This window comes from Eggerthella sp. AM16-19 (genome assembly GCF_003474385.1).
Lineage (GTDB): Bacteria > Actinomycetota > Coriobacteriia > Coriobacteriales > Eggerthellaceae > Senegalimassilia.
Genome location: NZ_QUCY01000019.1, coordinates 1 through 53,211, shown reverse-complemented (window position 1 = coordinate 53,211; position 53,211 = coordinate 1). Strand labels below are relative to the sequence as shown.

General features: G+C 64.3%; 39 protein-coding genes and 3 tRNA genes. 35 read left to right on the top strand and 7 right to left on the bottom strand.

The window, feature by feature from the left end; all coding sequences use genetic code 11:
• The 4 genes from menC to DW178_RS08250 form a co-directional block, all read left to right on the top strand.
• Positions 1–2,329: o-succinylbenzoate synthase (menC, locus tag DW178_RS08270; protein ID WP_118350515.1), on the top strand; the 2,329-nt coding region annotated here is incomplete at its 5' end.
• A gap of 325 nt (positions 2,330–2,654) precedes the next feature.
• Complete coding sequence (locus DW178_RS08265; RefSeq protein WP_118350518.1) at positions 2,655–4,142, top strand: basic amino acid/polyamine antiporter; 1,488 nt, start codon at positions 2,655–2,657, stop codon at positions 4,140–4,142.
• Between the two features lie 45 nt (positions 4,143–4,187).
• Entirely contained in the window at positions 4,188–4,766 is a 579-nt protein-coding gene (locus DW178_RS08260; protein WP_118350514.1) for a xanthine phosphoribosyltransferase, read from the top strand.
• 539 nt (positions 4,767–5,305) lie between these two features.
• Complete coding sequence (locus tag DW178_RS08250; RefSeq protein ID WP_118350512.1) at positions 5,306–6,628, top strand: hemolysin family protein; 1,323 nt, start codon at positions 5,306–5,308, stop codon at positions 6,626–6,628.
• Between the two features lie 180 nt (positions 6,629–6,808).
• Here the strand turns inward: DW178_RS08250 and DW178_RS08245 are convergent, their stop codons facing one another.
• From DW178_RS08245 to DW178_RS08235, 3 genes are all read right to left on the bottom strand, one after another.
• Complete coding sequence (locus DW178_RS08245; protein ID WP_118350511.1) at positions 6,809–7,615, bottom strand: amidohydrolase family protein; 807 nt, start codon at positions 7,613–7,615, stop codon at positions 6,809–6,811.
• 196 nt (positions 7,616–7,811) lie between these two features.
• A complete protein-coding gene (locus DW178_RS08240; RefSeq protein WP_118350510.1) occupies positions 7,812–9,776 on the bottom strand; it encodes a UvrD-helicase domain-containing protein in 1,965 nt (654 codons plus the stop codon).
• A 164-nt stretch (positions 9,777–9,940) separates the two neighbouring features.
• A complete protein-coding gene (locus DW178_RS08235; RefSeq protein WP_286168609.1) occupies positions 9,941–10,762 on the bottom strand; it encodes a hypothetical protein in 822 nt (273 codons plus the stop codon).
• A gap of 385 nt (positions 10,763–11,147) precedes the next feature.
• Between DW178_RS08235 and DW178_RS08230 the strand changes: the two genes are divergently transcribed.
• The 7 genes from DW178_RS08230 (at position 11,148) to yhbY (ending at position 20,893) form a co-directional block, all read left to right on the top strand.
• Entirely contained in the window at positions 11,148–14,939 is a 3,792-nt protein-coding gene (locus DW178_RS08230; protein ID WP_118350508.1) for a molybdopterin dinucleotide binding domain-containing protein, read from the top strand.
• Between the two features lie 19 nt (positions 14,940–14,958).
• Complete coding sequence (locus DW178_RS08225; protein WP_118350507.1) at positions 14,959–15,618, top strand: 4Fe-4S dicluster domain-containing protein; 660 nt, start codon at positions 14,959–14,961, stop codon at positions 15,616–15,618.
• 4 nt (positions 15,619–15,622) lie between these two features.
• Positions 15,623–16,540 carry a dimethyl sulfoxide reductase anchor subunit family protein gene (locus tag DW178_RS08220; protein WP_118350506.1) on the top strand — a complete coding sequence of 306 codons (918 nt, stop codon included), beginning with the start codon at positions 15,623–15,625 and terminating at the stop codon, positions 16,538–16,540.
• A gap of 327 nt (positions 16,541–16,867) precedes the next feature.
• Entirely contained in the window at positions 16,868–17,494 is a 627-nt protein-coding gene (locus DW178_RS08215; RefSeq protein ID WP_199669274.1) for a 4Fe-4S dicluster domain-containing protein, read from the top strand.
• Positions 17,495–17,505: 11 nt separating this feature from the next.
• On the top strand, positions 17,506–18,435 hold the full coding sequence (locus DW178_RS08210; RefSeq protein WP_118350504.1) for a 4Fe-4S binding protein: 930 nt from the start codon (positions 17,506–17,508) through the stop codon (positions 18,433–18,435).
• A gap of 672 nt (positions 18,436–19,107) precedes the next feature.
• The gene (locus DW178_RS08205) at positions 19,108–20,508 is read left to right on the top strand and encodes an MFS transporter (RefSeq protein WP_118350503.1); all 1,401 of its coding nucleotides are present in this window, start codon (positions 19,108–19,110) and stop codon (positions 20,506–20,508) included.
• A gap of 82 nt (positions 20,509–20,590) precedes the next feature.
• On the top strand, positions 20,591–20,893 hold the full coding sequence (yhbY, locus tag DW178_RS08200; protein ID WP_118350502.1) for a ribosome assembly RNA-binding protein YhbY: 303 nt from the start codon (positions 20,591–20,593) through the stop codon (positions 20,891–20,893).
• Between the two features lie 1,512 nt (positions 20,894–22,405).
• Here the strand turns inward: yhbY and DW178_RS08195 are convergent.
• Positions 22,406–23,410: an SGNH/GDSL hydrolase family protein gene (locus DW178_RS08195; RefSeq protein WP_118350501.1), complete on the bottom strand. Its 1,005-nt coding sequence runs from the start codon at positions 23,408–23,410 to the stop codon at positions 22,406–22,408.
• A gap of 414 nt (positions 23,411–23,824) precedes the next feature.
• Here DW178_RS08195 and DW178_RS08190 point away from each other — a divergent pair, with 414 nt between their 5' ends.
• From DW178_RS08190 to DW178_RS08150, 10 genes are all read left to right on the top strand, one after another.
• Positions 23,825–24,193 (top strand): hypothetical protein, encoded by a 369-nt coding sequence (locus tag DW178_RS08190; RefSeq protein WP_118350500.1) that lies wholly within the window; start codon positions 23,825–23,827, stop codon positions 24,191–24,193.
• Between the two features lies 1 nt (position 24,194).
• Positions 24,195–24,659 carry a PIN domain-containing protein gene (locus tag DW178_RS08185; RefSeq protein ID WP_158574115.1) on the top strand — a complete coding sequence of 155 codons (465 nt, stop codon included), beginning with the start codon at positions 24,195–24,197 and terminating at the stop codon, positions 24,657–24,659.
• A 258-nt stretch (positions 24,660–24,917) separates the two neighbouring features.
• Positions 24,918–26,873, top strand: a complete 1,956-nt coding sequence (htpG, locus tag DW178_RS08180) for a molecular chaperone HtpG (protein WP_118350498.1) — start codon at positions 24,918–24,920, stop codon at positions 26,871–26,873.
• A 181-nt stretch (positions 26,874–27,054) separates the two neighbouring features.
• The gene (locus DW178_RS11415; RefSeq protein ID WP_199669273.1) at positions 27,055–27,192 is read left to right on the top strand and encodes a hypothetical protein; all 138 of its coding nucleotides are present in this window, start codon (positions 27,055–27,057) and stop codon (positions 27,190–27,192) included.
• 49 nt (positions 27,193–27,241) lie between these two features.
• On the top strand, positions 27,242–28,777 hold the full coding sequence (locus DW178_RS08175; RefSeq protein ID WP_118350497.1) for a TrkH family potassium uptake protein: 1,536 nt from the start codon (positions 27,242–27,244) through the stop codon (positions 28,775–28,777).
• A complete protein-coding gene (locus DW178_RS08170; RefSeq protein WP_147363837.1) occupies positions 28,774–29,355 on the top strand; it encodes a hydrolase in 582 nt (193 codons plus the stop codon). The genes DW178_RS08175 and DW178_RS08170 overlap by 4 nt, the downstream gene beginning before the upstream one ends.
• An 18-nt stretch (positions 29,356–29,373) precedes the next feature.
• A complete protein-coding gene (gene rsgA, locus DW178_RS08165; RefSeq protein WP_118350495.1) occupies positions 29,374–30,384 on the top strand; it encodes a ribosome small subunit-dependent GTPase A in 1,011 nt (336 codons plus the stop codon).
• A 276-nt stretch (positions 30,385–30,660) separates the two neighbouring features.
• Complete coding sequence (locus DW178_RS08160) at positions 30,661–31,956, top strand: glycosyltransferase family 2 protein (protein WP_042432407.1); 1,296 nt, start codon at positions 30,661–30,663, stop codon at positions 31,954–31,956.
• 18 nt (positions 31,957–31,974) lie between these two features.
• Positions 31,975–32,802, top strand: coding sequence for a sulfite exporter TauE/SafE family protein (locus tag DW178_RS08155; RefSeq protein WP_118350494.1), 828 nt, complete (start codon positions 31,975–31,977; stop codon positions 32,800–32,802).
• A 58-nt stretch (positions 32,803–32,860) separates the two neighbouring features.
• Positions 32,861–34,177 (top strand): histidine kinase, encoded by a 1,317-nt coding sequence (locus DW178_RS08150; protein ID WP_118350493.1) that lies wholly within the window; start codon positions 32,861–32,863, stop codon positions 34,175–34,177.
• Between the two features lie 43 nt (positions 34,178–34,220).
• Here DW178_RS08150 and DW178_RS08145 read toward each other — a convergent pair.
• Positions 34,221–34,304 (bottom strand) — tRNA-Leu (locus DW178_RS08145).
• A 62-nt stretch (positions 34,305–34,366) separates the two neighbouring features.
• On the opposite strand from DW178_RS08145, the gene DW178_RS08140 reads away from it, so the two are divergent.
• From DW178_RS08140 to DW178_RS08110, 7 genes are all read left to right on the top strand, one after another.
• Positions 34,367–35,878: a Sapep family Mn(2+)-dependent dipeptidase gene (locus DW178_RS08140; protein ID WP_286168608.1), complete on the top strand. Its 1,512-nt coding sequence runs from the start codon at positions 34,367–34,369 to the stop codon at positions 35,876–35,878.
• Positions 35,879–36,098: 220 nt separating this feature from the next.
• Entirely contained in the window at positions 36,099–36,812 is a 714-nt protein-coding gene (locus tag DW178_RS08135; protein ID WP_118350492.1) for a LytR/AlgR family response regulator transcription factor, read from the top strand.
• Between the two features lie 196 nt (positions 36,813–37,008).
• On the top strand, positions 37,009–37,797 hold the full coding sequence (locus DW178_RS08130; RefSeq protein WP_118350491.1) for a CPBP family glutamic-type intramembrane protease: 789 nt from the start codon (positions 37,009–37,011) through the stop codon (positions 37,795–37,797).
• Between the two features lie 68 nt (positions 37,798–37,865).
• Positions 37,866–37,952: transfer RNA gene (locus DW178_RS08125), tRNA-Leu, on the top strand.
• 183 nt (positions 37,953–38,135) lie between these two features.
• A tRNA-Leu gene (locus DW178_RS08120) sits at positions 38,136–38,222 on the top strand.
• A 213-nt stretch (positions 38,223–38,435) separates the two neighbouring features.
• A complete protein-coding gene (locus DW178_RS08115) occupies positions 38,436–40,532 on the top strand; it encodes a Na+/H+ antiporter (RefSeq protein WP_158574113.1) in 2,097 nt (698 codons plus the stop codon).
• A gap of 7 nt (positions 40,533–40,539) precedes the next feature.
• A complete protein-coding gene (locus tag DW178_RS08110; protein ID WP_118350489.1) occupies positions 40,540–41,175 on the top strand; it encodes an IMPACT family protein in 636 nt (211 codons plus the stop codon).
• Positions 41,176–41,293: 118 nt separating this feature from the next.
• Here DW178_RS08110 and DW178_RS08105 read toward each other — a convergent pair whose 3' ends face one another.
• Entirely contained in the window at positions 41,294–43,027 is a 1,734-nt protein-coding gene (locus tag DW178_RS08105; protein ID WP_286168607.1) for a response regulator transcription factor, read from the bottom strand.
• Between the two features lie 352 nt (positions 43,028–43,379).
• On the opposite strand from DW178_RS08105, the gene DW178_RS08100 reads away from it, so the two are divergent.
• Together DW178_RS08100 and DW178_RS08095 are read left to right on the top strand one after the other, a co-directional pair.
• Complete coding sequence (locus tag DW178_RS08100) at positions 43,380–44,039, top strand: iron-sulfur cluster assembly scaffold protein (RefSeq protein WP_118350488.1); 660 nt, start codon at positions 43,380–43,382, stop codon at positions 44,037–44,039.
• Positions 44,036–45,253 carry a YdhW C-terminal domain-containing protein gene (locus tag DW178_RS08095; RefSeq protein WP_118350487.1) on the top strand — a complete coding sequence of 406 codons (1,218 nt, stop codon included), beginning with the start codon at positions 44,036–44,038 and terminating at the stop codon, positions 45,251–45,253. Before DW178_RS08100 ends, DW178_RS08095 begins: the two co-directional genes overlap by 4 nt.
• Before the next feature lie 179 nt (positions 45,254–45,432).
• On the opposite strand, the gene DW178_RS08090 is transcribed toward DW178_RS08095, so the two are convergent.
• Complete coding sequence (locus DW178_RS08090) at positions 45,433–47,571, bottom strand: aldehyde ferredoxin oxidoreductase (protein ID WP_118350486.1); 2,139 nt, start codon at positions 47,569–47,571, stop codon at positions 45,433–45,435.
• A 385-nt stretch (positions 47,572–47,956) separates the two neighbouring features.
• Here DW178_RS08090 and DW178_RS08085 point away from each other — a divergent pair, with 385 nt between their 5' ends.
• The 5 genes from DW178_RS08085 (at position 47,957) to nrfD (ending at position 53,162) form a co-directional block, all read left to right on the top strand.
• A complete protein-coding gene (locus DW178_RS08085) occupies positions 47,957–48,646 on the top strand; it encodes a ferredoxin-like protein (protein WP_042432432.1) in 690 nt (229 codons plus the stop codon).
• 109 nt (positions 48,647–48,755) lie between these two features.
• Positions 48,756–49,448: a molecular chaperone TorD family protein gene (locus tag DW178_RS08080; RefSeq protein ID WP_052297751.1), complete on the top strand. Its 693-nt coding sequence runs from the start codon at positions 48,756–48,758 to the stop codon at positions 49,446–49,448.
• 59 nt (positions 49,449–49,507) lie between these two features.
• Positions 49,508–51,712 carry a molybdopterin-containing oxidoreductase family protein gene (locus DW178_RS08075; protein WP_118350485.1) on the top strand — a complete coding sequence of 735 codons (2,205 nt, stop codon included), beginning with the start codon at positions 49,508–49,510 and terminating at the stop codon, positions 51,710–51,712.
• Positions 51,713–51,715: 3 nt separating this feature from the next.
• Entirely contained in the window at positions 51,716–52,258 is a 543-nt protein-coding gene (locus DW178_RS08070) for a 4Fe-4S dicluster domain-containing protein (RefSeq protein ID WP_042432438.1), read from the top strand.
• Positions 52,259–52,265: 7 nt separating this feature from the next.
• Positions 52,266–53,162 carry an NrfD/PsrC family molybdoenzyme membrane anchor subunit gene (gene nrfD, locus DW178_RS08065; protein ID WP_118350484.1) on the top strand — a complete coding sequence of 299 codons (897 nt, stop codon included), beginning with the start codon at positions 52,266–52,268 and terminating at the stop codon, positions 53,160–53,162.
• The last annotated feature ends 49 nt before the right edge of the window (positions 53,163–53,211 follow it).

The following is a 53,211-nucleotide window of genomic DNA, read 5'->3' as shown; positions in this document are numbered from 1 at the left end:
GGCGCGCCGTCGCGAGGACGTTGCCCGCCAGGATGCCGTGGAAAGCGTCATCCATTTCGCCGAACGCGGCGCGCACGTGTTCGATCACGGCGCCGCGGCGGTGATCATGTTCACCTCCGGCACCACCGGCCGCTCGAAGGCCGTGCCCCTGACCTGGGATAACCTGTGCAACTCGGCGGCGGTCTCGAATGCCGCGCTCAACCGCCGCGGCGAGGGGCTGTGGCAGGCGGCGCTTCCCCTGTACCATGTGGGCGGCCTGCAAATGGTGGTGCGCAGCTTCCTGAACGCGAACCCGTTCATCCTTTACGAGCGCTTCGATGCCCGTCGCGTGCTGGCCGATGCCGCCCGTCGCGGCGCCACCCACATCTCGGTGGTCGACAAGATGCTGCAGGACATGCTGGCCGCGCCGAACGCCGACCAGCTGCGCCGCTACGTGTGCATCCTGCTGGGCGGCGGCCCGTTGAACGCGCAGACGCTCGGCGGCGCCCTGGCCGCGCGCGCCCGCGTGTACGCCAGCTACGGCATGACCGAGACATCCAGCAACATCGCGAACTCCCTGGTGCTGCCCGGTTTCACGGGCGGCATGCAGCTGCTTCCCGGTTATGAGGCGCGCATCGTGGACGCCGGGCCCGACGGGTTCGGCCGTCTTGCCGTGCGAGGCCCCGGGCTGTTCTCCGGCTATCTGAACGCCCGCGCCGCCTACACGGCCGATGGGTTCTTCCTCACGGGCGACACGGCGGCCATCGCGCCCGACGGCAAGCTGTACGTGAAGGAGCGCACCGACGACATGTTCGTCTCGGGCGGGGAGAACGTCTACCCTGCCGAGATCCGCGAGAAGCTGCTGCGCGTGCCCGGCGTCGCCGATGCCTATATCTTCGGCGCGCCCGACGAGAAGTGGGGCCGCCGCCCCGTCGGCTTCATCGAGCGCGATGCGGCGTACGACCTGCCCAGGCCTCTATCCGCCTCCGTCGGCACGAGCGTCGCGGGGCAGCGCGGCCGCACCGTCTCCGACCGCATATTCGCCCAGGAGGCGGCGCGCAGCGTGGCGTCCCAGCTGTCACGCGTATATCAGCCGAAGCACCTGTTCGTGCTCGATGCGTTCCCGCGCACGGGCATCGGCAAGGTGGACCGCTCGGCCCTGCGCAAGCTCTATGAGCAGCGCATCGAGGTCAAGCGCGTGAACCTGTACCGAATCCGCCTGCCGTTCCGTAAACCCTTCGCCACGGCGAAAGGGACGCTGTCGTTCCGCGAATCGCTGCTGGTCGAAGTGGTGGACCATGCCGGCCGTACGGGCCTTGGCGAGTGTGCGGCCTTCCCCACCGACTGGTATCTGCCCGAAACGCTCGACCAGGACCTGCGCATCCTGCAGGAGCAGCTCATCCCTCTGGTGCTGAACACGGTATTCCTGCACCCCTCCGAGGCCGACGGCCTGCTGGCGGCGTGCCCGGGCGCCGACGCGCTGCCCATGGCGCGCGGGGCCATCGAGCCGGCGTTGTGGGATCTGTACGGCAAGATCGTCGGCCAGCCGCTTTGGAGGCTCATCGGCGGGCAGGCGCCCGACGATGGTCGGCCCGCATCGGCGTCGGCGGGTGCTGCCGTGCCCGTGGGCTCGGTGCCCGACACGCTGGCCGCCGTGCAGCGCTGCGTGGACGACGGGTACGCGCGCGTGAAGCTGAAGGTGACGCCGGGCACGGCGCTGTTTTGCGTGCAGGCGGTGCGCGAGGCGTTCCCCGACCTGGTCATATCGCTTGATGCGAACCAAAGCTTCACCGAGCGCGACCTTGACGTGCTGCGCGGTCTCGACGCGCTGGGAATCGCCTGGATCGAGGAGCCCCTCGATCCGCGGCGCACGCCGGCCAACGGCCCGCACGACCTGTTCGCGCGCCTGGCCCAGCTGCAGCGCCGCATCCAAACGCCGGTGTGCCTGGACGAGTCCATCTTCACCGCAAGCGATCTGGCGAAGGCGCTCAAGCACCAGGAGCTGAAGTGCTACGCGCTCAAGATCGGGAAATTCGGCGGTATCCAGCCTGCGCTGCAATTCGTGCGCATGGCGAACGCGCGCGGCATGAGCGTATGGATGGGCGGCATGTACGACACCGGCATCTCGCGGCGCATGCATGCGGCGTTCCAGATGGTGCCCGGCGTGGTCGACGCAGGCGACATCGGCGCCACCTCGCGCTACTTCGACGTCGACGTCACCGATCCGCCGTACACGGTGGAGCGCGGGATGGTCACGCTCGAGCGCCGAGGCCACGAGCACGGCCTGGGCTGCACGCTCGATCGATCCGCCTTGTCGCGCGTGCTCATCGACCAGCGAACCTACGAGTAACCGGCGCCGCCCTGGCGGCGTTGCCGCGGCCCCGGGGGAGACGTCCCCCCCGGCCGCGGCGATTCCGGCGCACGGCGTTCGTCTTTTCGGGCCGTCGCGCCCTCGGTGCGCGCCGCCCTGCTGTCCCGGCCCGGTTTCGTGCGCGTCCCGCCGCGCGAATCATCCCACGCAAAAACGCGCATACACCCCAAGCATTATTCATTTACATCGGAAAATATCCTATACGAATCCTTTACATAGCCCCGTGTGGGGTATAGTGGTGGGAACTATTTACTCTGACGAGGAGGGTTCGATGAACAACGCTAACGAAGCGGCAGGCGCTTCTATGGCCGCTTCCGGCACGGTGGCAACCGGGTCCGGCGCGCTGCATGACCTGGAACATCACGGCAAGCTGGGCATTTTCCGTCTAGTAGCGTCGGTCATCACGCTGATCCTCGGCGCCGGCGTGTTCACGCTGTCCGGCGATCAGGCCGCCCATGGCGCCAACGGCGCCGCCATCCTGACGGCCTGGGGCATCTCGGCCGTGGGCGTGCTGTGCCTGGTCATGACGTTTTTTGCGCTGTCGCGCCTTAAGCCCCAGCTCAAGGGCGGCATCTACAGCTACGCCGCCGCCGGCTTCGGCGATTTTTTGGGCTTCAACAGCGCGTGGGGCTACTGGATCTCCGCCATCCTGTGCACCGTCAGCTTCTCCGCGCTCCTGTGCGGCGCCCTGTCGTACTTCTTCCCCGTCTTCGGCACGGGCAACAACCTGGCCTCCGTCATCGTGGCCAGCTGCATCATCTGGTTCTACGCGTTCCTGGTCAGCCGCGGCGTGAAGGAGGCGGCGGGCGTCAATCTGATCATCACCATCAGCAAGTTCGTCCCCATCTTCGTCGCGCTCACCGCCATCATCTTCTTCCAGAAGTTCGACGTGAACATCTTCATGGAGAACATGGCGCACGGCTCGGTGGAGGGCATGTCGTTCTTCGAGCAGGTCAGCGGCACCATGATGGTCACCATCTGGGTGTTCCTCGGCATCGAGGGCGCCGTGGCGATTTCCGGCCGCGCCAAGAAGGACAGCGACGTGGGCAAGGCCACCGTCATCGCCTTCATCTGCGTGCTCACCATTTACCTGCTGGTCTCCACCTTGTCCATGGGTGTCATGCCGCTCTCCGAGCTCTCCGAGCTCTCCAACCCGGCGCTCGCCGGCGTCATGGAGCGCGCCGTGGGCCCGTGGGGTGCTACGCTCATCAACGGCGGCGTGGTGCTGTCCCTGATCGGCGCCATGCTCGGCTACACCGTGCTCTCCGCCGAGTGCCCCTACGAGGCGGCGGCCCAGGGCGGTTTCGTGAAGGCGTTCGCCCGCGTGAACAAGAAGGGCGCGCCCATCGTCACGCTGGTCATCACGAACCTGATCATCGAGATGTTCCTCGTCATCATGCTGTTCTCCGAGAGCACGTACCAGTTCTTCTACGCGCTGTCCGCTGGCATGATCTTGCTGCCGTACCTGCTCTCGGCTGCGTATTTCGCGAAAGTAGCCTTCACCGAGGCTGATTCCTTCAAGGGCAAGTTGGGCGTTCCCGTGCTCGTTTGGCGCGTGTTCGCCGTCCTCGGCGTCATCTACAGCGTGTTCCTTGCGTGGGCAAGCGGCGCCGTCGGCGTTACACTTATGTCTATCCTGTATGCTCCTGGCATCTTGGTGTATATCAAGGGCAAGAAGGAGCGTAACCAGCCGTTCTTGGAAAACACGCTCGATCGCGTGGTTGCCGCCGTCATCCTCATCGCGGCCATCGTATCGATCGGCCTGCTGGTCACGGGAACGGTTTCCATTTAACGCAATCCGCATGATATAGGTAGGAATCGGAAGAGGGACTGGACTGTGGAACTGCTTGAAGAGCGCATCAGGCGCGACGGTGTGGTGAAGTCGGAAGGCGTTCTGAAGGTGGACGGCTTTCTGAACCACCAGATGGACATCAACCTGTTCAACGAGATGGGCAAGGAGCTCAAGCGCCTGTTCGCCGACGCGCCCATCAACAAGATCCTCACCATCGAGGCGTCGGGCATCGGCATCGCCGCCGTGGTGGCGCAGCACTTCGACGTGCCGGTGGTGTTCGCGAAGAAGAGCCAGTCCATCAACCTTGACGGCGACGTGTACTCCACGAAGATCCAGTCGTTCACGCATCAGCGCATCTACGATGTCATCGTGTCGAAGAAGTTCCTGAACGCCGACGACCACGTGCTGCTCATCGACGACTTCCTGGCAAACGGCTGCGCCCTGAACGGCCTCATCGACTTGGTCGAGGAGGCGGGCGCCACGGTCGAGGGCATCGGCATCGCCGTGGAGAAGGGTTTCCAGCCCGGCGGCGACGATCTGCGCAGTCGTGGTTATCATCTGGAGTCGCTGGCCATCGTTCAATCCATGAACCCGGAAACCGGTGAGATCGAATTCCGCCGATGAACATGCATATGAAGCCCTTCGATCACGACGAGCTTCTCAAGCTAGACGGCGACGTCCCGTTCGTCCGCTCCGTGCCGTACGGCATCTAGCATATCTTGGCCATGTTCGTGGCCAACCTGGTGCTGCCCCGGGATATGGAGGTCAAGGTCGCGGCTTCCGATAGCTCGGCGGGCCATGCCGACGATGCGGATGCGAAGGGCGAGCAACCGGCCGCATACAACTGCCCGCTTCGCGCCGTTGCGATGGGCAGCGAGCCGTCGCGTGGCGCGGCCTCTTCCGACGCGGCACCGGCTTCTGCGCCGGCTTTGGTTAAGGCGTGGGGGCCTTTTCGAAAAGCCGCACGAGCGCGCCGAAAAGTAACGGTTCCGTAAAACGCAGCCTGACTTTTGGATATAGCGTAAAGGAACCCCGTGAATGCGGGTTCGCATGTCAAAATAGAAGAGCTACCTGATTAGCAAGCCTCCGGTGTGCCGGGGGCTCGGAGGCGGGCCGGGTGCCCGCCTCTTCGATATGCATCCGACATAAGGAGACCCGCTTTTATGCACATAGGCTTAAGCCTGATTCTTGTTGCCCTGTTCCTGGCCATGAACGCGTTTTTCGTTATCGCCGAATTTGCTTTGGTGCGCGTTCGAAAATCCCAGCTCGAACTGGCCGTCGAGCAAGGCAAGAAGGGTGCGAAAAGCGCCATGTACATTGCCGAGAACGTCAACCAGTACCTGTCCGCCTGTCAGCTGGGCATCACGTTGGCGTCGCTGGCTTTGGGCTGGTTGGGCGAGCCCGCGTTCTCCGCTCTTATCCGTCCGCTGTTCGAGATGCTGCACCTGCCCGAGGCCTTGATCAGCGTGGTGGCCGTGGCCATCGGCTACTTCGTCATGACCACGCTGCACGTGGTGGTGGGCGAGCTGATCCCCAAGTCGTTTGCCATCTTCGCCACCGAGCGCTATGCGCTGTTCACGGCTGGCCCGCTTATGGCGTTCTACAAGATCACCTACCCCATCATGATCCTGTTCAACGGCATCACCAACGGTGTGGTGCGCCTGACCGGCCATGACCCGGCCAACGAGCGCGAGGTGTACACGGGCGACGAGATCAAGCTGCTCATCGACGAGTCCACGGAAAGCGGTCTCATCGACCCCGAGCAGAACGAGTTCGTGGACAACATCTTCGACCTGGGCGACAAGGACGCCGAGGCCATCATGACCCCGCGAACAGATCTGGTGTGCATCGACCTTGAGGATTCGCTGGAAGAGAACATGGCGCTGGTCACGCGCTACAAGTACACGCGCTACCCCGTGTGCCGCGAGACCAAGGACCGCATCGTGGGCTTCGTGCACGTGAAGGACCTGTACCTGATGCAGAAGGGCTCCACCATCGATGACCTGCCCGTGCGCACCATCGAGGCCGTGCCCGAGAGCATCCCTGTGGCGAAGCTGCTGCAGGTGCTGCAGGAGGGCTCCACGAAGATCGCCGTGGTGGTTGACGAGCACGGCGGCACTGCCGGCATCGTCACCATGACCGACATCATGGAGCAGATCGTGGGTCACGTCGATGACGAGTACCGCCACGCCGACAGCGAGCTGGTGAAGAAGCTAACCGACGACACCATGATGATCGACGGCGGCATGGCCGTGGGCGACTTCGTGGAGCTCATCGGCTTCGTGCCCGAGGATGCCGAGGACTGCGAGACGATCGGCGGCCTGATCATGGACGTGCTCGACCGCATCCCCTCCGAGGGCGAGAGTCTGACGCTCGAGGGCAAGGAGGCCACGGCGAAGCTGACCGTGGTGCGCATGGATCGCCATCGCATCGACCGCGTGAAGCTGGTGCTCACCCCGAAGCCCAAGCAAGAGGAAGAAGAATAACAAGAAGGCCTCCCATTCGGGAGGCCTTCGTTTTGCCCTGCGTTAGCGAACTCGGGTGTGTGCATTCCGCTTTCACGCCGCTTCCCGGCGCAGACGCCGGGGCGTTTTCAGAGAGCGGGGGTTCGGGGCGAACCGACCTGGCAGCTGCACGTTCGCGGCTTCAACCGCGCGTTCGCCCTGCTACTCGACTTTTACGCCGGCGAAGCGCTCGGCGTTGTGCCATAGGATGTTCTCCAACTCGTCCTCGGTGAATCCGGCAGTGGTGAGGGTGCGGTACTCCTCGGCGGGGTCCCACATGGGGAAATCGCTGCCGAACATGATGCGGTCGGTGCCCCACATGCGCGTGAGCTCCACCGTGCGGCGCTGCCCCAGGAAGAACTGCGAGCTGGACTCGTCAAGGAACACGCGGTCGTTCATGGCCACCTCGTGCAGGATGTCGTAGCCCACCTCGTAGCGCGACCAGCAGCCGAAGTGCGCGGCGTCCACCACCAGGTCGGGGAACGTGCGCAGGATGTTCACCAGGCGGCGCGGATGCGAGAAGTCGTAGCGGTAGTCGCCCGTGTGGATGACCACGGGTAGCCCCAGCTGCTCGCAGATGGCGTACACCTCCATAAGGCGCGGGTCGTCCATGTCCACCTTCTGCGTGTCGGGGTGGAGCTTGACGCCGCGCAGGCCCAGCTCGACGGCGCGCTGCAGCTCGGCTGCGGGGTCCTCGAAATCCTGTTGCATGGCGGCGAAGCCGATGAACTCGGGGTGCGCCTGGCACTGCTTCGCGATGAAGTCGTTGATGGCGGTGACGGCGTGCGCGGTGGTCGCCACGGAGTGCACGATGAAATGCGTGATGGGCGCGCGGTCCTTCGCCGCAAGCAGGCCGTCGGCCGTGCCATCGCCGAACATGCCAATGTTGTAGAAGTCCCCGACGGCCTCCACGGCCTTCGGGGCGATTTTGTCGGGATAGATATGCGCATGCGCATCGATAACGGCCATAATGCAACTCCTCATTTGAAAACTTCCCCGATTGTACGGCAGCGCAAAGCCGCGTTCGCCGGACATTTCGGGAAATCTGCTGGCATCGTGATCGGGCTTTGGTTGCCGAAACGCGCGCAGGGGGCGCGGCTGGTGCCGCGCCCCCTGCGTTTGCGGGCTGTGATCCGCGCAAGGCCCGCTCGTATCCGGATGCAGCCTAGTTCAGGCCGTACTCCGCCAGAAGCGCCTGGCCGCCCATGGTAGTGGGGGCGGCGTCGCCGGCTTCGCTCAGGAAGCAGGACGGGCGAACGATGGCCATGCGCTTGCCGTTCTCGCTCTTCACGCGCACCACCTGCATCTTCGTGCGCTCGGCCAGCTCCAGCTCGGCCTTGCTGAAGTGCGACAGCACCAGCAGGTGCTTGGCCTTCGCCACGCCGCTCATGAAGTCGCGGCGCTCGGAGTCCATGACGCGGTTGCGCTCGCCGTCGGTGCTGATCACCTCGAAGGCGTTGCGCTGCGGGAAGAAGCCGTCGATGCAGCCGACCACGAACATGTTGTCGTACTCGGTGCCGCACAGGTTCTGCGGCAGGCAGATGTGCACGACGTGCGGGTCCTCGGTCCACACCGGGTCGGAGATGGCGGCCTGCTCGAGCTCGAGCAGGGTCTTCGCCGTCTCGTCGCCCACCATGTCGGCGGCGACGGCCTCGAACTCGCTGATGCCCTCGGCGCCGATGGCCTTCATGAGGCCGAACCCGCGGCGCGTGGCGTTCTTCTCAAGGAAGTCCTGGCCGGAGCGCCATTTCTCGGCCAGCGTGCGAGCGCGCAGGAACGGCTCCTTCGCGCCGAAGCCGGCGTTGCCCACCTGTTGGAGCGCCTGATACAGCGTGAGGCCCTCGGCCTCGGCGAAGTCCTGCAGGCCCATCCAGGCGTCGGAGTTCGTCAGCGCGTTGTCGAAGCCGCACCAGCTGCGCCATGCGATCATGTCGGTGGGGTCGGCTAGCAGCCCCAGCTTCGTGTACGCCACGAGCGCGCGGGAGCGCGTGGAGTCGCGCGGGTCGCCCGCAAGCGTGCCGGCGGCGCCGGCGGCCGACACGTTGAAGCCGCGGCGGCGCAGCATCTTCTCCACCATCACGGCCCAGCGGCGGTTGGGGACGACGACGCAGGTGAGGGCCTCGCGCGCATCCTCCTGGCCATCCATCAGCTTGCGCAGGTACTTCGTCAGGCCGTTGAGCTCGTCCTCGGGCGTGTTCCACTTGATGGACTGCACGCCCTGCGGCAGGCCCTCGGCTCCGGCGGCGCGCTCGATGGGCGTGGCGCTGCCGGCGATGTAGGCGCTATCCATGTCGCCTTCGGTGCACAGCGCGTCGGCGAGCGCGATGATCTGCGGGTTTCCGAACGCGCCCTGCAGATGGAACACCTTCACGTCGTGGCGCACGGCCTCGAACTTCAGGAATCCCTCGATGTAGGGGTGGTTGCCGCGCTTGGACATCATCTGGTTGGGGTTGCCCGTCACCATGATCTGCTTGTCGGCCAGCAGGCACAGCACCGTCTGCTCGGCGTGGGAGAAGTTCTGGAAGTCGTCGGCCAGCACGTAGGCGAAGCTGCCGCGCGCGCCCTCGCCGGCGTCGCTTTTCAGGAAGTCGGCGGCCAGCATGGGCGCCTCGCCGGCCAGCATGGCGCCGCGCAGCTTCAGGATGCGCGTGGCGTAGGCCAGCAGGTTGTCCGCCGCGGTGCCGGCATTCCGCTCCTCGCGCGGCTCGTAGCCGGCCATCTTGCGGTCCAGGAAGCCCAGCATGCTGCGCAGCTTGCGCGGATGCTCGCCGATGGTCTTCAGATCCTCCAGGAAGAAGTTGTACTCGGCGCTGTTGAGGATGCGCGGCACGCGGCCGGTGGGCTCGCGGGCGGTGGGCTGGTCGAGCACCGACACGGCGGCGTCGAGCGCGGTGCGCACGCGCACCGACAGGGCGGCGCCGATGAGGTTTGCGGGAAGGGCGCGGCGAAGGCGCTTGCGGAAGGCCTGCGCGGCGAAGGCGTTGGTGACCGCTACCAAGATGGATGCGGGAGCTTCCCCGTTCTGGATAAGGTGCGCGCAGCGCGCCACGAGCGCCTGCGTCTTGCCGCTGCGCTCGGCGCCCTCGACCTTGGCGAGGCGCCCATCGAATGCGGCGATGGTATCTATCATGTGAACTCCCTTCGGTAGCGGCTATCTGGGGCCCCGTCGCGCGCGCACGGCACGCGGCGGGGCGGTTTTCAAAAGGTGGCGAAGGCGTTGCCGCGCAGGCGGCGCCTTCCGGCGGGCGCGGTAGTTCGTGGGCGGGGCGCGCTCGCGGCCCCCGCAAAAGGCATTTAGGCCTCGAACACCTTGCTCGTGCCGTCAGTATACTCCACGGTCCACGTGCGGTACGTCGGCGCGAACGTAGGCTCATCAAGTTCGAACACAAGCTCCGGCGGCTCCATGCCGCCGCCATCGACGGCGCCCTCGCCGTCAGCGGACCGCGCGTCGGCCTCCACCAGCTCGGGCGACTCCAGGAACGCCTCGGCCGCGGCCTCCTCAGCGGCGGCGCGCTCGGCTTCGGCAGCTGCCTCGGCTTCGGCGGCGGCAGCCTCCTCGGCGGCCTTGCGCTCCGCGAACGCGGCTGCGCCGGCTTCCACCTGCGCGGCCCAATCGTCGGCGGAGGGCATGCTCACGCGCGCGATAGAGCCGGCGTCGCCCAGCTTGCCCTCATTGTAGGCGTCGCGCACGAGCGAGAGCATGTCGGCGGCGTCCTCGGCGATGCCGCTCACGTCGTTCATGTGCAGGCGCACGGGCAGCGTGCCGTTCTGCAGGTCCACTTCGAGCCACGTGAACGCAAGCTCGCTTCCGTCTTCCATCTCTTTCTGGCGCTTGTTATAGATGAGCGCCTGGTTGCCCAGCTTGCGGAACTGGTTGCGGAACCAATCGCGCATCACGTCGTTCCACAGCTCGTCGGAGCCTTCCTCGCCGGCTGCCAGGTACTGGCGTGTGCCCAGCTTCACCAGCATGCGCATGGTGTTCTCCGCCGGAGCGTCCTCGCCTGCGGTGGCGTGCGTGCGCACCAGCGTCGAGCCCACGTAGGCGTAGCTGCGGCCGATCTCCAGGCGCAGATTTTCGGAATCCACGCGCTCGTCCAGGTCCAGTATCAGCGTCATCGAAGGCCTTGGTTGTGCCATGTCCTATACCCCTAACTCTTCGTTCGGCGAACGCCCCGCGGGCTGCCCGAATCGGGCCCGCCCCAGGTCATCCGCCTGCGTCCTCTTCGCTAACCAAAGTATAAATGCCCAGTTCAGAGCAAAATCATCCCGCAAGGATGATATGCGCGCGCTCATACAATCCCACCCTTATGATTCCCGTCCGGCGCACCACCGTACCATCGGGTCATCGCATTGGGAACGTTGCGCCGTAGCCGCATCCGGCTCGGCCGCCACCTCCTCCCTCCCTTCCCCCTTGCAGGCGGAGGCAGGGTGTCGGCACGGCGCCGCGTTCCCAATGCGGGAGACGAAGGAGAAACGAATCAGAAAAGGAGAGGAGGGGCATATGGCGAAACTATCTTTGACTCGCCGCAGCTTCCTGAAGGCGTCCGCTATGGCGGGTGCCGCCGCGACCGTAGGGTTCGCGGCTGCGCCGTCCGCGGCTCTGGCCGAGGGCGCCGACCCGACGGCCGGCGAAGTGAAGCGCATCCGCTCGTGCTGCCGCGCGTGCGGCAAGGTTGAGTGCGGCACGTGGGTCACCGTTCAGGACAACAAGGTGATCAAGGTCGAGGGCGATGAGTCCAACGCTCACAGCCGCGGCCACTGCTGCGCGAAGTCTCAGTCGTCGATGCTCGCACTGTACCACCCCGATCGTCTGCGCTACTGCCTGAAGCGCACGAACCCCAAGGGCGAGGACGATCCCGGTTGGGTCCGCATTTCCCTGGCCGATGCGTTCGATGAGGCCGGCGCCAAGTTCAACGAGATCGTGGAGAAATACGGCGGAGAGGCCAACTTCGCCATGGGCGGTACGTCCCGCGTGTGGGCGCAGCCCCCGTACGGCACGCTGAAGTCCATCTTCCCGACCCCGAACGCCCACCTGGCGTACGAGATCTGCAAGGGCCCGCGCCACTTCGCCGGCATCCTGACCGACGAGATCGGCTCGCCCTGGATGGAAGTCGAGCAGGGTCCGTTGGTGTACGTGCAGTGGGGCACCGCTGCCGAGTACTCCAATTACGACTCCACGAACCGTACAGTCGTGGACTGCTCGCAGCGCGCTTATAAGCATATATTGGTAGACCCGCGCATGACGCCGCTGGGAAAGGAAGCCGACCTGTGGCTGCCGCTGCGCGTCGGCACCGACCTGTGCCTTTCCCTGACCTGGCTCAAGTGGATCCTGGACAACGAGGCCTACGACGACCTGTTCGTCCGCCGTTGGACCAACGCCCCGTTCCTGTGGAACCCCGAGAAGGACGGCCGCACGAAGAAGGGCTGGTTCCAGGAGATGAACGGCGGCGTGGATATGGAATCCCGTATCCTGACCGAGGCCGACGTCGACCGCGAGTGGATCAGCCAGTGGTGGGAGCCGGCGGACGAGAAGTACAGCTATCGCCGCTTCATCTGCTGGGACGAGAACAACGACAAGCCCACCTACTGGGATGCCGAGGCGTGCCAGTGGGAAGGCGAGAAGCATAAGATCCCGACGACCGGCACCTGGATCGAGCATCCGTACAAGCCGATCATCGCCGACGCATGGCTGCCCGACCCGTCTCACTTCGCCGACCCGGCCGACCCGTCCTACGACGCGTACTGGAACGAGGGCAACGAGGGCGGCAAGAAGTCCAATCCCATGGGCCTGCCGAAGAACCCCGCGCTGTTCCCCGGCGGTGTCGACATCAAGTTGAAGAACGGCACCACCATCAAGGCCGGCACCGTTTGGGAGGCCTTCTCCGACAGCCTGTCCGAGTACACGCCCGAGTACTGCGAGAGCGTGACCGAGGTCCCCGCCGAGAAGATCGTCGAGGCCGTGAAGATCTACACCACGCGCCTGAACCCCCTGCACGGCAACGGTGGCATCCACTACCAGCTGGCTCCCGACCAGACGGGCCACGCGGTGCAGAACTCCCGCGCCCTGCAGCTGATCGCCTGCATCACCGGCAACTCCGACGATCCCGCCGGCAATCGCGGCTCCTCCAAGGCCGAGGTCGACGGCTGCTGCGGCCGCGCGAACATGAAGGTCACCGACCATGCTCCTCAGGACTGGGGCATCCGCGAGGGCGTGGGCACCATGGAGCTGGGCAACACCCCGCGCGACCTGTCCATCGAGGACCAGGTGCCGCTGATCCAGGACTTCGTGCAGCACCTCATCGACGTGAAGTCCCCGTTGGCCGAGCGCTATGGCAACCACGTGCCTTCCGCCGAGGAGGCTCGCTGGATCGCCGAGCGCAAGGGCGGCGCCTATAAGAGCTCCCGTACATGGCCGGGCCTGAAGACTAGCTTCGACAGCAACGCCAAGCAGATCTCCGCAGAGCGCTTCCCGCTGCTTCGCTACTGGAACCGCTGGGCCGATTCCGCGACCATCTGGGACTCCATCAACGGCATCGACACCCCGTATCAGATCCACGGCGGCGTGTGCATGTCCGGCGACTTCATGAACGAGTCCAACCTGCTTGAGGCCTGGGAGGCCCTGACCCGCCTGGACTTCTGGCTGGACTTCAACCTGTGGAGCTGCCCGAACAACGGCTGCGCCGACATCGTCATCCCCGTCCTGCACTGGCTCGAGGTCAACACCGGCCGCGTGTCCCAGGGCGCCGGCGGCATCTTCGGCGCAGGTCAGCGCGCCGTCGAGCCGATGGGCGACTGCATCTACGACCCGGTCGCCGTCATCTGCCTGTACCTGGGCATGGCGAAGGCGGTCTCGGGCAAGGAGCATCCGACCCGTGCCGACATCCCTGCCGACCGCAGCGCCGTGATCTGGAACGACCGCGACCTGAACTACGACGGCTGGAACAACCTGGACTACAACGAGTTCGTGCAGATGGGCGGCAGCATCACCTACGAGCAGCAGGAGTACCGCGTGCTCAAGGACGCTACCGACTGGTGGCGCATCGAGGAGTTCAAGGACAAGGAGAGCAAGCCCGAGCAGGTCATCCCGGCGTTCCCGAGCTACGCCGACGCCGAGAAGCCCGCGCAGGCCATCAACGACGTGGCGGGCCCGGACTTCCCCGAGTACGCCGCGAAGTTCCAGGAAGAGGGCTGGTTCGACTGCCGCAAGTGGCATCCCGAGCGTTGGGGCACGTATCGTCGCTGGGAGATGGGTTACCGTCGCCAGCAGGGCGGCTACAACCTGTATTCCGCCGTCGACGAGAAGTGCGGCTTCATGACCCCGACCGCCAAGGTCGAGGTGTGGTCCACCATCGCCGAGACCTACATCCCGGACACCACCAAGACGTTCGCGGAGAGCTGCAGCCCGGACCGTGCCGCCTATGACGGGAAGATTCCCGACATCGACAAGTTCCCGCACTGGTTCGAGCCGAAGAACTCCAAGGTCGAGGCCCCGCGCTACTACCACAAGGACCAGGCGGACCAGATCGCCACGACGGACTCCTACATCAACGACAACTACAAGGGCGATCATCTGATGGAGGAGTATAAGGAGAACCTGCAGAAGTACGGCGACGACCATGCGTTCATCATGACCACCGGTTCCCGTCAGCCCGTGTACTTCCACTCCGAGCACCGTCAGCTGCCCTGGTGCCGCGAGCTGTGGCCGTCCCCGCGCGTCGAGATCAACCCGAAGGATGCCGCGCGCATGGGCATCGAGCAGGGCGACTGGGTGTGGATCCGCACCCCGTGGGGCGCGGTTCGCGAGGTCGCCGACCTGTACTACGGCATCAAGGAGGGCACCATCAACGCCAACCATGCCTGGTGGTACCCCGAGATGGATACCGCAAGCCACGGCTTCGAGCTGGTCGGCATCAACTGCTGCATGGACAAGTACGCCCAGTGCTGGGTGTGCGGCGCCTCGCAGCTGCGCGGCATCCCGGCGCTCATCTACAAGGCCACGGCGGAGAACTCCCCGTTCAAGAACCCGGTGCCGTGCGATCCGCAGGGCAACCCCGCCATCACGAACGCCAACGACCCGCGTCTGAGGGAATGGCTGTCCAACGACCCGCGCCTTGCCGACGCCAAGGTGGAGCTGACCTTCGCCAACATGGACGCGAAGGGCTGCCAGCCGTCCATCCAATCCCCGGAGGCCCTGGCCACCGGCAAGCTGTCCAAGGGCGAGCGCGGAAGCGATGCCCTCGGCCAGTACAGCAATAAAGGCCAGCTGAGCGACAAGCTCGGCTCTTACAAATAAGGAAAGGAGGTAACAACCCATGGCAAATTACGCGATCATCACCGACCTGAACCGTTGCACCGGCTGCTTGGCCTGCACGGTCGCCTGCAAGGCGATCAACGGCGTCGACGTCGGCAACTTCTGGATCAAGACGCTGCGCATCGGTCCGCACCCCATCGAGGGCGGCTCGGGCGATTTCCCGGACGTGGAGATGTACTTCCTTCCGGTCCAGTGCCAGCACTGCAAGAACCCCGAGTGCGTGCGCGTGTGCCCGACCGGCGCGTCCCACATCCGCGAGGACGGCACCGTGCAGATCGACAAGTCCAAGTGCATCGGCTGCCGCTTCTGTGCCCTGGCCTGCCCTTATGGCGTGCGTTACCTCAATGAGGAGGAGCGCGTCGTCGAGAAGTGCACCATGTGCGAGCAGCGCATCAGCCAAGGCGAGCTGCCGCAGTGCGTGGCCCAGTGCGGCGCCCGCGCCCGCTTCTTCGGCGACCTTGACAAAGGCGTCGACAACTTCGAGGGCCCGGCGCATCCGGACAGCCCCGGCTGCCAGTACGACGAGATGACCAAGACCCGCGTCAAGCTCAAGGACTACGTCGAGGCGTACAAGGAAAGCGATATCCATCATCTCAAGGACGCAGGCAACAAGCCCAAGCTGATGTACCTGCTCCGCGAGGGCCGAAAGTGGAGGGAGTAGACTCATGAATCCGGAATGGCCTCTAATCCTCTTCACCTTCTTCCTGTGCCTGTCCGGCGGCATCTTGGGCGCACAGGGCCTGCTCACCGTGCTCGGCAAGGGCAAGAAGATGCAGAACGTGGCGCTCATCGCCGCGCTGGCGACGCTTGTGATCGGCGGCATCTGCGTGTTCATGCACCTGCAGCATTGGGAGCGCATCTTCAACGCGTTCGGTGCGCTGCTCGCCGGTAACGGCTACGGCGTGTCCGGCATCACCCTCGAGCTGTGGGGTTGCGTCGTGGAGTTCATCGCGATCGCGCTGTTCTTCCTGTTCGCCCGCCGCGCCGAGGACGGCGTCGCCCCGAAGTGGGCCGGCATCCTGGCCATCATCGTGGGCCTGGCGCTTCCCATGGTCACCGGCGACTCCTATCTGATGTCGTCGCTGCCCACGTGGGATACCCCGCTTCTGATCGTGTACTACCTGACGAACACGGTCTTCATGGGCGGCCTGGCCGCGCTTGTGATCGCCGGTCTCACCGGCGACGTTGAAGCCCGCGACCTCATGGTCAAGACCGCCCTGGTCGGCGCCGTGGCCCAGCTGGTCATCGTGCTGGTGTACGCGATCATGATCAACGGCTCCGCCGCCACGTACTCCGCCGACATCGCGTTCTACTTCGACCCGACGCTGCCCGACGTGCCTATGGTCGACCGCGCCGCCGTCGTCGGTAGCCTGCTCGCCGGCTCCAACGCCGTGATGTTCTGGCTGGGCGCCATCATCGTCGGCATCATCGCTCCGGCCGCCATCCTGTGGCTCGGCAAGGGCAAGGATGGCCAGCAGCTGGCCATCTACGCCGGCGGTGCAGGCGTGTGCTGCATCATCGGCGGCATCATCTGGCGCGTGCTCCTGTACTCGGCAGCGATGCATATCTTCGCCCTGTTCTAGGGAGCGAAGGGCGCAAGGCCGGTTCTGGTCGGCCGGCCTTGCGGGCGAGTCGGCGGCGAAACGCCTGCTCGCAAGCTGAAAAGGCGTGTTGGAGGGGGCTTACCTGAACGCCCCGCTTTCGGCAACGGAAGCCCCCTCATATACGCGTTTTCTAACAGCCCCGACCGGGGCTTTCGCGCATAGGATGAGGAATCGGAAAAGACAAGGAGAGGGGTCTTCATGAGCGAGGAGAAGAAGGAGGGCGCGCAGGCCGCCGCCCCGCAGGACGTCGGCGCAGCTGCCGATGCGGCGCCCGCGCAGCCCGCTGCGAAGAAGGCGAAGGAGCCGATGAGCGTCTCGCGCCGCTCGCTGCTCATCGGCGTGGGCAGCACGGCAGCGCTGCTGGGATTGGGCGCCCTGCGCTATGCCGGGCACGTGCCGTTGAACCGCCCGCCGGGAGGCCAGGACGAGGCGCACCTGGTCAGCGCCTGCATCCGTTGCGAGAAATGCTACGAGGCGTGCCCACGCCACGTCATCAAGCCGGCCAAGATCGAGGACGGCCTCCTGGGGATGCGCAGCCCCCAACTTGACTTCAGCGCCGATTACTGCGACTTCTGCGCCGAGGAGAACGGCGGCGTGCCGCTGTGCGTGGCATCGTGTCCCACCGAGGCGCTGCAGCTTCCCGCCGGCGCAGATGCGCGCAGCATCATCATCGGTCTGGCCGAGATCGACCGCAAGACGTGCCTGGCGTTCCGCGACACGGGCTGCCATTTCTGCTTCGACGCTTGCCGCGATGCCGGTTACGACGCCATCCAGCTCGATGGCAACGGCTACAGCCCGCGCCCGTACGTGATCGAGGACAAGTGCGTCGGCTGCGGCGCTTGTGAGAGCGTGTGCGTGTCGTTGCAGCAGGGCTCCATCGTCGCGGGAGCCACCGAGCGCGCTATCGTCGTCCGTCCCGCGTCCTCGTTGTAAGGGGGGTTGTCATGAAATTGAGCAAGATCCGCACCATCGTGGCGGCCGCCGTGTTCTGCGTTCTGGCCGTGGGCCTGATCGCGGGCATCAACATGGGCACGCTGTCCGGCTTCGGATTCGATTCTTTCAGCGCGCTGTGCCCGCTCGGCGCCATCACCACCATGTTGGCTACCAAGACCTTGGTTCCGCGCGCCGTGTTCAGCATCATCATCATGGCGCTGCTGGTGTTCCTGTTCGGCCGCGCGTTCTGCGGCTGGATCTGCCCTGTGCCCGTGCTGGGAAAGCTGCGCGCGTTCTTCCGTTCGCCGAAGAAGCGCCGCGAGCTGGAGCAGGCGAAGCACGACGAGGCGCTCGATATCGCCAAGTTCGAGCTGGGCTGCGGCGGGAAGGGCGGCTGCGAGAGCTGCAGCGCCTGCAAGCAGCAGCGCACTAAGCTGGATTCGCGCCATTATGTGCTGGGCGGCGCGCTGCTGTCCACGGCCATCTTCGGTTTCCCGGTGTTCTGTCTGGTTTGCCCCATCGGTTTGACCTTCGCCACCGTGCTGGTGTTCTGGCGCCTGTTCGCCAACGCGGACATGACCGTGGCCGTGGTCCTCATCCCGTTGATGCTGATCATCGAGCTGGTGTTCCTGCGCAAATGGTGCACGCGCTTCTGCCCCATGGCCGGCCTCATGAACCTGATGGGCCGTTTCAGCCGTACGTTCAAGCCCGTTATCGACGACGCGAAGTGCCTGGAGACGTCGAAGGTCACGGCATGCAGCCGCTGCGCGATGGTGTGCGAGGCCGACATCAACCTGCGCCATCCCGACTACGGCGAGCGTACGCTGGCGGACTGCACGCGCTGCAACGCCTGCGTGGACGCCTGCCCGGCAAACGCCATCACCATGCCGGTGGTCGCGAAGCGCGGGCAGGATGTGAAGCTGGCCCCTAACGAGAGATAACCGATTCGAGAGGCAAGCGCCCCTTGTGCATCCTCTTCGCGCCAAGGGGCGCTCTGCCGATTGCCGTGTGTTGGCGATCCCCCTCCCTCCAATATGCGGCGATATCCGCCCCGGGCCTCATCGGCCCGGGGCGGTTCTTGTAGGCCGCGTTTCGGGTCCCCTTTCCCGGTACGCGGTTTCCGCCCCGGGCTTTCCCCCATCGGCCTGGGGGTTGTTTTGTCTGGGTGGGTGTCGGGGTTCCCTTGCTCCGACGCGCGCCGTCCGCCCCGGGCCTTCGCTGACGCCGGCGGTTTTCTTTGTGGGAAAGTCCGCAGCGAAGCGGGGATGTGGCTAGAATACGTTGCGTACCACGGGTAAGCGTGCCCAAGCCGTGCATTCGCGCTTCCGCGCCGCACGCGCCAGTTTTCCGGGGTTCCAGAAACACAATCGATATGCAGGGGTTTGCCCGACGCGGGCCTTTGGGTTTTGCGCGCGCGTGCTCCGGGCGGGGTTTCGCTTGCCGCTTGCGTTTTCGCGGCGGGATGACTGTACGGTCGAAGCGCGGTCCGCGCGCTTTCCCGGTGCATCGGCGCGGTCGGCTTCCAGCCAGCTTCCCATGCAAGCGGGCAGCGCTGGCACCGCCTTTCGCCATTGCGTTCGATTGTCCGGTCGATGCGCGTGAAAGGATGCGGAATGCAAGGGAAATCGCTGGTCATGTTGCTGGTCGTTCTATACGCCAGCGCGTTTTTGGCGGGGTTCAACGAGAACCTGGTGAACATGGCGCTCATGTCCATCATGGGCGAGTATGGCGTCGATTCGGTTGCGGCGCAATGGCTGGTCACGGGCTATATGATCGTGGCGACCATCGTGGTCATGTGCATGGCGTTCATGTACCGCCGCTTCAAGCTGCGCCCTCTGTACTTCGCCGCCGCGGCGTTCACGCTGATCGGCTCGGTCATGGGGTTGTTCGCTACAAGCTTCGAGCCGCTCATGGCGGCGCGCTTGGTGCAGGCGGCGGGCTCGGGCATCTTCATCCCGCTCATGATGAACACGGCGCTGGTGGTTGCGCCGAAGCGCAAGCTGGGAACGTTCCTTGCCATCGGCGGCTGCGTGATCACCTTCGGCCCCGCCTTGGCCCCGACGGTGTGCGGCGCGCTGGTCACCTCGTTCGGCTGGCATAGCGTCTTCGCGGTGCCCCTTGTCGCCATGGCGGTGCTTACCTTGATGGCGTTGTTCGCGGTCAAGAATATGGGCTTCTCCCCTGCTCACCTGGATATCCCGTCGACGGTGTTCTCGGCGGCGTTCCTCTGCGCGCTGAGCCTGGGGCTCGTCGAGCTGACCATCGATGTTCCGCTTGCAGTCGGGTCGCTTGCGGCGGCGGCGGTCACGGCGGCGCTGTTCGTGCTGCGCCAGCTGCGCTGCGAGCATCCGCTCATCGACCTAACGCCTATGAAAAGCCGCGCGTTCTGGCCGTCGGTGGTGCTGACCACCATCGCCATGATGGGCAGCTTCAGCATGAGCGTGCTGCTGCCGCTGTACCTGGAGGGCGGCACGGGCCTGACTGCGTTCGCGGCCGGCCTGCTGATGCTGGTCCCGGTGCTGGCGAACGCGGGCACTACGCTTCTGGGCGGCCGCATCATGGATGCCCGCGGCGAGTGGCCGCTGCTCCCGGCGGGTTTCGCAGCGATCGCCGCGGGCTTCGCCCTGATGGCGGCGCTGGCGCCTACGTTGTCGCTGCCGGCTGCGTTCGTTGCGGCGTTGCTGATCATGGGAGGCACCGGCTTCATCTTCTCGCCCTCACAGACGGCGGGCCTGCGTACCCTGCCTCAGGAAATGAACCCGTTCGGGGTCGCCATCTCCACCACGTTCGTGCAGATCGCGGCCTGTATCGGCCCTTCGCTGTACGCGGGCATCATGTCCACTGCCCAGGCGGGAGCCCTGGCGGCCGGTGCGGACGCGGCGCTTGCGACCGCGCAAGGCTTCTCGATCGCCATGGTGGTGGCCGCGTGCATCGCCGCGGCAGGTTGTGCACTCGCGCTGGTTTATTCGCGTGCCGCGGTGAAACGCGATGCGAAACGCGCACGAAGCATGTAAAATAGACGTAAGCGAATCTGCGGCGTGCCTTCACGGGCGCGCCGCTTTAGCGTTAACACACGAAGAGAAACGAGCGCAACCCATGGCTATCACCGGCAAGCAGGTCCGTCAGCTGCGCAGCATGGCGAACAACTTGAAGCCCACCGTCATCGTCGGCAAGGAAGGCGTCACCGCCAACATCCTCAAGCAGGTCAACGAGGGCCTTGAGGCCCACGAGCTCATCAAGGTCAGCGTGCTGTGCGAAACGGGCAGCCAGGCCGCCGAGGCCGGTCGCGAGATCGCCGATCGGGCCGAGGCCGAGCTGGTGCAGGTCATCGGCAAGCGCGTGGTGCTCTACCGCGAGACCACCCGCGACGACATCGAGAAGATCCAGCTGGTCAAGTAGGTAAGCAAGCAAGCAAGCTTTCTAGCAACGTCGCGCGGCTTTCGGCCGCGTAAAGCAGATCGGGCCCCGGCAAACGCCGGGGTCCGATCTGCGTTTGAGGGCGGAGGTGCGGCGCCGCCGCGTCGCGCAGGCCGGGCTCGTCGTGTCAGTCGGAATTGGTGCGACGCGGCTGCGCCGACCGCAATCCGTCACGCCCCCGCTACGGCGTATCGGCCGCGCTCCGGCGTTGTGCCCCCGCTCTGGGAGCGCGCGATGCGAAAAACCGTCGGTTTTGGTCGCTGGCGGTCAAAACGGACGGTTTTTCGCGGTCTCGTAAGTGAGAAATGGACGATTTTGCCGGTTGTTCGCGTATGGGCTTTCCGGTAGCGCAAATAATCGCGTGTTTTGGCCTTGAGGCTGCGAAGAATCGTCAATTTTGACCACGGCTGGACAAGATTGACGATTCTTCGCAGCGGGAACTCGCTGCCCGGCTCGGCTACTGATCTGGGAATTTGGTACTCGGTTTGGATAATGCCACGGGAACTTGGTACTCGGCTTGGCTAGCATTCCGAAGTCCGATGGTCGGCTCGATTAACGCTCCGGAGCCCGGTTTTCGTCCTGGCGTGCGCTGGGGGGGTGGTGCCACGGTGGTGTCCTCCGATCGGTAGGCGGATCGGAAGCCCCTCCCTTCGACACCTACATTACCCGGCCGTGGCCCCGGGCCCGGCAGTTTCCTATCAGTCGTTCGGAGCGGCGAGCGTCCTCGGTGGCAGCACCCCTTCCCGGGGCCCTCGAGGGGCAGGGGCACATGGATATCCGGGGACGCCCGATCGGCGGCTCTTTGGGGCTTGGCCAAACTGTAGGCCATGCGCCGAATGCTCGCCACCGAAGTTCATCGGCGGCTTATCTCGGACTGCAATGAGCGTGACCCTCGCTCTGGTGCCGTGCCCCCGTTACGGCGTTTCGGCATCGCTCTGGTGCCGCGCCTTCCGGTTCTGGGCGGTTATCCCGCCGCGACGCCGCGGTTCGCGCCGCCCTGTGCTGGCGCAGACTGCGGCGACCCTCCAGGTATCGACCCCCCGGGTTCTGGGCGGTTTTGCAGGAAAACGGGCTCGAATTTGACGCCCTTCCGGGGTTCTGGGCGGTTATTTCGGTTCCTCGCCGCGATTCGCGTCGATGTCTACGGTATAACCCCAGGTCAGAAGCATTCACATCGTCGGTGCCCTGTTCCGCAGCCTGCGAAACCGCCCAGAACTTAGCTCGGGCGTTATGTCGGACCTCGGACCGCGCTAAAAACGGCGTGATGGGCCTACGAAACCGCCCAGAACTTTGCTCGTGCGTTCGGCCGCCGAGCGCTGGATGAACATCGTGTAGCCCGCGAAACCACCCAGAACTCTGCTCGGGCGTTACCAGAGCACGTGTAAGGGATGCCGACGATAGCCTACGACACCGCCTAGAACCCCGCTCTTGCGTTAGCTGCGAGATTCTTTAGCGTGTCCTGCCGGATATGCACACATCGTCGAGATGTGCCGTCTACTTCAGGCACCTGCACAGCCATTGGTTGCCGGTGTTGGCGGCGTGGGGGCAGCCGATGCAGGTGGGCGCATCGCAGAGCTGCGCGCTCTCGGGCGCGCCGCAGAAATCCCGCAGGTCAAGCGCGGGGTTGGCGATTTCGGGCTGCGCCCCGACGGTGATGCCTTCCGCCGCATCCGCTTCCGCCACGTTCGCGTCCCCCACATCGCGAACGCACCTCCGTCCCCCGTTCGCGCTCGCCGAGCTCGCTTCCGCCGAGTCTGCCAGCTGCATCGCGTGCACTACCATGCTGGCGAACTGGCGCATGCCCAGATTCGTGGGGTGCGTGCCCTCAAGCGAGTCATAGTCGCGACCGAACGCTCGCACGTCGGCGACGCGGCAGCCTTCGGCCGCAGCAGCCTCGCGGATGGCGGCGTTGTATTCGTCCAGATGACGACCGCGCAGACGGTAGCAGAACTCGGGATGGTCAATGCCATGCGTGCGACCGGGCAGCAGCGTGATGCAATACACCGCGGCATTAGGGGCGGCCGCGCGGATGTTGCGCAACATGGTTCGGTATGCCGCGCCGAAATGTTCCACGGCGTCGGCGGGCGCGGCGCCGGCTATCTGCTCGGGAACGCTTTCCGGATCGATGCAGCGCGGCATGGCGTGGCTGCGGCCGGCGGCCTGCGCCTCGGCGCCACCCCAGCCGTAGTCGTTGATGCCGATGAACACGAGCACCGCATCCGGTGCCTGGCCGTCGGGTCCCAGCAGGGCGGCTGCGCGTTCGGGGCTGCTGGCGGCGGGGAAGCCCGCGCCCTCGACCATGCTGCCTGACCAGGCGCTATCGGCAAGCACGGTTCCGCCGAGCCCACGCACCGCGTGCGACCACCACGTGTCCTCGGGGCGCAGCACTCCGGATCGCTCCAAGCGCTCGTCGTTGTAGAACAGCGTGTAGCCATCGGGCACGCACCCCTCGAAGGTGCTGATGGAATCGCCCATGATGGAGAACGTTTTCGCGGGCATGCCCGACCGCCTTCCTTACGTCATTCGTAATCGCGTCCCGGCGTCGCGCGTCAGGCTGCTTTCGTCCAGTAGCACATGGTAGCAAAACCTCGCGCAGGCTCTGTTAACAGTCTATGTAAGGTCGAATCCCGGGCGGACCTTCCCGGCTCATCCAGTCCTTCGCCCGCGCCGCCTTCGCCATCAGGATAACCCCAGGTGAACCGCATAAAAACTTGTGTGCAACCAGTGAATGTCGCAGTCTGTTCTCTTGACGTTGTACGTAAAACGTTGTACAATAATACGAACCACGCACTCACACAAGTTGCGCCGGCGGAGCCCGGAGCAACGCTGGTAATCGCTGCGGGGAGCAAAGGCCGGTCAAGCGGCCGTCCGCCCGTTTCCCCGTGCAGCGAAGCGGGACGATCGGAGGTTGCAATGGGCGAGGCAATGGTCACCGGCCGCATGGCGCCCGGCAAGAAGCGCCGCGGCGGTCTTGTGCTGCAGCGGGAAGGCCTCACGGCCTCCCAGGCCATCAACCGCATGTACGACAAGCTCATCGAGAACGGCGACGCGTCGTTTCTCACGGGCATCGTGGCGGCGGAGGACGAAGCGGCCTGGGATAACGCCGTGGAGTTCGTCGATTCCCTCTCCGAACCCGTATCCGGCGGCACATCCGATGTCGCCGATGAAGCGCCCTCGGCGCTGGTCGACAGCGCTTTCGAGCACGGCGACCTGCCGCCCGACGGCCCGGACCTTGCGGCCATCGCCCGCGCCGCGCGATTCTCCTCGCGGGGGGTGATCTAGCATGCCTCAGGCCCGTGTCCTGCTTGGTACCGAAGTCGTCATGGACTTCATGAACGAGCGCCAACCGTTCTACCATCAAACGCGCATGCTCATGGTGGCCGGCCGCGTGGGCGAGTTCGACCTGTGGGTCACCGCCCCGCAGGTGGTCGACCTCGTCTACCTGCTCTCCGAGGGCGGCAAGCCCGAGCTGCTGCCGCGCGCCATGGAGCGCATCCGCGGCCTGCGCACCTTCGTGCAGGTGGCGGATTTCACCGCGGCCAACGTCGACCGCATGCTGGCCTCGTCGGGGCAAAACCCAGAAGGCCAGCTCATGGTCAACGCCGCCATCGACCTGCGGGCGGACTTCCTGCTCACGCACGAACCGGACGGCCTAGGAAACGGCCTGGTCAAGGTCACGAACGTGTCGGGCATGTTCGAATGGCTGTGCGAGAACCGCGATCTGGACTACACGCAAATCGAGATTTAGCGAAGCCTTCCCGCTGTCACCTTCCTGTCACTTGACACTCCCAAGTGCCAGACTACAATCGAAATTAGCACTCAAGCTGTGAGACTGCTAACGCGCCCCGCATCTGCGGGGCGTTTCATTCGCCGGGGCATGCACGGCCTGGCGCCCCGTCTGCGGGCGGGCGCCGCAAGCCTGCGTTTCACCAGGTGGACGAAACGTCCCCGCACCGCGCGGCCGGTCCCTCAGCATCGAAGCACGAACGGAAAGGAAGCGCCGCACATGCGCAAGTTCAAGACAGAGAGCAAGAAGCTGCTCGACCTGATGATCAACTCCATCTACACCAATCGCGAGATCTTCCTGCGCGAGCTCATCTCCAACGCATCGGACGCCGTCGACAAGCTGTACTTCAAAAGCCTCACCGACTCCAGCATCCAGCTGACGAAGGACCAGCTCGGCATCGACGTCGCCTTCGACAAGGACGCCCGCACCATCACCGTGTCCGACAACGGCATCGGCATGACGCAGGAGGACCTGGACCGCAACCTGGGCACCATCGCCCATTCCGATTCCATGGCCTTCAAGCAGGAGAACGCCGAGCAGCAAGGCGATGACGTCGATATCATCGGCCAGTTCGGCGTGGGCTTCTACAGCGCGTTCATGGTGGCGAAGTCCGTGCGCGTGGTGTCGAAGGCCTACGGCAGCGCCCAGGCTTGGGCCTGGGAATCCGACGGCGTCGAGGGCTACACCATCGAGGAGGCCCAGCGCGAGGGCAACGGCACCGACATCATCCTGACCCTCAAGGACAACACCGATGAGGAGAACTTCGACCAGTTCCTCAGCGAGTACGGCCTGAAGGACCTCATCAAGCGTTACAGCAACTACGTGCGCTACCCCGTGCGCATGGAGGTTTCGAAGTCCCGCCAGAAGCCCAAGCCCGAGGACGCCGGCGACGACTACAAGCCCGAGTACGAGCAGTACACCGAGGTCGAGACCATCAACTCCATGGTGCCGATCTGGAAGCGCAGCAAGTCCGACGTACAACAGGAAGAGTACAACGAGTTCTACAAGCAGACCTTCCACGACTTCACCGATCCGGCGGCCACGTTCTCCATCCACGCCGAGGGAGCGCTGTCCTACGACGCGTTGCTGTTCATCCCCGGCCGTGCACCGTACGACCTGTACAGCAAGGACTACAAGAAGGGCCTGGAGCTGTACAGCTCCAACGTGCTGATCATGGAGAAGTGCGAGGACCTGCTGCCCGACCACTACAACTTCGTCCGCGGCGTCGTGGACAGCCAGGACCTCACGCTCAATATCTCGCGTGAGACGCTGCAGCAGAACAACCAGCTGCACGCCATCGCCCGCAAGGTGGAGAAGAAGGTCACGAGCGAGCTGAAGAAGATGCTGAAGAACGATCGCGCCGCTTATGAGAAGTTCTTCGAGGACTTCGGCCGAGGCCTGGAGTACGGCATCTACACCAGCTACGGCATGCTCAAAGACGAGCTGGCCGACCTGCTGCTGTTCTACAGCGCCAAGGAGCAGAAGACGGTCACGCTGGCCGAGTACCTCGAGGCCATGCCCGCCGACCAGAAGTCCATCTACTACGCCGCCGGCGACAGCATTGACCGCCTGGCGAAGCTGCCCATCGTGAACACGGTGCTCGGCAAGGGCTACGACGTGCTGCTGTGCACGAAGGACGTCGACGAGTTCTGCTTCCAGGCCATGATGACCTATGGTCCCGAGGCCGAGCAGGACGCCGAGGGCAAGGACATCGAGGGAACCGGCCCCAAGGAGCTCAAGAACGTGGCGTCGGGCGACCTGGACTTCGCCTCCGAGGAGGAGAAGAAGGAGGCCGAGGAAGCCGAAAAGGACAACGAGGCCCTGCTCAACGCCATGAAGGAGCAGCTCGGCGACGCGGTCACGAAGGTGGCCGTGTCCACGCGCCTGACCGATGCGCCGTCCGCCGTCACCACCGAAGGCCCCGTGTCGCTTGAGATGGAGCGCCTCATGTCGCAGATGCCCGACGGCATGGGCGAGGTGAAATCGCAGCGCGTGCTCGAGCTGAACGCGAAGCACCCGGTGTTCCAGGTGCTCAAGGACGCCCAGTCCGCCGGCGACGCCGAGAAGGTGAAGCTCTACACCGAGATCCTGTACGATCAGGCGCTCATCGTCGAGGGCATGCCCATCGCCGACCCGGTCGCCTACGCGAACGCGGTCACGAAGCTGATGGCCTAAGCGGCCGTTTGCGGCACGCGGCACGCGGTCCGGGAACGCCTGCGCAACCCGGCGGCGCGCGGGCTCGCCGTCCCGAGCGGCACGTCCTCGCCGCCCGCCACCTGCCGAAACCCATTCCGAATGTGAAGCCTGCCGGCCCTCAACAGGGCCGGCAGGCTTTTTGTATTATGATGTTCACGCTATGCAGAAGAGCATCCACGACATATTGCAGATGATCGAAACGCCGCTTATCAGCTTCACGGTGGTGGTGCTGAGCTGCGTGTGCTTCCTGCTGTCGCTGTGGATCATCATGATCTTGGTTAGGCTCGTGGTGGGATGAGCTCGCAACGGCACATCTCGCGCGCCGGGCGGCGGGGGTAGGCACCGCTATGTGGCAGCGCTTCACGTGGTATGACGTCAGGGTCATCGGCCATTATCTGGGCATGTTGGTACTTTTCTCGTCCGTGGCGCTTGTCGCGCCGCTGGCCACCGCCATCGTGTTCTGCGAATGGATCCCTGCAAGCCATTACCTTCTTTCCATAGGGCTATCGCTCATCGTCGGCTCGGCGTTGCGCTTCCTGCGCATCGAACCCGGGCGCCTAAACCGCCAACAGGCGTTGGTGGTCACGGGTCTAGCGTGGGTGGTCCTGGCGTTCATGGCCGCCATCCCGCTGTATCTTTCGGGTCATTACAACACGTTTCTCGATGCCATGTTCGACAGCGTCTCCGGCATCACCACCACGGGCGTCGGCATCATCTCCGACCTTGACCACCTTTCCTGTGCCGATAGCATGTGGCGCTTTGTCACGATCTTGCTTGGTGGCTTGGGCCTGGTAGTGGTGGCGTTGTCGTTCGGTCTGTTCGGCAAGCGCTCGGGCGCCAGCCTATATATGTCCGAGGGCCGCAGCGAGCACGTGGTCCCCAACATCGTGCAAACCGCCCAGTTCATCGCAAAGCTGTCGCTGGGCTTCATCTGCGTGGGAACCGCCGTGTTGGCCGTCATGTGCGCGTTCGCCGGCATGGAGGCGTCGCGCGCGTTTCTCAACGGCCTATGGTTGGCCATCTCCAGCTTCTGCACCGGCGGCTTCGCGCCCATGAGCACGTCCATCCTGTACTACCATTCGTTCCCCATCGAAATGGTGCTCATGCTCCTCATGATCATCGGATCGGTGAACTTCGTGCTGCATGCCGAGCTGTGGAAGGGGCACCTGAACGTGTACTTCCGCGACATGGAGATCCGCACCATGTTCATCTGGATCGCCGTGATGACCTTGGTGTTCGCCGCGTCGGTCTCGGCAAGCTCTGATTTCTCGAACCTGGCCACCATGATGCGCCGCGGCGTGTTCATGATCGTATCGGCGTTCTCCACCACGGGCCTCCAAAACGTCACCACCAACCAGTTGACCACGTCGTTGACCTCGGGCGCGTTCCTGGTCATCGCCGCGCTCATGTGCGTGGGCGGCGGCGCCGGATCAACGTCGGGCGGTATCAAGTTCAGCCGCATGGGCCTGATCATCAAGTCGCTCGTGGCCACGGTGAAGGAGACGCTGGCGCCCGACTCGGCGCGCGTGGTGGTGTCGTACTACCACCTGGGAAGGCGTATCCTGTCGCCTGAAGTTGTCAAGCAGGCCATGACCGTGTTCGTGCTGTACGTGGTCACCTACGCCGTGGGCGCGCTCGTGGGCATCGCGCACGGCTACGACGCCACGCAGTCCATCTTCGAATCGGTGGCCATGGCCTCCAACGGCGGCATCTCGTCGGGCGTATGCTCCCAGGGCATGCCCGCGTCGCTCGAGCTGTTCTACATGCTGGAGATGTGGGCCGGCCGTCTGGAGTTTCTCACGTTGATCGCGCTCATCGTCGAGGTTGTGGTGACGCTCGACCCTCGCAGAGTGGTGAAGAGCAGGCTGGTGAGGCGCTCATGATGCGGAAAGGAATGGCCGCCGCGGCGTTGGCCTTTGCGCTGATGCTCCCCGTGTTCGCGTGCCCGCAGGCAGCCTTCGCCGACGAGCCAGCTGAAGGCGACAATGCCGTCAACGTCACGCAGCTGCCCGACAGCTCGTTCATCTACGACACGTCCATCACGGACCTGAGCACTGCCGACACCTATTACGACAAGCAGACGGTGCAGGTCACCGGCGAGGTGGTGGGCGATCGCATCACCGCCGGCGACGGCCGCCATTGCTGGCTGCAGCTGGCATCGCCCTCCGATTCGTCCACGGTGTCCGTTTACCTTACCAACGAGTCCGCCGACAAGGTGGACACGTACGGCGCCTATGGCCGCAAGGGCACCACGCTGCAGGTGCGCGGCACGTTCAACCTGGCGTGCCCCGACCACGACGGCGCATCCGATCTGCATGCGCAGGTGGTGACGGTCACGGAGAAGGGTAAGGCCACCCCCGACGAGTTCGACATCAACGCGTTCATCCCGGGCATGGTGACCGTCATGATCGGCCTGGCCATGATGGTGGTGTTCTATCTGCTGCGCGAACGCCAGCGATAAGGCTACAAGGAGGAAAGCTTGCAAAGAGCGCAGGTTGTGAAACTTGACCGCGGGTATCCGCTCGTGCGATGCGAGGATGGGCGCCTTGTGCGCTGCGAACACGCAACAGCCCTGGTCAAGGGCGAGAAGGTCCGTGCCGTCATCGGCGATTTCGTCGAGGTGAACGCGCCGGAGGGCCACGACAAGGGCATCATCGAGTCCATCTGCCCGCGTGAGCGCGCCTTCGTGCGCAAGGATCCCACCGAGCGCGCCGTCCCCCAGGTGCTGGCGGCGAACTTCGACCGCGTCATCTTGGCCCAGCCGCTGGCCGAGGTGAACCTGCGCCGTCTGGAGCGCGAGCTGGTGCTGGCGTACGAGACCGGCGCCGCCGTCACGGTGGTGCTCACGAAGGCCGACCTTGCCGAGAGCGAGGAGCAGGTGGAGCAGGTGGCCGATCGCGTCCGCGCGCTGGCGGGCCCCGACGTGCGCACGCTGGTGGTGTCGGACGGCAACGCGGAAAGCGTGGAGGCCGTGCGCGCCCTCATGGCCTCCGGTACCACCACGGTGCTGGTGGGGAAGTCGGGCGTGGGGAAGTCCAGCCTGGTCAACATGCTCGTTGGCGAAGAGGTGCAGGAAACGGGCACGGTGCGCGAGGGCGACGGCAAGGGCCGCCACACCACGGTCAGCCGCGAGATGGTGGCCATCCCCGGCGGCGGGTACGTGGTGGACATGCCCGGCGTGCGCGGCCTGGGGCTGTGGGACGCCGACGCGGGCATCGGCGCGGCGTTCGCCGACATCGAGCAGGCGGCGCAGCAGTGCCGTTTCCGCGACTGCAAGCATGAGAACGAACCGGGTTGCGCCGTGCGTGCCGCCGTCGAATCCGGCGAGATAGCACCTGAGCGTTTCGCCAGCTATCAGGCGCTCAAGCAGGAGACGGCCACGTTGCGCGATCGCCGCGAGGAGGCCCGCCGCATGCGCGGCGAGAAGGCCAGCGACAAGAAGCGCGGCGGCCAGGGCTGGCGTCCCGGCCGCGGTAAGCGCCGCCGCTAGCGTCCGTGGGCGCTAGCGGGGCGGGCGTCCCGGCCGCGAAGGACGTCCGCGTCGCGATGCGCGATCACCGTGGCAAGCGCCGCCGCTAGCACCTGCGACGTCCATGGCGTCTCCATCCGATTGCCGGGCCGTTTCGCGCTCGCTTGCCAAACACGTTACAATATAAGGGTTAACCGAAAGCAACGCGCACGTCGGCGTGCGGCTGCTGCGCCCGGTCCACGGCCGCGGCTCGGCAACCCGCATTCGGCGTAAACGGACCCGAAACAAAGGACGTGCATGAATCCGGTCATCGTAATCCCGACGTTCGTGTCGCCGCGCCGCCGAAAGGATTCCGGCAGCGTGATCGCCACGTACGACCACACCACCCCGCTGAGCAATCCCGGCGAGCTGCCGCGTCTGCTCACGTCTTTGCAGAAGGTTCGCGGCATCGGGCAGATCATCGTGCTGGTCGCCGCCGAGCCCGCCATCTCCGACCAAGCCGCAGAGAAGGTGCAGGACATCGTCTCGCGCTTCCCCAGCCTCAACATCGCCATCATCGGCGCCGACGAGTGCAACCTGGTGCAGCAGCGCATGGAGCAGCTGGGCCTGGGCAAGCTGTCGAAGGAGATCGGCCTTGTCGGCTACGGCGCCATCCGCAACCTGGGCCTGGTGCTCGCCAACGTCATGGGCTTCGACTCCATCGTGTTCCTTGACGACGACGAGGTCATCGACGACGCCGACTTTCTGCAGAAGGGCGTCTACGGCCTGGGCAAGCTCACGCGCAAGGGCGTGCCTATCTTGGCGAAGACCGGCTTCTACCTGAACTCCGAGGGCTCGTACCTGTCGAAAAGCCAGGATAAGTGGTACAACCGCTTCTGGCAGCAGGGTAAAGCCTTCAATAAGTGGATCACGAAGGCCATGCGCGGCCCGCGCCTGTCGCGCAGCAACCACGTGTGCGGCGGCTGTCTGGCCATTCACAAGGAGGCGTTCAAACGCCTTTCGTTCGACCCGTGGGTCGCTCGCGGCGAGGACCTGGACTACATGTTGAACCTGCGCATGTACGGCAGCGACATCTGGTTCGACAACCAGTGGAGCCTGCGCCATCTGCCGCCGGCGTCCACCAGCGAGGGCACGCGCTTCCGCCAGGATATCTACCGCTGGCTCTACGAATATCGCAAGATGGAGTACAGCCGCACGCAGATCGACTTGATGCAGGTCAAGCCGCAATCCCTCGAGCCCTACCCGGGCCCGTTCCTGGAGCCGGGCATCACGAAGCGCATCCGCATCACGGCCATCCTGCGCAGCCTTGCCCGCAAGGACAAGAAGGCGTACCGTCAGGCCGCCAAGGCCGCGCGCACCGAGGCCGTCATGTACGCGCAGCGCAACTGCTCGAAGTACTTCGAGTTCCAGTTCGTATGGCCCGAGCTCATGGCCCGTATGGACAGCGACCAGATCCTGCACACGGCCATCGTGCAGTCCGTGGCGCGTCGTCAAGCGGCGGCGAACATGGCGGCGGCGTTCCCCGTGGCGGGAGCCGGTGCGGGCGTCGATCCGGGCGTGACTAGCGAGATCCGCCTGAACATAGCCGAATAAGGAAGGCGGCGCGGCGCAATGGACGTGTTCGCTGCCTTCATCGCGCCCGCCTTGGCGGGCGTGTTCGTCGGCGTGATGTCGGGGCTTCTCGGCGTGGGTGGCGGCACCATCATGGTGCCCATCTTCCGCCTGGCGTTCGGCATGAGCCCGCTTGCCAGCACGGCGACCAGCCTGTTCGCCATCATTCCCACGTCCATCTCGGGCGTGGTTGCGCATGCCCGTGCGAAAACCTGCGTGCCCAAGCTCGGCCTGGCGCTCGGCGTGGGCGGCGCGGTCATGTCGCCGCTCGGCGTGTGGCTGGCAAGCGTCTCGCCCGGCTGGCTGGTCATCTGTGTGGCAGCGATAGTCATCGGGTTCAGCGCGTTCAAGATGTTCAAGAAGGCCGTGAAGTGCGCGCCCGCGCCCCGCGCGGGCGCCGCTTCCGCCCATTCCGCAAGTCCGAAACCCGTTCCCGACCAGCCGCATCTCTCCCGCAAGCAGTACCTCCAGGGCGCGTGCATCGGCCTGATCGCCGGCCTGGCCTCGGGCTACGTGGGCGTGGGCGGCGGCTTCATCATGGTGCCGCTTATGCTGGCCGTTTTGGACATCCCCATGAGCCTGGCCTCGGGAACGTCGCTCATCGCCATCATGATCTTGGCCATTCCCGGCGTCATCGAGCAGGGCCTGCTCGGCAACATCGAATACCTGGCGGGCATCGCCATCGTGGTGGGCAGCATCCCCGGCGCCCTGGTGGGCGCGCGGCTGGTGCGCGTGGTGCCCGAGCGGCAGCTGCGGTTCATCTTCGGCGGCTTTCTGCTGGTGGCGGCCGTCATGCTCATGCTCAACGAATTCGGTATACTGGGCTGACGCCGCACGCGGGCCTTTTCAGCTTGCCCGTCGTGCCCGATAAGGAAGGAGTCGGCGCATGAACGTCGATATGGAGGACAATCGCGCAAGGCTTCCGCGCTACTTCACGCTCGAGATGCTCATGTCGGTGATGGTGGCGCTATCGGGCCTTGTGCTCATCTGGAACCTGGTATCGCCCGTCGTCAGCGTGTTGGCGCTGTTCATCGCGGGCATGGTGTTCACCCTGGCCATCACCGTGCTCATCCGCCTGCTCATGGACCCCGACTCCGTGCGCGCGCGCCAATCCAGCAACGTGCTGCAGCTGGCAAGCCAAACCCTTGAGGCCATGGGCGAGGAAGGCTTGGACAGCAAATCCGCCCAGCGCATCTGCAGCCTGCTTTTGCCCTCCACCGCGGCCATCGCCGTGGCGATTACCGACGATCGCTTCATCTTGGGTTACGCCGGCTACGAGGAGTCGCACAACCTTTCCGGCAGCGTCATCCGCACGCATGCCACGTACTCCACGCTGGCGGACGGCAAGACGCGCGTGCTGTTCACCCCTGAGGAGATCGGCTTCCCCAAGGGCACCCATGGCATCAACGCCGCCATCATCGTGCCGTTGACCGTGGGCAAGGATGTGAAGGGCACCCTGAAGTTCTACTACCGCCGTGCCAACCACATCAGCGAAACCCAGAAATCCATCGCCACCGGCTTCGGCCAGCTGTTGTCCACGCAGATGGCGGCATCGGCGCTCGAGGAGCAGACGGCCCTGGCCACCAAGATGGAGCTCAAGATGCTCCAAAGCCAGATCAACCCGCACTTCCTGTTCAACACCATCAACACCATCGCATCGTTCACGCGCACCGACCCCGTACGTGCCCGCACGTTGCTGCGCGAGTTCGCGAAGTTCTACCGCAGCACGCTTGAGGATTCCGGCGACCTGATCGAGTTCCGTCGCGAGCTCGAGCAGACGCAGCGCTACTTCATGTTCGAGCTGGCGCGTTTCGGCGAGGACCGCTTGGAGCTGATCTGCAACGTGGAGCCCGAGGTCGAGGACATGATGGTACCGCCGTTCTTGATCCAGCCCCTGGTGGAGAACGCGGTGCGCCACGCCATGCCCTCCGAGGGCAAGCTGACCATCCGCGTGGAGGGCGTGCGCCAGGGCGACGACGTCATCATCTCCGTCATCGACGACGGCAACGGCATGACTCAGGAGGCTTGCAACAACATCCTTCATCCCGGTTCCACGACGGGTTGCGGCATAGCCGTGGGCAACGTGCACGACCGCATCTGCGGGTATTTCGGCGCGGGCACGCATCTGGAAGTGGAAAGCGGGCTGGGTCAGGGCACCACAGTGCGCCTGGTTTTGGTTGAAGGCGCTCTGAGACAGTATTAGGAAACGAAAACGGCCCCGCGGATGCGGGGCCGTTGATTGCGAATGGTGCCCGAGGCGAGAGTCGAACTCGCACGTCTTTCGACAACGGTTTTTGAGACCGCCGCGTCTGCCATTCCGCCACTCGGGCATTGAGCTTTACCATTGTACCGGATGATTCTGGTCCGCACAACAGGAAATGGAGATGACTTCATGGTTGAGAACGCAGCATTAACGGCTATGCCGTCGGACGAGCTGCTCGAGCAGTGCATCGATCGTTACCTTGACGAGCATTGGGAGGATATCGTCGCCGATATCGATAGGCTTGTGCGCATCCCCAGCTTCGAGGACCTTGGCGCAGCGGCCGAGGGCGCGCCGTACGGTCCCGGCCCGCGCAAGGCTCTCAACGCCGCGCTCGCCATGGCGAACGACATGGGCTTCGAGGTTCACGACGACGCCGGCCACGTCGGCTACGCCGATCTTGTCGGAGCCTCCGAAGAGCAGCTGGGCATCATCGGCCACATCGACGTGGTGCCGGCGGGCCCGGGCTGGCATTTCGAGCCGTACCAGGTCACGCGCAAGGACGGCTATTTGCTGGGCCGCGGCGTCATCGACGACAAGGGCCCGAGCGTGGTGGCGCTGCACGCTATGGACCTGTGGCGCCGCATGCAGCTCGACGGCCTGGCGCCGCAGCTTCCCTACACGCTGCGCTTCATCTTCGGCGTGAACGAGGAAACGCGCATGGACGATGTCCATTACTACCGCGCCCATCACGCCGACCCGGCGTTCCTATTCACGCCCGATGCCGAGTTCCCTGTGTGCTACGGCGAGAAGGGCATCTATCACAGCCTTATGACCAGCGCCGATGTGCCCGTTGAGCAGCGTACGGTGATTTCGTTCGAAGGTGGCACGGCGGTGAACGCGGTGCCCGGCCATGCACAGGCGGTGGTGCGCGCGGGGGCGTGCGACCTCCCGGCGGCGCAGGGTATCGAGGTGGAGCTGCTCGATGAGCGCGACGCCGCGACGGCCTTGGAAGCCGCTGGCGCACAGGCTGACACGGTCGGCTGCCGCTTGGCGCGCATCACCGCCACGGGCCGCAGCGCGCACGCGAGCCTGCCGCAGGGCGGTGTGAGCGCCATCGGGCTGCTGATCGGCTACCTGCTGGAGAACGGCCTGGTCGGCGAAGGGGAGCGCGCCTGCTTTGAGGCGGTGGCGCGTATCGCGGCGGCAACGGACGGCAGCACGGTCGACCTTGCCTGCTCCGACGCCGATTTCGGCGAGCTCACCATCGTGGCGGGCCATGCCGCCATGCGGGGCGGTCGCTTCACGCAGACCATCGATGTCCGCTACCCCACCACCATCACGGGCGACGAGGTGCACGCGAAGCTGGAGGCGCTGGCGCAGGCGGCGGGCGGCACGTGCGAGAGGACGCGCGACGACGCGCCGTTTTCGCTCGACCCGCAGGGACCGGCCATCCAAGCGCTGCTGGCCTCATACAACCAGGCAACGGGCGAGGACGCCAGGCCGTTCACCATGGGCGGCGGCACGTATGCGCGCGAGTTCTCCTGCGCGGCAAGCTTCGGCCCCGAGAAGCCGTGGGAGCAGACGCCTGAGTGGGTGGGCGGCATGCACGGTCCCGACGAGGGCGTGGGCGAGCAGCTGCTGAAGGAGGCCTTCCGCATCTATGCGCTCACTATCGGCAAGCTCATGCAGCTCGACTTGTAGGGCAAGCGCGGTCTTGTCAAGCGTGTGTTCGAAAACCACCGTTCACCGCTGAAAACGACCGCTCAAACCCCTAACTCGACCGTTCGCAGCGCAAATTGTTGGGAAAAACGGTCTGCTTTACGTAAGGCAACGCGCCAGCGCATCGCCGTATGCTACACTGCAGGAAGAAATGATTCTCAGATTCGCCATCTGATAAAAGGAAAGCAAGGAGGCCCTACTTATGTTGAAAGCGATGATCGTCGACGACGAGGCCCCTGCGCGCTCCGAACTGAAGTTCCTGCTCGACGAACTGGGTCAAATGGAGGTCGTCGCCGAGGCGGCAAGCGTGCGCGAGGCCATCGAGAAGCTGAAGGAATACCCCTGCGACGTCATGTTCCTTGACGTGAACATGCCCGAGGCAACCGGCCTGCAGCTCGCCGAGGCCCTGCAGCACCTGAAGTTCCCGCCCGCGGTGGTGTTCGTCACCGCTTACAGCGAGTTCGCGCTCGACGCCTTCAAGGTAAACGCCATCGATTACCTGGTGAAGCCGGTCGAAACCGACCGCCTGTCCCAGGCTATCACCCGCGTCCGCGAGCATGTGCAGCTGCATGCGCAGGCCCAGAAGTCCGAGCGCATCCCGGTTGAGAAGGCCGGCAAGAAGATCCTCATCAGCATCGACAAGATTCGCTTCGTCATGGCGCGCGATGACTACGCGTACCTGCAAACCGACACGGACCGCTACTTCAGCACCGTCAGCCTGGCGCAGCTGGAGAAGCGCTTGGACGGACACGGGTTCTTCCGCGTGCATCGCGGTTACCTGGTGAACCTGTCCATGGTCGAGGAGATCGAGCCCGTCGCCGGCGGCACCTTGCTGCTCACGCTCAACGGCGTGGACGAGAAGATCCCCGTCAGCCGCCGCCGCGTCTCCGCGCTGAAGAAGGCCTTGGGCCTGTAAGGAGCAGTTGGTTGAGCTCGGGAATATGAGCCAAGTATCAGGCCGGTGCCGAAAGGCGCCGGCCTTTTTGCCATCGGATACGGAAGGCGCTTGGCTGCTCGGTACGTGCTTGCAGGCTTGCGCGGGGAATCTGCGGGCGAACCTACTGAAGTGACGGGAGCGGGGTGGAGGAGTATGCGCGGAGGAGGTGCATAAGGTGCGAAGCGGAAAGCCCGCTGCGGCATTTGCTGTGCTGCTCGTCGTATCATTTGCGACTATGAACGCCATGCCTTCCGATACGCTGCTGGCCGCGATGCTGCAGGAAGCAGTGTTGGCGCTGGTCGCACTTGTGGCCGTGAGGTTCGCCGTTCCTGATGTGCTTAAGCGTTGTACGCAAGCCGTGCAACAACGGAACACTGTGCGTTTTGCAGCGATAGCCTTACTCTTGGTGGGTCTTATCGGCGGCGCGATAACGCTTCTGGCCTGGTTGTTTTCCGGTGGTGGCACTATGGCGTGCTTTGCGTCTACTGCGTTGCCGTCGACTGTCGATCTTATGGAAAACCTGCTGCTCTTGTTAGGCATCTGCCTGCTCACCGGTCTGTACGAGGAATCGTTCATGCGCGTGCTGGGCATAGAGGCGTTCGAGCGGGCGCTGGATGCGAAGCGCGCCATTTTGGCATCGGCGGCGTTGTTCGCGCTGCTGCACGTGGGCGCGCCCGACGTATCGGCCGGCCAGCTGGTGCTTTTGCAGGCGGCGTTGAAGTTTGGGCAGGCTCTGCTGTTTGGCGTGATCCTGGGTGCGCTGTATGCGCGAATGCGTCGGTTATGGCCTTGCGCATTCATCCATGCCGGCTTCGATATTCTGTATATGGCGCCAAACGTACTCCTAACAGGCACGATGCCCGAAACATATGCATCGGGGGCGGTGGGTGACACCGTGCTGCTTGCGGTGTCGGTCCTTATGCTCTCAGGTATCGTCTTGAAAATTTGCAAAGAAATTGCGTGATAGCACTTGCGTGCATACGTCCTAACATGTAATATACATATCCGCTTTGAGAAATCAGGCGCCAATTCGCGGGCGTGGCGGAATTGGCAGACGCGTACGGTTCAGGTCCGTATGGGGGCAACCCCATGGAGGTTCAAGTCCTCTCGCCCGCACCATTCGAAATCGAAAGACCCGCTTCGGCGGGTCTTTTTGCGTCTTGGATAGATGCGCTGCAATTCGCTCTGCCGAAGCTTGCTTTCTCGTGCTGCAAGAGGGTGCAAGATGAATTTGAAATTCCCTCTTGCGCAGATTGAGGAAATGACGTAACATATTTTCTTGCCTTGTTAAGGCGCCAATTCGCGGGCGTGGCGGAATTGGCAGACGCGTACGGTTCAGGTCCGTATGGGGGCAACCCCATGGAGGTTCAAGTCCTCTCGCCCGCACCATTCGAAATCGAAAGACCCGCTTCGGCGGGTCTTTTTGCGTATGCGGACAATTGCGGCGCCCTGCCATTCGTTTCGCAAAACTGTCCATTTTGCTGTAAAACGCTGTGCTTCATTCTTGTTGACGCAGCGTTGCTTTCTTCGGGCCAGTTTCGCTTGCTACTATAGTGCGGAAACCTTAATACCGTGGCGATGATCCGCGAAGGAAGTATGCTTATGGAAATGCTCGAGTTCGTGTTGCTGTTGTTGGCGGCGGTGCTTGTCTCCGCCGTGCTCGATCAGGTCACCCCGCGCGTGTCGTTGCCGCTGGTGCAGATCGCGCTAGGCGCCGTCATCATCTTGCTGGTGGGCACGCCCGTCGACGTGGCAATCGATCCTGAGCTGTTCCTTGTGCTGTTCATCGCTCCATTGCTGTTCGACGAATCGCGGCATGCAAGCAAACGTGGGCTGTGGGACAACAAGGGGGCCATCGTGTCCCTTGCAGTCGGCTTGGTGCTCGCCACGGTTTTGGTGGTCGGTTTCGTGCTGAACTGGCTCGAGCCCTCCATCCCGCTTGCGGCGGCGTTCGCCCTGGGTGCGGCGTTGGGGCCCACCGATGCCGTGGCCGTCTCGGCCCTTGGCAAGGATATCCACCTGTCCAGCCGTCAGAAATCCCTGCTCTCCGGCGAGGCGCTCATCAACGACGCATCGGGCGTCGTTTCGTTCCAGTTCGCCATAGCTGCGGCCATCACGGGTTCGTTTTCCCTTGCCAATGCCGCGCAAAGCTTTGCCATCAGCTTCTTTGGCGGCATCGCGGTCGGCCTGGTGGTGGGCTTGTTGGCGGTGCTGGCGCTCGGCGCCATCCGTAGCTACGGCTACGAGAGCATCACAGTGCATGTGGTGTTCGAGGTGTTCACGCCTTTCATCACGTTCCTGGCGGCCGAGCATTTCGGCACAAGCGGCATCCTGGCCGTGGTGGCTGCCGGCCTGCTCATCGCGCTGATGCCGCATAAGCCAACGCCTGCCGCCGCGCGTCTGAAGCTTGCGTCGAACAGCGTGTGGGAGGCGCTCGTGTTCGTCATCAACGGCGTGGTGTTCGTCATGCTGGGCATGCAGCTGCCGAAGGCGGTCATGCCGTCCTGGCACAGCAGCGAGACCAGCTCGCTTCTGCTGTGCGCCTTGGTGCTGCTCGTCACGGCGCTGGTGGTCGGTGTGCGTTTCCTGTGGGTGCTTATCATGGAGCGCGTGCATCGCGGCTCCAAGCCGCGCACGGGCGGTCAGCTGATGCGCGATGCCCTGGTCACCACGCTTTCGGGCCCGAAGGGCGCCATCACGCTGTCCATCATCATGACCATCCCGTTCACCCTTTCGACGGGTGAGGCGTTCCCTCAGCGCGACAACCTGATCTTCCTGGCATCGGGCGTCATCCTGTGCACGCTGCTGTTGGCGAACTTCGTGGTGCCGCTGCTTGCGCCGAAAGAGCAGGCTGACGAGCGGGACGAGCAAGCGGTGAATGCGGCGCACATCGAGATCCTCAAACGCGTCATCCGCCAAGTGCGCGAACAGAAGACGCCGACTAACGAGGCTGCCACGCAGATCGTCGTCCGGCAGTACAGCGAGCGCATCAAGCGGTTGCGCCGCAAGAACACCTCGGCCCCGTGCTTGCTCGAGCTTCGCGCTACGGCCATCAAGCAGCAGAAAGCCCAGGTGGATAAGTATATCCGCGAAGAACGCATTTCCCGCGCCGAAGGTGAGCGCGAGATTGAGCGCCTTGAAAGCTCAAGACGCACGCTTCTGCGTGCGCATACGCGCCGACAAGCTTTGGGCGAGGTATGGAGTCGCTTGAAGGTGGGCACCGTGCACACGGCGCGCCGCGTCGATCGCGCGGTTCGCCACGTGGTGGACGATGAATCGAAGATCGAGCAGCATCGTCAGCTTCGCATCGAGCTGGAGGAGTGCGCGCTTGCGTACTACAACCTTCGCATGACCGACGAGAACCTGGAAATCGCCGATGGTGCGGGCGTGCTTGCGGCGGAATGCCGCTCCACGCTGGCGTTTTTGCGCGCGGCCAATGAGCCGGAGAAGCTGGCCAGCGCCAACGTTGCGGGCAGCGTCGTCGGTATGGACGCCGGCGGCATGCGCGGTGCGCTAGAGGGCATGGACACGCAAAAGATCCAGGTGATCAAAGCGCGCGTGTCCGATGTGGAGGCAGACGCCCTGCGCATCGAGCTTGAGGAGATCCAGGCGATGCGCGACGAGGGCGCCATCAGCCGCGAGACGGCGCGCAACTTGCGCGAAGAAGTATACTTGCTTCAAATGACCATTGGAGATTAGGAACCGAATGAGCTCGTACACCACCGTCGAGGGGCGCGCCGTCGCCGAGATCGAGGAGAAGAAAAGCCGCTTCATCGCCAGCTTGGCCCACGTTGAGACCGAGGAAGAGGCGCTGGCGTTCCTTGAGGAGATCCGCGCGGCGAATCGCATGGCGCGTCACAACGTGTATGCGTACATCCTGCGCCAGGGCGGCGCGGGCGCCGTAGGGCGCGTTCGCTATTCTGACGATGGCGAACCTCAGAAGACCGCGGGCCTGCCCACGCTCGAGGTGCTGCAGCATGCGGGGCTGACCGATGTGGTGTGCGTGGTCACGCGTTATTTCGGCGGCGTGTTGCTGGGTACGGGCGGCCTGGTGCGTGCGTATACGCAATCAACCCAGGCGGGTATCGATGCCGCGCAGCTGGTGGTGGTGTCGCGTTGCGTGGACTTGCGCATCCGCATAGCGTACCCGCGTTACGAGCAGCTGATGCGCTTGGCGGAAGACCACGGCGCCAAGGTGCTGTCAACCGACTTCGCCGATGCGGTTACCATGAACCTGCGCATGCTCGACGGCACGCAGCAGCCCCTGCTTGAAGTGCTGACGGCGCTAGAGCGAGGTCAAGAGGACGTGGAGATAAGCGACCCCATAGACGCCGCGTTTTAACTTGCCGCCTCGGAAGCAGCGCCTTTAGCGCGCCGCCTTCTAGCGTGACGTTTTCCAACGGGTGGTGTACGGCTCCTTTTGACGCGGCGCTTACCGGAAACGTCATCTTTCCCGATCCCTAGGACGTGTACTGGTCCATGAAATCCAGGATCTCTTGGCGGGAGTGCAGGCCCGTTTTCGCGTAGATGCGCTTGATGTGGGCGTGTGCGGTGCTGGGGCTGATGTAAAGCTCCTCAGCTACGCGCTTCTGCGTCCAACCCAGCGCGTACAGCGCAAGTACCTCGATTTCGCGGTCGGAGAGCAGAAACTGCTTGCCCATCTGTTCGGCATTGTTTCGCATGGTGGCCTTGCGGATATCGGCGATGGAATCGCCCTCGTCAAGGCCCATCAGCCGCACCAGCCGCATCCCGCGTTTGGAACCGGGCTGCGCGTTGCGGCTCTCGTCCGCCGTTTCGCCCTGATCGACGCTTTCGATGGGCATTACCCCTGCGCATTGCAAGGGGTTCGGGGTGCCGACCGCACCGGCGGCACCGGCGCCCATAGGCGCCGCATTTGCGCAAGCGGCGCACTCGCTGTATTCGCCAGCGTTGTTTTTCAAGATCGTGAGCGCTTCCACATTCGCTTGCGCCCGCGACAGCTGCTTCTCCAGGCGCTCCATGCGGCGTACGTGCAGATCGTGGCGCTCATCGGCTTCCATCTGGGAGACCTTGAGGAACTGGCCGAGCGCCACCTGCGTGGAGATGACCACGCAGGTGCCCATGATGGCGTTGATGAGCAGGTCGTTCGTGGAAAGCGACTGCACGTTTATCAGCGTCACGCGCGCGATGGCGCGGCAGCCGAGCCACACGATCCAGCCGCCCAGCGCATAGTAATACGGGTCGCGCCAGCCGAAGCTCATAAATGCGATGATGATGTACCAGGTGAATGCTACCAGCAGCGCATTGAGCGTGGTGGTGAACACCGCGCCGATGTCCGGCATATCGGGGAAAGCCGCATACAGCACCAGTGCAGCGCACGCGAACAGCTCCAAGAGGATGAACATGCCCACGGTCATGACGCTCTTGCGCTTGTGCATCATCAAGGAAATGACGATGACGCAAATGGCTATGGTGAGCAGGCCATATGCAACCCGGGTGGCGGGCTGGAACGCGATGGGCGTACCGTCGGGGTAGCCGCGCAAGAAGCCGTCCACGATGGAGAGCACGCCGATGCTCGTTGCCGTCGCCGTGAGGAAGCGCTTGCTCGACAGCAACGTGGTGGCGAATCCGAAGAAGTCGTCGTTGGGCGTGAACGACTCGATATCGTTCGCCAGCTTGTTCTTGCGCGCGCTCAGCATGCAGGGGAACTGCAGGAGGGAGAGAGCGGCGGCAACGTAGAAGCCGTAGGTGCCGATGAGCGAGCAAACGTAAATCTCCACCTCACTGATGGCAAGGGCGCTGAACACATACAGCACGGCGGTGGTGCTGCCGCATCCGCGTGCGCGGCGCAGCCAATAGAAGATGGCGAACGATGCGAAGAACGTGACGGCCGCGCATAGCCAGAAATGCACGTTCGGCCAGAAGGTGCCTGCAATGTGGGCCAGGGGAAGCAGCAGCACGCACAGCGCCTCCAATGCAACGCACGTGCGCATGATGCGGTTGGTGGTGCGCTTCTTCAGGCGGATCTTCCGCGTTCCGATGACAAGCAGGATAACGGCCATGAAGGAAAGCGCCACGAGCATGCTGCCATCGGTGAATATCCCCTCATCGGTGTGGGTATAGCTGCCGTAGCCGGCAACGATAAGCCCCGCGCGCGCGAAGCACAGGCCCAAGATGGAGGGGAGGAGCGGGATGTACAGGCTGAGGAGCTTCATGCCGGTTGGCATAGGGTGAGCGGCGTCGTCGGGCGCAAGGCGGCCTGTGCGCGTTCGAGCGCTCGGCTTCGCACCGACGGCGCTTGAAGCGCTTGCCGGTTGTCCGGAGGCAGATGCCCCTCCCCGCCCTTGTGCGCGCTGAGCGATCGAATTGCCCGCTTCGTTGATCCTCACTGATCCTCCTGGTATATGCGGCGCGATTTGCCAGGTGGCCGTCCCTCTCCCCAAAAAGGCCGGCTTACTTGTTCGCATATTCCCTCAAAGAGGGTATGCGCGAAACGCCATGTTCGCCATCATAACATAAGGGAAATAATGCATAGTAACAGCAACGTTAACTGTAGGGGGTATCGATATGGTGAACGAGCAGGAAATCACGTTCGATGAGCCGGATGAGGGCCGTGACATCTACCACGAGCCGGACGACCGTGCGCTGATTCGCACGAAGGACGTGTATCAGACCGAGCTGGACAACGGCGTGGAAGGCTACTCGGAAACGATGCTCGCCATTGTGGCGAACTTCAAGAACGCTGGCAAGCCCGAGGGCTTCAACGTGCAGAGCATGGTGGGCAAGTCGAAGCGCGGCGAGGTGGCGTTGCGCCTGTTCGCAGTGGTCGACGACTCCGTTGCCGACCCGGTGTTCGTGAAGGTGGGCTTCAAGAGCCGCGGGTGTCTTGCCATGACCGGCTGCGCAAGCGCCATCTGCTCCATGATCGAGGGCAAGACGTTCTCGCAGGCGTTGGAACTGACGCCCAAGGACGTGGAGCTTGCGGTAGACGGCGTGCCGAAGGGCAAGGGCCATACCACCTTGTTCGCCATCGAGGCCGTGCGCGGCCTGGTGGGCGACTGGATGTACCGTTGCGGCATGTCGCTCTCGGAGATGGACGAAAAGCTGCCCTGCGACGAGATGTCGGTGGCGTGCCTGATGTGCGAGCATTGCAGCCTGCGCGACACGCGCGTCGAGATGAGGGTTAACGAGGCCATCGCGAAGCAGAAGGCCGGCGAGGCGAAATGAGCGAGCAGATGAAGACGGCCGGAGAGCCTCTGGGTCAGGATGTCGTTTCGGAAGACGCGGAATCGGCGGTGGGGGAGGTTGCCGCCAACCAGGGCGTCGCAGCCGCTGGGAATGCGGAAGCTGCCGCAGCCGGCGTCGATGAGACGCTTGAAGGGGAGACGGCCGACGAGCCCACGGAGGAGGAGCTTGCGGCCGCACGTGAGCTGGCGGAGAACAACGCGCTTGCCGATGTATTCGATGACGTGCGCAAACAGTCTGCCGACAGCCACCTGGTCACGCCCGAGCGTTGGCCAGAGATCGGTTTGGTGCCCGAGCATATGACGGCCGAGGACTTCGAGATGTTCGTGTACGAATGGCTCGAGGATTACCAGGCGGAACACAAGGACGAGATCGAGGCGGAGCGCGCCGCCGAGCGCGCGAAGGCCGCCGCGGTGCGTTCTGCCACTCGAGCGGTGGGCGTGCCCCCGAAGATCCCGAACCGCCGCCTTGAGCAGATCGAGGTCGACAACGAGGCGAAGGCTGCCGATAAGGCGCCGGAAGCCGTTGAGGATTCCGCTGAAGCCGAGTCGGCCGCGGGCGTTGATGCTTCCGTGCAGGTTGATAACGCTGCGGAATCCGCCGAAAGCGCCGCCGTCGCCGCAACGCCTGCGGCTTCCGAGCCCGCCCCGGGTTCCCCTGATAGCGCAGCTGAAGATGAGCAGCCTGCCGAGAACGACAGGAGCCCCTTCGCCGGCTTGCGCATCCCCGAGGGCTACCGCCTTGAGCAGATCGAGGGCGAATGGGTGCTCGTGGAGGACGAGAGCGCCGCGCCCGTGCGCAAGGAAATCAAGTGCAACCGCATCAAGGTGCTCATGGGTATGCACAGTTACTACCTGTACGATGAGACGCTCATGACTGCCAGCTACGCTCGCTGGGCGTTCCTGGCGGCCGAGGACAATCCGGTGGTCACGTTCGTCGAGTGCGTGCGCGAGGATTCGCGCGTGTATCCTCGCCCGTATGCCGCCGAGTGCCTGAAGAACCCGCCCTTCCGCATGACCGACGATCAGATCGAGGAAACGTGGCAGGCTGTGCGCGATTCCGGCAACTATCCGGACATCGAGCGCACCGAGGCATCCAACGGCGACGTGTACTACTATTCCACGCAGTACCTCGAGTCCGGCTATGCGGCATCGCTGGCCGAATACGATGCGGTGGAGCGCCCTGCCGACGTGTAATGCCCGATGAGGGCCTAGCGCGCAGCAGCCATGCGCAACGCAATGCGTCCCGAGCAGTCTCGCTCGGGACGCATTTTTTTTGCTAACCCTAGAGCGCAAAAACGCCCCCCGCTGTCTGCGCAACGGGGGGCGTTTGCGATTCAAGCTTGCTTTGCCGGTCTAGCTTGCCAGCTTAGCGTTTACGGCAGCAGGTTCAGGCTCTGCAGCTCGGCCTTGACGTCGTCCATGCCGTAGTAGTCCAGGCAGTCGGCCGTCGGGCAGCCCTTCTCGGAATCCCAACCAAACTTCTCGTACAGCATGGTCAGGCCCTTCTGGAAGTCTTCCTTCTCCATCTTGTCGGTGCCCTTGGTGAACGGCTCCTTGTCCGGATCCTTGGTGAACGGCCACTGGGTGATGACGTCGTGGATGGTGCGGCAGTCGTTGCAGCCCATCTTGCCGTCCTTGTCGGTCATGCCGCGCACGGTGTTGGCGCGCTGCAGCGTCATGATCTTAGCGGCGCGCTTGTACAGCTCGTCGGTGGTGATGTCCTCGCCGGTGACGGCCTTGTAGAACTTGGCCTCCAGGTCGAGGTCGCCGCGGTAGTTGCGGCTCTTCGACGGGGACTGGGCCATCGGCCACACCCAGTTGCACAGCGTCAGCGAGTCATGCAGCACGTCGGTGACGATGGACCACCACGTGAAGTTCGCCTTGTGCTCGTTCATCGGCTTGTAGTCCTTCTCGGCGTCCAGAGCGTCCTCGCCGCCCCACAGCTCGGCAGCGATCTGCTGCTTCAGCTCGTGCGGAAGGCCGCACTGCAGCATGTTCTGATGCGAGTGGATCATGGGATCGCGGTTGAACACCATGTTCAGCAGGCCGCCGACCTGGCCGTAAGACTCGATTGCATGGTGCACCGGCCAGCCGCGGTAGTTGATCAGGCAGCTAGCGGTGGTGTCGAACCACTCCATGTCGTCCCAGCGCGGGCACCACACGAGCGGGCCGTGGCCAAGGTAGGACATCTCGTTGTCGTTCTGGGCGATGTGCTTGAGCAGCTCCACCATGATAGTTGGATCGTTCTTCTCGAACTTCTGCCAGTCGAACATGTTGTACTCGGCCTCGGGCAGCACCTTCTTGAAGATGCCCTTGGACACGCAGTGCGCGATGTCGCGGTAAATCTGAGCGTAGTTGCACCACATGCCCAGGTCGTCCATCGTGCCGCCGACAACCTGGTCCCAGATCAGGCCGTCCTCGGTGGAAGCCTTGACGGAGGTGTGCTCGCCCAGGATCTTCACCATGTAAATGGAGAACGGGAAGTTCGGCACGCAGGTGTTGCCGGTGATCTCGAAGCCGCCGTTCTTCTTGGCGTTCGGCACGCGCATGTCGGAGTAGCAGTGAATCGGGCAGCTGTGGCAGCCGTTCATCTTGATGGTGTACTTCTCGGCCTCGGGACCCTCGTCCTTGGTGGTCTTCATGCAGCGGTAGCCGACGGTGTTGATCTCGCCCGGCTTCGGCTCGCCGGTCTCGATCGGCTCGCCCTCGGCGTCGGCCCAGTACAGGCCCTTGCGAGCAGTCCAACGGGTGCCCTTGTCGTAGTACTCTGCCCATTCCTGCTGGGTGGACGGCACGACATGGTTGTTGTTGGAGCCGACGATCTCGCGCAGCATGTAGTCGGACAGATCGGCCAGGGCCTTCGGGTCCTTGACGTTCACGCTGCCGTTGCCCTCGACGACCAGTGCCTTGAGCTTCTTGGAGCCCATGATGGTGCCCAGGCCAGCGCCGGCGGAGTGGTTACGGGAGTTCATCATGACGGCGTAGGGCAGCAGGTTCTCGCCGGCAGGACCGATGGTCGCCACGCAGGCACGGTTGCCCTCGAGGCGGTTCAAAGCCTCGGTGGTGGAACGGGTGCCCATGCCCCAGACGAAGGAGGCGTCCTTGATCTCGACCTGATCGTCCTTGATGTGCAGGTACACCGGCTTGTCGGATTTGCCCTCGACGATGATGGCATCGTAACCGGCCAGCTTGATGCGGGCGCCGATCATGCCGCCGCAGTGTGCGTCGACGACCAGATGGTCCTTGCTGAACGTGGACAGGAAACTGATGGTGGTACGGCCAGCCAGCGGCACGCCGGAAGCGGTCAGCGGACCGACGGCGTAAACGATCTTGGACTCCTCGGAAAGAGGATCGGTGCCAGCGGGCACCTCATCGTACATGATCTTGTTAGCAAGGCCCATGCCGCCGATGTATTCCTTATAAGGTGCGGTGGACTCGGTGGTGATGCTGCCCGTCGTCAGATTGACGCGCAGGATCTTGCCGGCCCAGCCGTATGACTTCTCGTCAGCCATGTTGCATCTCCAAATCTCTTCTCGATACATGCGTTGCGTGACATGTCGGGCGATTCGGGTGCAGACGACAATTCGTCACTGGGCAGTGTTGCGCACCTTATGAATCGGGTATCCCCTCTTTGAGGGTAATTTATGGAAATGGCCTGGTAAACGGCGAACGGATTGGATTTTCCGGCGAATGAGGGGACAAATTCGACCGCATTGACCCCCAAAGAGGGGATACCGAAAAAGAGGTGAGCCGCATACTACTTACCGTTGCGTGACCCGGAAAGGGCGAAGAGTGTGCGCCGGAAATCAGAAGGGACGAGGCGGACGAGGCCTCGGCTGAGGGAGGAACCGGCGCAAGGTAGCGACTCACCAATATATGTGAGGGGGAGTACTGAGAATGTCAGATACGAATACAAGCGGCAGCGCCCCGGTCAAGAAGAACATCACCCGCCGTGACGTGCTGGCCATGGCCGGCTGCGGCGTTGCAGGTTTGGTCGTCGGCGGCGCGCTGGCCAGCTGGGGCGTCACCCAGGAGTCCATCGCATCCGGCCGCATCGAGCTGCGCACCACGCCCACCAAGATGATCGTCACCGATCGCGCCCGTTGCTCGGGTTGCCAGCGCTGCGAGATGATGTGCACGTTGAAGAACGACGGCCGCGTGTGCCAGCACATCGCCCGCGTGCGTGTGTGGGATAACTATTACTGGGGCAAGTCCGCCGACACCGGCGACGGCTCCTTCGGCGACGGCAAGGGTGCTTGCGAGTTCACCGTCGAGCACTGCAAGCAGTGCGCCGACGCGCAGTGCGTGAAGTACTGCCCGGTCCACGCCATCTACGCCGACGAGAAGACCGGCGCCCGCACGGTCGACACCAAGAAGTGCATCGGCTGCGGCATGTGCAGCCAGGCTTGCCCCTGGAACATGCCCCGCGTCGACACCGAGACCGGCGTGTCCACGAAGTGCATCTCCTGCGGCCGCTGCGCGGAGCAGTGCCCCAACGGCGCCATCCAGTTCATCGATTGGCAGGATATCGCGCAGAAGATCATCGACGAGGGCATCGTTCGTACGACGACCGCGGTCACCGCGTAATCGTTTCGGGGCGATATACCTCGCATGATGCGAACGCCCGCGCGGCAAGCGCGGGATGTGAAAGGTCGAAGACCTTATAACCGCGACCAAGGAAAGGAGTGAGCGCGAGATGATGGACGACGCAGCGGTGTTCTCGGTGCTTTCGAAGTGCTTCGGTTCCGTCGAGAAGGACGAATGGAAGCAGATGACGCGCAGCGCGGCCTGGGCCGAGTTCATGGACGGCGTTCGCCGTCTTTTGCAGGACGACACGCGTTTCGGCAAGCAGGCAACCCCCATCGAGCGCATGCATGTGCGCGCGCCCATGCAGGAATTCCTTTCCGCCAACGAGGTCGACGAGCTGTTCTGCCCTCCGCTTTTCGATGAGAAGCAGGGTTTTGCGGCGCGTCACTTCACCGGAGGGCTTCCCCAGTCGGCGATTCCGGTGGAATCGCTGTACACGGATTGGAACACTCCCGACAACGTGAATCCGCTCATCGGCAAGCAGAAGGGCCTGTACCTGGGCGCTTCGGCGCGTTACATGCGGGCATTGATCGAGCAGCTGGGCCTGGAGGTGCCGGCGGAATACGCCGACTGCCCCGATCACCTGGCATTGGAGCTTGACCTGGTGGCAGTTCTGCTGCGAAGCGGCATGGACGCCGAGGCTCGACAGTTTGTGGCCGAGCGCTTTGATTGGTTGACCGACTACCGGTTGAAGTTGCTGAAGCTTGACGATGACGCGCGGTTCTACATCAGCCTGGTCGACGTGATCTTGGGCATTTGCGCGGAACAGCGCGCGGAGTCCGAGTCCGACCAGACGGCTTGATGGCGGTTCGCATCATGGATGAAACGATGACGCAGGATGCATATAGAGAGGAATCAGCAATGTCAGAAAACGCTATTACCAGGCGAAGCTTTCTGGCCGGCAGCGCCGGGGTCGCAGCAGTAGCGGCCGGCGCGGGCTTCATGAGCTTCGGCGCCTGGGAGCAGGCTGACGCGAGCGGGACGAAGGATGTGGAATCCCACACCGCTTACTCGCTGTGCAACTCCTGCTCTTCCAAGTGCGGGTTCAAGGGGTACGTGGTCGACGGCAAGCTCACCAAGATGATCGGCGAGCCCGGCCATCCCCACTGCGAGGGCACGCTGTGCGGCCGCGCATACGGCTACGCGTCCATCGCCTACTCCGAGGACCGCTTGACCGACCCCTTGAAGAAGAACGCCAAGGGCGAGTTCGAGAAGATCAGCTGGGACCAGGCCTACTCCGAGATCGCCGAGAAGGTCAAGTCCATCATCGGCTCCGACGGCCCCGAGGCCCTGGCCATGGTCCAGGACCCGCGCCCGTCCGGCTCCTACTACACCAAGCGCTTCATGCAGGCGCTCGGCAGCGCCAACGTGTACACGCACGGCGCGGCCTGCAACATGTCGAAGAACTCCGGCTTCACGCAGGTCATCGGCGCGGGCGACTACCTGGCCGACGTCGAGAACGCCAAGGCCTGCATGTTCATCGGCCGCAGCTACGCCGACGCCATCCGCCCGAGCCAGCTGCACGCCCTGGAGAAGGCGCACGAGAACGGCGCGTACATCGTGCTGGTCGACCCGCGCCTGAACAACTCCATCGCCTTCGCCGACGAGTGGCTGCCCATCAACCCGGGCACCGACCTGGCGCTGGTGCTGGCCATGAGCCACGTGCTCGTCGACCGCGGCCTGTACGACAAGAAGTTCGTGTCCGAGCAGGCAACCGGCTTCGACGAGTGGGCCGCCACCCTGGGACAGTACACGCCCGAGTGGGCAGCTGAGATCACCGGCCTGAAGGCCATCGACATCGAGCGCATCGCGGTGAAGTTCGCCGAGTGCGCCCCGGCCGCCTGCATCGAGCCCAGCTGGCGCGGCGCCTATGGCTGCAGCTATGCCAACTCCGGCGAGACCGCCCGCGCCGTGGCCTGCTTCAACGGCCTTCTGGGCTGCTGGAACCAGAAGGGCGGCGCCCTGTTCAGCGCGTCGGTCAAGGCCGGTGACGTGGACAAGGCCAAGTTCCCGCCCGTGCCCAAGGTCGAGGCGAAGATCGCCGGCCAGTCCGAGTACCCGCTGTCCCTGTCCGGCATGGGCGTCAACGTCTACGCCGCGCAGCTTGCCAAGGAAGGCAAGATGAAGGGCATGTTCTTCTACAACTCCAACATGGTGGCGGGCTATTCCAACCCGGCCTACCTGCAGGAGTGCCTGGCCAACCTGGAGCTGTCGGTGTGCATCGACGTCCAGATGACCGAGACGTGCCACGCGTGCGACTACGTCCTGCCCGACACCAGCTACCTCGAGCGCCTCGAGCTCCCCGAGTTCTACGGCGGCAAGATCCCGGCCGTGGCCATCCGCGACCAGGTCATCGAGAAGGTGCATCCCAACACCAAGCCCGTCGACCAGATCTTCTCCGAGCTGGCCGATGCCTGCGGCGTGGGCCAGTACTTCGACTTCACCGTCGAGGAGCTCGCCGATGCACAGCTCAAGACCGTGGGCCTGTCCCTCGACGGCCTGCGCGCCTGCGGCGTGAGCACCTTCCCCGAGAAGGCGTTCAAGTACGGCTCGTACCCGAAGTGGAAGACGCCCTCCGGCAAGTTCCAGTTCGCCTCCGATGCCTGCGAGAAGGCGGGCCTGCCCCGCACCCCGCAGTGGCTCGAGCCCGCGGTGGCCGTGCCCGAGGACGGCAAGTCCTTCCGCCTGATCGGCGGCAAGCAGGCCATCCACACCCACACGCAGACCGCCAACAGCGAGCCGCTCATGGCCATCACGAAGCAGTACGGCCTCGAGCGCGTGTGGATGAACGCCCAGCGCGCCGAGGAGCTCGGCATCTCCGACGGCGACACCGTCGAGGTCTCCAACGAGCAGCACACGGGCAAGGTCCAGGTGAAGGTCACCCAGCGCATCAACCCCGACGCGCTGTACATGCCCAGCCACTACGGCTGCTCCTCGAAGGAGGAGAAGACGGCGTACGGCGTCGGCCTGCGCCAGATGGACTACGTGCCCTTCCGCATCGAGCCCGGCTACGGCGGAATCTGCTCCCAGGAGGCCGTCGTCACCGTCAAGAAAGTAGGTGCATAGCATATGGCACGCTATGGAATGCTTATCAACACCAAGAAGTGCATCGGCTGCTACGCCTGCCGCACCGCGTGCCAGCGCCAGAACGGCTTGGATCCGACTGACTCGTTCATCCGCTTCGAGGAGCGCGAGGTCGGCGAGTATCCGAGCGTGAGCGTCGAGCACGTGCCGCTGCAGTGCATGCACTGCGAGGACGCGCCGTGCGCCAGCGTCTGCCCGACCGGAGCAGCCCACATCGGCCCCGACGGCATCGTCGAGGTCGACCAGGGCCGCTGCATCGGCTGCCTGTACTGCATGGCCGCCTGCCCCTACCAGGTGCGCAACCGCAACGAGAAGACCGGCGCCGTCGACAAGTGCCGCTTCTGCAACGTGTCCAACTACACGAGCGGCACCGAGATGTGCAGCTGCGTGACGGCCTGCCCGACCGGCGCGCGCATCTTCGGCGACCTGGACGACCCGGACTGCGAGCTGGTGAAGGAGATCGCCGCCACGCACGCGGCCCCCATCGCCGGCGACCTTACCAAGTCCAAAGTCTATTACGTGAGGTGATGCTGAGATGGAGTACACACCTATTTGGAGCGGCATCATCGCCTGCTATCTGTTCCTAGGCGGCCTGGGCGGCGGCGCGTTCGCCACCTCGGCCTTCCTGGCCTGGCGCCATCCCGAGGCGGTCACCATGCGCAAGCTCGGCCACTGGATCGCGCCGATCGTCGTCATCGTCGGCCTCGTGCTGCTGATGTTCGACGCCAAGGCGGGCCTGCACAACCCGCTGCGCTTCGCGCTGCTGCTGACCAACTTCGGGTCCGTGATGACCTGGGGCGTCGTCATCCTGGCGGCGTTCGTGATCGTCGCGCTGGTCGCGCTGGTCATGGACCTGAAGAAGCGCCGCGTGCCCATGTGGCTCGAGATCGTCGGCGCGGTGCTCGGCATCTGCGTGGCCATCTACACCGGCTGCCTGCTGGGCGTGTGCAAGACGTTCCCGCTGTGGAACAACGCGCTGCTGCCCATCCTGTTCCTGGTGTCTGCCGTGTCCACGGGCATGGCCGCCGTGCTGCTGGCCGGCGTGTTCAAGTGCCCCGAGGAGTTCAACCGCGTGGGCGTGCTCAAGAAGTTCCACTTCTGCTTCCCGTGCATCGAGATGCTGCTGGTGGCGGCGCTGCTGTTCATCACGGCGACCAACTCCACCGCGGGCCTGGCCTCGGTGCAGGCGCTGGTGTGCGGCAGGTACGCCGTGGTCTTCTGGGTGCTGTTCGTCGCCGTGGGCCTGGTGATCCCGACGGTGCTGGAGACCAAGATGCTGTTCTTCAGCCCCAAGGAGTTCGAGGAGTCCCGCAAGGCCCACATGATCAGCGCCGGCTCCGACATCGGCGTGCTGGTCGGCGGCTTCGTGCTGCGCCTTCTGGTGCTGCTGGCCGCGCTGCCGGTGACCATGACGGTCGCCTGGACGCTCTAGCCGCCCGCGGGGCGGGGCGCCCGGCCCCGCGCCGACCGCGGGGAGCGGG

Coding starts and splice junctions, on each gene's coding strand:
- DW178_RS08245 (WP_118350511.1), bottom strand. CDS start 7,615: ATGGCCGTTATCGATGCGCATGCGCATATCTATCCCGACAAAATCGCC.
- DW178_RS08230 (WP_118350508.1), top strand. CDS start 11,148: ATGGCGAAACTATCTTTGACTCGCCGCAGCTTCCTGAAGGCGTCCGCT.
- DW178_RS08085 (WP_042432432.1), top strand. CDS start 47,957: ATGTCAGATACGAATACAAGCGGCAGCGCCCCGGTCAAGAAGAACATC.
- DW178_RS08195 (WP_118350501.1), bottom strand. CDS start 23,410: ATGCCCGCGAAAACGTTCTCCATCATGGGCGATTCCATCAGCACCTTC.
- htpG (WP_118350498.1), top strand. CDS start 24,918: ATGCGCAAGTTCAAGACAGAGAGCAAGAAGCTGCTCGACCTGATGATC.
- DW178_RS08210 (WP_118350504.1), top strand. CDS start 17,506: ATGAAATTGAGCAAGATCCGCACCATCGTGGCGGCCGCCGTGTTCTGC.
- DW178_RS08220 (WP_118350506.1), top strand. CDS start 15,623: ATGAATCCGGAATGGCCTCTAATCCTCTTCACCTTCTTCCTGTGCCTG.
- yhbY (WP_118350502.1), top strand. CDS start 20,591: ATGGCTATCACCGGCAAGCAGGTCCGTCAGCTGCGCAGCATGGCGAAC.
- DW178_RS08080 (WP_052297751.1), top strand. CDS start 48,756: ATGATGGACGACGCAGCGGTGTTCTCGGTGCTTTCGAAGTGCTTCGGT.
- DW178_RS08250 (WP_118350512.1), top strand. CDS start 5,306: ATGCACATAGGCTTAAGCCTGATTCTTGTTGCCCTGTTCCTGGCCATG.
- DW178_RS08070 (WP_042432438.1), top strand. CDS start 51,716: ATGGCACGCTATGGAATGCTTATCAACACCAAGAAGTGCATCGGCTGC.
- nrfD (WP_118350484.1), top strand. CDS start 52,266: ATGGAGTACACACCTATTTGGAGCGGCATCATCGCCTGCTATCTGTTC.
- DW178_RS08235 (WP_286168609.1), bottom strand. CDS start 10,762: ATGACGCTGATACTGGACCTGGACGAGCGCGTGGATTCCGAAAATCTG.
- DW178_RS08135 (WP_118350492.1), top strand. CDS start 36,099: ATGTTGAAAGCGATGATCGTCGACGACGAGGCCCCTGCGCGCTCCGAA.
- DW178_RS08225 (WP_118350507.1), top strand. CDS start 14,959: ATGGCAAATTACGCGATCATCACCGACCTGAACCGTTGCACCGGCTGC.
- DW178_RS08090 (WP_118350486.1), bottom strand. CDS start 47,571: ATGGCTGACGAGAAGTCATACGGCTGGGCCGGCAAGATCCTGCGCGTC.
- DW178_RS08155 (WP_118350494.1), top strand. CDS start 31,975: ATGGACGTGTTCGCTGCCTTCATCGCGCCCGCCTTGGCGGGCGTGTTC.
- DW178_RS08240 (WP_118350510.1), bottom strand. CDS start 9,776: ATGATAGATACCATCGCCGCATTCGATGGGCGCCTCGCCAAGGTCGAG.
- DW178_RS08140 (WP_286168608.1), top strand. CDS start 34,367: ATGGTTGAGAACGCAGCATTAACGGCTATGCCGTCGGACGAGCTGCTC.
- DW178_RS11415 (WP_199669273.1), top strand. CDS start 27,055: ATGCAGAAGAGCATCCACGACATATTGCAGATGATCGAAACGCCGCTT.
- DW178_RS08175 (WP_118350497.1), top strand. CDS start 27,242: ATGTGGCAGCGCTTCACGTGGTATGACGTCAGGGTCATCGGCCATTAT.
- DW178_RS08110 (WP_118350489.1), top strand. CDS start 40,540: ATGAGCTCGTACACCACCGTCGAGGGGCGCGCCGTCGCCGAGATCGAG.
- DW178_RS08150 (WP_118350493.1), top strand. CDS start 32,861: ATGAACGTCGATATGGAGGACAATCGCGCAAGGCTTCCGCGCTACTTC.
- DW178_RS08185 (WP_158574115.1), top strand. CDS start 24,195: ATGCCTCAGGCCCGTGTCCTGCTTGGTACCGAAGTCGTCATGGACTTC.
- DW178_RS08170 (WP_147363837.1), top strand. CDS start 28,774: ATGATGCGGAAAGGAATGGCCGCCGCGGCGTTGGCCTTTGCGCTGATG.
- DW178_RS08265 (WP_118350518.1), top strand. CDS start 2,655: ATGGCCGCTTCCGGCACGGTGGCAACCGGGTCCGGCGCGCTGCATGAC.
- DW178_RS08075 (WP_118350485.1), top strand. CDS start 49,508: ATGTCAGAAAACGCTATTACCAGGCGAAGCTTTCTGGCCGGCAGCGCC.
- DW178_RS08205 (WP_118350503.1), top strand. CDS start 19,108: ATGCAAGGGAAATCGCTGGTCATGTTGCTGGTCGTTCTATACGCCAGC.
- DW178_RS08095 (WP_118350487.1), top strand. CDS start 44,036: ATGAGCGAGCAGATGAAGACGGCCGGAGAGCCTCTGGGTCAGGATGTC.
- DW178_RS08215 (WP_199669274.1), top strand. CDS start 16,868: ATGAGCGTCTCGCGCCGCTCGCTGCTCATCGGCGTGGGCAGCACGGCA.
- DW178_RS08190 (WP_118350500.1), top strand. CDS start 23,825: ATGGGCGAGGCAATGGTCACCGGCCGCATGGCGCCCGGCAAGAAGCGC.
- DW178_RS08105 (WP_286168607.1), bottom strand. CDS start 43,027: ATGAAGCTCCTCAGCCTGTACATCCCGCTCCTCCCCTCCATCTTGGGC.
- DW178_RS08115 (WP_158574113.1), top strand. CDS start 38,436: ATGGAAATGCTCGAGTTCGTGTTGCTGTTGTTGGCGGCGGTGCTTGTC.
- DW178_RS08100 (WP_118350488.1), top strand. CDS start 43,380: ATGGTGAACGAGCAGGAAATCACGTTCGATGAGCCGGATGAGGGCCGT.
- DW178_RS08160 (WP_042432407.1), top strand. CDS start 30,661: ATGAATCCGGTCATCGTAATCCCGACGTTCGTGTCGCCGCGCCGCCGA.